At 41.2% G+C, this 57,671-nt stretch carries 64 protein-coding genes, 1 pseudogene and 2 other annotated features (2 of these 67 running past the window's edge); of the genes and pseudogenes, 59 read left to right on the top strand and 6 right to left on the bottom strand.

Annotated elements, in window-relative coordinates:
* Together dltD and NKR21_RS14035 are read left to right on the top strand one after the other, a co-directional pair.
* On the top strand, positions 1–311 hold the end of the coding sequence (gene dltD, locus NKR21_RS14040) for a D-alanyl-lipoteichoic acid biosynthesis protein DltD (protein ID WP_012010796.1). It extends 856 nt beyond the left edge of the window; only the last 311 of its 1,167 coding nucleotides appear in the window; its start codon lies off the left edge, out of view; it ends in the stop codon at positions 309–311.
* A 95-nt stretch (positions 312–406) separates the two neighbouring features.
* The gene (locus NKR21_RS14035) at positions 407–826 is read left to right on the top strand and encodes a YkvA family protein (protein ID WP_012010795.1); all 420 of its coding nucleotides are present in this window, start codon (positions 407–409) and stop codon (positions 824–826) included.
* A 230-nt stretch (positions 827–1,056) separates the two neighbouring features.
* On the opposite strand, the gene NKR21_RS14030 is transcribed toward NKR21_RS14035, so the two are convergent.
* Positions 1,057–2,100, bottom strand: a complete 1,044-nt coding sequence (locus NKR21_RS14030; RefSeq protein ID WP_144455710.1) for a lactonase family protein — start codon at positions 2,098–2,100, stop codon at positions 1,057–1,059.
* Positions 2,101–2,534: 434 nt separating this feature from the next.
* On the opposite strand from NKR21_RS14030, the gene ilvE reads away from it, so the two are divergent.
* From ilvE to yihA, 14 genes are all read left to right on the top strand, one after another.
* On the top strand, positions 2,535–3,449 hold the full coding sequence (gene ilvE, locus NKR21_RS14025; protein WP_012010793.1) for a branched-chain-amino-acid transaminase: 915 nt from the start codon (positions 2,535–2,537) through the stop codon (positions 3,447–3,449).
* An 8-nt stretch (positions 3,450–3,457) separates the two neighbouring features.
* Positions 3,458–3,704 (top strand) — a binding site (T-box leader).
* 122 nt (positions 3,705–3,826) lie between these two features.
* Entirely contained in the window at positions 3,827–5,551 is a 1,725-nt protein-coding gene (ilvB, locus tag NKR21_RS14020) for an acetolactate synthase large subunit (protein WP_012010792.1), read from the top strand.
* Positions 5,548–6,066: an acetolactate synthase small subunit gene (ilvN, locus tag NKR21_RS14015; RefSeq protein WP_003216637.1), complete on the top strand. Its 519-nt coding sequence runs from the start codon at positions 5,548–5,550 to the stop codon at positions 6,064–6,066. The genes ilvB and ilvN overlap by 4 nt, the downstream gene beginning before the upstream one ends.
* An 18-nt stretch (positions 6,067–6,084) precedes the next feature.
* On the top strand, positions 6,085–7,113 hold the full coding sequence (gene ilvC, locus NKR21_RS14010; RefSeq protein ID WP_012010791.1) for a ketol-acid reductoisomerase: 1,029 nt from the start codon (positions 6,085–6,087) through the stop codon (positions 7,111–7,113).
* Positions 7,100–8,653: a 2-isopropylmalate synthase gene (locus tag NKR21_RS14005; RefSeq protein ID WP_012010790.1), complete on the top strand. Its 1,554-nt coding sequence runs from the start codon at positions 7,100–7,102 to the stop codon at positions 8,651–8,653. The genes ilvC and NKR21_RS14005 overlap by 14 nt, the downstream gene beginning before the upstream one ends.
* Before the next feature lie 18 nt (positions 8,654–8,671).
* Positions 8,672–9,769 (top strand): 3-isopropylmalate dehydrogenase, encoded by a 1,098-nt coding sequence (gene leuB, locus NKR21_RS14000; RefSeq protein ID WP_012010789.1) that lies wholly within the window; start codon positions 8,672–8,674, stop codon positions 9,767–9,769.
* 40 nt (positions 9,770–9,809) lie between these two features.
* Positions 9,810–11,225, top strand: coding sequence for a 3-isopropylmalate dehydratase large subunit (leuC, locus tag NKR21_RS13995; RefSeq protein WP_144455712.1), 1,416 nt, complete (start codon positions 9,810–9,812; stop codon positions 11,223–11,225).
* Positions 11,226–11,238: 13 nt separating this feature from the next.
* Positions 11,239–11,838 carry a 3-isopropylmalate dehydratase small subunit gene (gene leuD / locus NKR21_RS13990; RefSeq protein WP_003216415.1) on the top strand — a complete coding sequence of 200 codons (600 nt, stop codon included), beginning with the start codon at positions 11,239–11,241 and terminating at the stop codon, positions 11,836–11,838.
* A 125-nt stretch (positions 11,839–11,963) separates the two neighbouring features.
* Positions 11,964–12,971, top strand: coding sequence for a DNA damage checkpoint antagonist DdcA (ddcA, locus tag NKR21_RS13985; protein ID WP_012010787.1), 1,008 nt, complete (start codon positions 11,964–11,966; stop codon positions 12,969–12,971).
* Positions 12,972–13,210: 239 nt separating this feature from the next.
* Positions 13,211–14,485: a trigger factor gene (gene tig, locus NKR21_RS13980; RefSeq protein WP_144455715.1), complete on the top strand. Its 1,275-nt coding sequence runs from the start codon at positions 13,211–13,213 to the stop codon at positions 14,483–14,485.
* A gap of 251 nt (positions 14,486–14,736) precedes the next feature.
* Complete coding sequence (gene clpX, locus NKR21_RS13975) at positions 14,737–16,002, top strand: ATP-dependent protease ATP-binding subunit ClpX (protein ID WP_012010785.1); 1,266 nt, start codon at positions 14,737–14,739, stop codon at positions 16,000–16,002.
* 136 nt (positions 16,003–16,138) lie between these two features.
* On the top strand, positions 16,139–17,800 hold the full coding sequence (gene lonB / locus NKR21_RS13970) for an ATP-dependent protease LonB (protein ID WP_144455717.1): 1,662 nt from the start codon (positions 16,139–16,141) through the stop codon (positions 17,798–17,800).
* 171 nt (positions 17,801–17,971) lie between these two features.
* Positions 17,972–20,296, top strand: a complete 2,325-nt coding sequence (lon, locus tag NKR21_RS13965) for an endopeptidase La (protein ID WP_012010783.1) — start codon at positions 17,972–17,974, stop codon at positions 20,294–20,296.
* Positions 20,293–20,880 carry a ribosome biogenesis GTP-binding protein YihA/YsxC gene (gene yihA / locus NKR21_RS13960; protein WP_012010782.1) on the top strand — a complete coding sequence of 196 codons (588 nt, stop codon included), beginning with the start codon at positions 20,293–20,295 and terminating at the stop codon, positions 20,878–20,880. The genes lon and yihA overlap by 4 nt, the downstream gene beginning before the upstream one ends.
* Before the next feature lie 43 nt (positions 20,881–20,923).
* On the opposite strand, the gene NKR21_RS13955 is transcribed toward yihA, so the two are convergent.
* Complete coding sequence (locus tag NKR21_RS13955; RefSeq protein ID WP_012010781.1) at positions 20,924–21,409, bottom strand: hypothetical protein; 486 nt, start codon at positions 21,407–21,409, stop codon at positions 20,924–20,926.
* 242 nt (positions 21,410–21,651) lie between these two features.
* Here NKR21_RS13955 and hemA point away from each other — a divergent pair, with 242 nt between their 5' ends.
* From hemA to ysxE, 8 genes are all read left to right on the top strand, one after another.
* The gene (gene hemA / locus NKR21_RS13950) at positions 21,652–23,019 is read left to right on the top strand and encodes a glutamyl-tRNA reductase (protein WP_012010780.1); all 1,368 of its coding nucleotides are present in this window, start codon (positions 21,652–21,654) and stop codon (positions 23,017–23,019) included.
* Between the two features lie 7 nt (positions 23,020–23,026).
* Positions 23,027–23,857, top strand: a complete 831-nt coding sequence (locus tag NKR21_RS13945; protein ID WP_144455719.1) for a cytochrome c biogenesis protein — start codon at positions 23,027–23,029, stop codon at positions 23,855–23,857.
* Between the two features lie 41 nt (positions 23,858–23,898).
* On the top strand, positions 23,899–24,834 hold the full coding sequence (gene hemC / locus NKR21_RS13940; RefSeq protein ID WP_012010778.1) for a hydroxymethylbilane synthase: 936 nt from the start codon (positions 23,899–23,901) through the stop codon (positions 24,832–24,834).
* The gene (locus NKR21_RS13935) at positions 24,831–25,622 is read left to right on the top strand and encodes a uroporphyrinogen-III synthase (RefSeq protein WP_088002237.1); all 792 of its coding nucleotides are present in this window, start codon (positions 24,831–24,833) and stop codon (positions 25,620–25,622) included. Before hemC ends, NKR21_RS13935 begins: the two co-directional genes overlap by 4 nt.
* Complete coding sequence (gene hemB, locus NKR21_RS13930; protein ID WP_144455721.1) at positions 25,619–26,590, top strand: porphobilinogen synthase; 972 nt, start codon at positions 25,619–25,621, stop codon at positions 26,588–26,590. The genes NKR21_RS13935 and hemB overlap by 4 nt, the downstream gene beginning before the upstream one ends.
* A gap of 27 nt (positions 26,591–26,617) precedes the next feature.
* Positions 26,618–27,910 carry a glutamate-1-semialdehyde 2,1-aminomutase gene (hemL, locus tag NKR21_RS13925; protein ID WP_144455723.1) on the top strand — a complete coding sequence of 431 codons (1,293 nt, stop codon included), beginning with the start codon at positions 26,618–26,620 and terminating at the stop codon, positions 27,908–27,910.
* A 322-nt stretch (positions 27,911–28,232) separates the two neighbouring features.
* Positions 28,233–29,504, top strand: coding sequence for a LysM peptidoglycan-binding domain-containing protein (locus tag NKR21_RS13920; RefSeq protein ID WP_144455725.1), 1,272 nt, complete (start codon positions 28,233–28,235; stop codon positions 29,502–29,504).
* A gap of 37 nt (positions 29,505–29,541) precedes the next feature.
* Entirely contained in the window at positions 29,542–30,573 is a 1,032-nt protein-coding gene (ysxE, locus tag NKR21_RS13915) for a spore coat protein YsxE (protein WP_144455727.1), read from the top strand.
* A gap of 46 nt (positions 30,574–30,619) precedes the next feature.
* On the opposite strand, the gene NKR21_RS13910 is transcribed toward ysxE, so the two are convergent.
* Entirely contained in the window at positions 30,620–30,808 is a 189-nt protein-coding gene (locus tag NKR21_RS13910; RefSeq protein ID WP_003216497.1) for a hypothetical protein, read from the bottom strand.
* Positions 30,809–30,976: 168 nt separating this feature from the next.
* Positions 30,977–31,206 (top strand) — a binding site (T-box leader).
* 59 nt (positions 31,207–31,265) lie between these two features.
* Here NKR21_RS13910 and NKR21_RS13905 point away from each other — a divergent pair.
* The 6 genes and pseudogenes from NKR21_RS13905 to NKR21_RS13880 form a co-directional block, all read left to right on the top strand.
* Complete coding sequence (locus NKR21_RS13905) at positions 31,266–33,908, top strand: valine--tRNA ligase (RefSeq protein ID WP_144455729.1); 2,643 nt, start codon at positions 31,266–31,268, stop codon at positions 33,906–33,908.
* Positions 33,909–33,975: 67 nt separating this feature from the next.
* Positions 33,976–35,274, top strand: coding sequence for a bifunctional folylpolyglutamate synthase/dihydrofolate synthase (locus tag NKR21_RS13900; protein ID WP_301287568.1), 1,299 nt, complete (start codon positions 33,976–33,978; stop codon positions 35,272–35,274).
* A 147-nt stretch (positions 35,275–35,421) separates the two neighbouring features.
* Positions 35,422–36,141, top strand: a complete 720-nt coding sequence (locus NKR21_RS13895; protein ID WP_088002222.1) for a prepilin peptidase — start codon at positions 35,422–35,424, stop codon at positions 36,139–36,141.
* Positions 36,142–36,309: 168 nt separating this feature from the next.
* Positions 36,310–37,329, top strand: coding sequence for an SPOR domain-containing protein (locus tag NKR21_RS13890; protein WP_088002221.1), 1,020 nt, complete (start codon positions 36,310–36,312; stop codon positions 37,327–37,329).
* A gap of 177 nt (positions 37,330–37,506) precedes the next feature.
* Positions 37,507–38,076 carry a Maf family protein gene (locus NKR21_RS13885; protein ID WP_012010768.1) on the top strand — a complete coding sequence of 190 codons (570 nt, stop codon included), beginning with the start codon at positions 37,507–37,509 and terminating at the stop codon, positions 38,074–38,076.
* Between the two features lie 48 nt (positions 38,077–38,124).
* Positions 38,125–38,514, top strand: a pseudogene (locus NKR21_RS13880) (UPF0758 domain-containing protein); the annotation flags it as partial.
* A gap of 8 nt (positions 38,515–38,522) precedes the next feature.
* Here the strand turns inward: NKR21_RS13880 and NKR21_RS13875 are convergent.
* Genes NKR21_RS13875 through NKR21_RS13865 form a run of 3 tightly spaced genes read right to left on the bottom strand, consistent with a single transcriptional unit; the run spans position 38,523 to position 40,875 of the window.
* Entirely contained in the window at positions 38,523–39,944 is a 1,422-nt protein-coding gene (locus NKR21_RS13875; RefSeq protein WP_144468324.1) for a recombinase family protein, read from the bottom strand.
* Positions 39,945–39,990: 46 nt separating this feature from the next.
* Complete coding sequence (locus NKR21_RS13870; protein ID WP_144468323.1) at positions 39,991–40,428, bottom strand: ImmA/IrrE family metallo-endopeptidase; 438 nt, start codon at positions 40,426–40,428, stop codon at positions 39,991–39,993.
* Between the two features lie 18 nt (positions 40,429–40,446).
* On the bottom strand, positions 40,447–40,875 hold the full coding sequence (locus NKR21_RS13865; RefSeq protein ID WP_144468322.1) for a helix-turn-helix domain-containing protein: 429 nt from the start codon (positions 40,873–40,875) through the stop codon (positions 40,447–40,449).
* A gap of 260 nt (positions 40,876–41,135) precedes the next feature.
* Here NKR21_RS13865 and NKR21_RS13860 point away from each other — a divergent pair, with 260 nt between their 5' ends.
* The 29 genes from NKR21_RS13860 to NKR21_RS13720 form a co-directional block, all read left to right on the top strand.
* Complete coding sequence (locus NKR21_RS13860; RefSeq protein WP_144468321.1) at positions 41,136–41,408, top strand: helix-turn-helix domain-containing protein; 273 nt, start codon at positions 41,136–41,138, stop codon at positions 41,406–41,408.
* A 68-nt stretch (positions 41,409–41,476) separates the two neighbouring features.
* Complete coding sequence (locus NKR21_RS13855; RefSeq protein WP_167364627.1) at positions 41,477–41,632, top strand: hypothetical protein; 156 nt, start codon at positions 41,477–41,479, stop codon at positions 41,630–41,632.
* Positions 41,629–41,904: a YqaH family protein gene (locus tag NKR21_RS13850; RefSeq protein ID WP_216886145.1), complete on the top strand. Its 276-nt coding sequence runs from the start codon at positions 41,629–41,631 to the stop codon at positions 41,902–41,904. Before NKR21_RS13855 ends, NKR21_RS13850 begins: the two co-directional genes overlap by 4 nt.
* A 192-nt stretch (positions 41,905–42,096) precedes the next feature.
* The gene (locus NKR21_RS13845) at positions 42,097–42,645 is read left to right on the top strand and encodes a host-nuclease inhibitor Gam family protein (protein ID WP_135032654.1); all 549 of its coding nucleotides are present in this window, start codon (positions 42,097–42,099) and stop codon (positions 42,643–42,645) included.
* 3 nt (positions 42,646–42,648) lie between these two features.
* Positions 42,649–43,596 carry an AAA family ATPase gene (locus NKR21_RS13840; RefSeq protein ID WP_144468320.1) on the top strand — a complete coding sequence of 316 codons (948 nt, stop codon included), beginning with the start codon at positions 42,649–42,651 and terminating at the stop codon, positions 43,594–43,596.
* Positions 43,586–43,783 carry a hypothetical protein gene (locus NKR21_RS13835; protein WP_144468319.1) on the top strand — a complete coding sequence of 66 codons (198 nt, stop codon included), beginning with the start codon at positions 43,586–43,588 and terminating at the stop codon, positions 43,781–43,783. Before NKR21_RS13840 ends, NKR21_RS13835 begins: the two co-directional genes overlap by 11 nt.
* A 20-nt stretch (positions 43,784–43,803) precedes the next feature.
* Complete coding sequence (locus NKR21_RS13830; protein WP_144468318.1) at positions 43,804–44,241, top strand: DUF669 domain-containing protein; 438 nt, start codon at positions 43,804–43,806, stop codon at positions 44,239–44,241.
* Between the two features lie 60 nt (positions 44,242–44,301).
* Positions 44,302–46,734 (top strand): phage/plasmid primase, P4 family, encoded by a 2,433-nt coding sequence (locus NKR21_RS13825; RefSeq protein ID WP_253602540.1) that lies wholly within the window; start codon positions 44,302–44,304, stop codon positions 46,732–46,734.
* 268 nt (positions 46,735–47,002) lie between these two features.
* Positions 47,003–47,440, top strand: coding sequence for a hypothetical protein (locus tag NKR21_RS13820; protein ID WP_253602539.1), 438 nt, complete (start codon positions 47,003–47,005; stop codon positions 47,438–47,440).
* Positions 47,437–47,976, top strand: a complete 540-nt coding sequence (locus NKR21_RS13815; protein ID WP_065098269.1) for an ERCC4 domain-containing protein — start codon at positions 47,437–47,439, stop codon at positions 47,974–47,976. Before NKR21_RS13820 ends, NKR21_RS13815 begins: the two co-directional genes overlap by 4 nt.
* Positions 47,973–48,143, top strand: a complete 171-nt coding sequence (gene fbpA, locus NKR21_RS13810) for a Fur-regulated basic protein FbpA (RefSeq protein WP_253602538.1) — start codon at positions 47,973–47,975, stop codon at positions 48,141–48,143. Before NKR21_RS13815 ends, fbpA begins: the two co-directional genes overlap by 4 nt.
* Before the next feature lie 3 nt (positions 48,144–48,146).
* Positions 48,147–48,521 carry a hypothetical protein gene (locus tag NKR21_RS13805; protein WP_253602537.1) on the top strand — a complete coding sequence of 125 codons (375 nt, stop codon included), beginning with the start codon at positions 48,147–48,149 and terminating at the stop codon, positions 48,519–48,521.
* 2 nt (positions 48,522–48,523) lie between these two features.
* Positions 48,524–49,048: a putative metallopeptidase gene (locus NKR21_RS13800; protein WP_253602536.1), complete on the top strand. Its 525-nt coding sequence runs from the start codon at positions 48,524–48,526 to the stop codon at positions 49,046–49,048.
* Positions 49,048–49,263 carry a hypothetical protein gene (locus tag NKR21_RS13795; protein ID WP_144468313.1) on the top strand — a complete coding sequence of 72 codons (216 nt, stop codon included), beginning with the start codon at positions 49,048–49,050 and terminating at the stop codon, positions 49,261–49,263. Before NKR21_RS13800 ends, NKR21_RS13795 begins: the two co-directional genes overlap by 1 nt.
* A 27-nt stretch (positions 49,264–49,290) precedes the next feature.
* A complete protein-coding gene (locus NKR21_RS13790; protein WP_144468312.1) occupies positions 49,291–49,524 on the top strand; it encodes a hypothetical protein in 234 nt (77 codons plus the stop codon).
* A gap of 87 nt (positions 49,525–49,611) precedes the next feature.
* Positions 49,612–49,803: an XtrA/YqaO family protein gene (locus tag NKR21_RS13785; protein ID WP_483298368.1), complete on the top strand. Its 192-nt coding sequence runs from the start codon at positions 49,612–49,614 to the stop codon at positions 49,801–49,803.
* A gap of 121 nt (positions 49,804–49,924) precedes the next feature.
* Positions 49,925–50,071: a hypothetical protein gene (locus NKR21_RS13780; protein ID WP_186314371.1), complete on the top strand. Its 147-nt coding sequence runs from the start codon at positions 49,925–49,927 to the stop codon at positions 50,069–50,071.
* An 18-nt stretch (positions 50,072–50,089) separates the two neighbouring features.
* Positions 50,090–50,524, top strand: a complete 435-nt coding sequence (locus NKR21_RS13775) for an ArpU family phage packaging/lysis transcriptional regulator (protein ID WP_144468310.1) — start codon at positions 50,090–50,092, stop codon at positions 50,522–50,524.
* Positions 50,525–50,686: 162 nt separating this feature from the next.
* Positions 50,687–50,989, top strand: a complete 303-nt coding sequence (locus tag NKR21_RS13770) for a hypothetical protein (RefSeq protein ID WP_253602534.1) — start codon at positions 50,687–50,689, stop codon at positions 50,987–50,989.
* Complete coding sequence (locus tag NKR21_RS13765; protein ID WP_253602533.1) at positions 50,986–51,198, top strand: phage portal protein; 213 nt, start codon at positions 50,986–50,988, stop codon at positions 51,196–51,198. The genes NKR21_RS13770 and NKR21_RS13765 overlap by 4 nt, the downstream gene beginning before the upstream one ends.
* The gene (locus NKR21_RS13760) at positions 51,170–51,526 is read left to right on the top strand and encodes an HNH endonuclease (RefSeq protein WP_253602532.1); all 357 of its coding nucleotides are present in this window, start codon (positions 51,170–51,172) and stop codon (positions 51,524–51,526) included. Before NKR21_RS13765 ends, NKR21_RS13760 begins: the two co-directional genes overlap by 29 nt.
* A complete protein-coding gene (locus tag NKR21_RS13755) occupies positions 51,519–51,848 on the top strand; it encodes a transglycosylase (RefSeq protein ID WP_253602531.1) in 330 nt (109 codons plus the stop codon). Before NKR21_RS13760 ends, NKR21_RS13755 begins: the two co-directional genes overlap by 8 nt.
* A 78-nt stretch (positions 51,849–51,926) precedes the next feature.
* Positions 51,927–52,430, top strand: coding sequence for a phage terminase small subunit P27 family (locus NKR21_RS13750; protein ID WP_144458244.1), 504 nt, complete (start codon positions 51,927–51,929; stop codon positions 52,428–52,430).
* Positions 52,430–54,142: a terminase large subunit gene (locus NKR21_RS13745; protein ID WP_144473507.1), complete on the top strand. Its 1,713-nt coding sequence runs from the start codon at positions 52,430–52,432 to the stop codon at positions 54,140–54,142. Before NKR21_RS13750 ends, NKR21_RS13745 begins: the two co-directional genes overlap by 1 nt.
* A 17-nt stretch (positions 54,143–54,159) precedes the next feature.
* Entirely contained in the window at positions 54,160–54,342 is a 183-nt protein-coding gene (locus tag NKR21_RS21285) for a hypothetical protein (protein ID WP_144469034.1), read from the top strand.
* 5 nt (positions 54,343–54,347) lie between these two features.
* Positions 54,348–55,589: a phage portal protein gene (locus NKR21_RS13735; RefSeq protein WP_144460000.1), complete on the top strand. Its 1,242-nt coding sequence runs from the start codon at positions 54,348–54,350 to the stop codon at positions 55,587–55,589.
* The gene (locus tag NKR21_RS13730) at positions 55,582–56,214 is read left to right on the top strand and encodes an HK97 family phage prohead protease (protein ID WP_144460001.1); all 633 of its coding nucleotides are present in this window, start codon (positions 55,582–55,584) and stop codon (positions 56,212–56,214) included. Before NKR21_RS13735 ends, NKR21_RS13730 begins: the two co-directional genes overlap by 8 nt.
* Positions 56,215–56,249: 35 nt before the next feature.
* Positions 56,250–57,437, top strand: a complete 1,188-nt coding sequence (locus NKR21_RS13725) for a phage major capsid protein (protein ID WP_144472866.1) — start codon at positions 56,250–56,252, stop codon at positions 57,435–57,437.
* A 22-nt stretch (positions 57,438–57,459) separates the two neighbouring features.
* On the top strand, positions 57,460–57,671 hold the 5' portion of the coding sequence (locus NKR21_RS13720) for a hypothetical protein (RefSeq protein ID WP_144469048.1). It continues 85 nt past the right edge of the window; the window shows 212 of its 297 coding nt (coding positions 1–212); its start codon is at positions 57,460–57,462; its stop codon lies off the right edge, out of view.

Below are 57,671 nucleotides of genomic sequence, written 5' to 3'. Positions count from 1 at the left end.
CTTATGCGGAATCACCAGAATACAAAGATTTTCAAATCATGCTGGATATTTTAAAACAGGCAGGGGCAAAGCCTTTGTTTGTGACGATTCCTGTCAACGGAAAATGGTATGATTATACCGGTTTTCCAAAAGAGGGACGTACAGAGTATTATGAGAAAATCAATCGTCAAATACGCGATAACGGGTATGAAGTCGCAGATTTGACTAAGCATGAGTACGATCCTTACTTCTTTAAAGATACGATTCACGTGTCTTATAAAGGATGGGTGTACATCGATAAGGCAATCGAAAAGTTTTACACAGAGCAGTAGAATGCAGCAGCTTTCTGCTGCTTTTTGTTTGTCGAATCGGCGGATATCTTGTATAAAGAAGGGAAAAGGGCTATGCTGTAAATGGAGGCGATATGATGAATCGTTCTGAGAAAAAAGAACTATTAAAGGGTTCGAAAAAGCATTTTAATGATCATGCCTTTTGGGAAAAGTTAAAAAAGACGGCACAAAAAGCTGGTGTCTCTCTTGTCTATGCTGTGCTATTACTTTACTATACATTGCAAAAACCTGAAGTACCTGTCAAAGCGAAGACCCTTATTATTGGGGCGCTCGGATACTTTATCCTTCCAATTGACCTTATTCCTGATACATTAATTGGTGTCGGCTATACAGATGATTTAGGAGCGATCACATTTGCTCTGCTCCAAGTAGCGATGTACATTGATGATGATGTGAAAGGAAAAGCGAAGGACAGGCTATCAAAATGGTTCGGTGAAAAAACCGATACGTCTCTGATTGATCAAAAGCTTGAAGATGGTGGGATGCCGTCTGCATAAAAGAAAAGCCTCCACAGTTGGAGGCTTCAGCGTGTAGACAAACCCTCGCACTCGGTGTCAGATCTGTGCTTCGGTACTCACGAATGTTCAATTCGCTCCGCTCCGATGCTCGTCCTTCCTAGACTGCAAAGGTTTTCTATCACGCTGAAAAGAAGACAAAGGGCTAAAATCAAGATCATTTTAGCCCTTTGTCAACAATCTGAAGCCTCCACAGTTGGAGGCTTTTTTCATTATCCTAAAAATTTCACGCAAACTGGATGAGGCACTGAGATGTCTGATTGTAAGACAGTGAGTCTTCCTGTTTCTTTGTCGCGTTTGTATAACACTAGGTTGCTAGATTCTTGGTTTGAACCGACGAGGAATTCTTCAGTTGGGTCAAGCACAAAGTCTCTAGGCCAGTTTCCTTCAGAAGAAGCAATCTCGACAAGACTTAATTGACCGTCAGCATCTGCTTTAAAAATCGCAACGCTGTCATGTCCACGATTTCCTGCATAAACAAATTGGCCGTCTGAAGAGACATGGATGGCACTACCTTGGTTGTTCTCTGTAAAGTCATTTGGAATGGTTGCGATCGTTTGAATCTCTTCGAAATGACCATCTTCAAAGTAACGAAGCACAATCACCTCTGAGCTTAGCTCTGTCATCACATATGCCACAGGTTTCGTTGGATGGAATGTGATATGGCGAGGCCCGGTGCCTGGTTTTGTTTCAAATGTATGAGCTAGATCAAGTTTGCCGTTTTCTTTCTTATACGTATAAATGCCATCTGTCCCAAGGTCAACAGCTACTGCAAATTGTTCATCTGGTGTCAGACCCATAAAGTGAGTGTGCGGTTTCTCCTGACGATCTTCGTTAGGGCCAGTTCCTTCATGCTGCGCCTGTGACAGCGTGCGGATCACTGAGCCATTTTCAGCATCGATTTCATACATCTCTGCTGTTCCTTTATGATAGTTTGCTGTAAAAGCTGTTTTTGTTTGACTGTCCACGCTGACGTGACAAGGAGAAGCGCCTTCGGCAAGTTCTTGGTTGATGAAACGAAGTGTGCCGGTTTCTGCATCGATTTGATAAGCAGCCACGCCGCCCTGTGATCCTTCTTTCACCACAGCATACACAAATTTTTGAGAATCTGAGACGGTTAAATATGTAGGATTTTCAAGTTCAGCAGCTACTTCTACTTGCTCAATCTGCTGCTTGTCCGTATTTAATGTAAAAGTATAAATGCCTTTACTGTCTCCCTTTGTATACGTTCCGATATAACCTCTGATGTTAGCCATGTATTGCCCTCCTTCTATAAGATGCTCTCATTCTATCATAAATTCATAGGAAAACGCTTTAGAAAGGCATACCGAAAGAAAAATCAAAAGCGTTGAAATCTACCAGTATTCATTCAAAACAATGTGAAAAAATATGACAAACGGTTTCTCAAATGAAAAGTGTTCAGGTAAAGTAAATAAATTGAAGAAAAAATACAAAAAATTTTAAGTTTTTTCATTCCTTGTCTAGCAAAGGTGTAAGCGTATACATTTAATTTTGATTAGTCTAAATTGTCTAATAATTTTAAAAATGCTGTTGACACTGTATGGAAAGCGGCGTAAGATGGGTTCAACAAAAGCTAAACAAACACGAAAGAGCAAGCGTGAGACACTTCAATATAAAGTGTCTGAAAATTCAACTACTTTTTGTTTGAAAGAGAGGGTGCTCACTGAAAATGGAAGACCAAAAGGAACAGTGGATCTTTTTAAACGATGAACTCGTGAAAAAAGAGGATGCGAAAATCTCAGTTTATGATCATGGCTTCTTATACGGTGACGGTGTGTTCGAAGGGATACGCGTGTATAACGGAAATATCTTTCGAATGAAGGAACATTTAGACCGCCTGTATGATTCCGCTAGATCGATTATGCTGAACATTCCATATTCACTTGAGGAACTCACGGAAAAAATGATTCATACAGTTGAAAGGAACGGACTGAAGGATGCCTATATCCGTCTTGTTGTTTCAAGAGGAGCTGGTGATCTTGGTTTAGATCCAAACAACTGCGGGAGAGCCAACACAGTGATCATTGTGGAGCCACTAGCCATCTTTCCAAAGCACCTATATGAAACAGGCATTAATATTGTGACGGTACCGACGAGACGAAATCGTCCCGATGTACTGAGTCCAAAAGTGAAATCATTAAATTATTTGAATAACATCCTTGTCCGAATCGAAGCCCATATGGCCGGTGTGAGTGAAGCGCTGATGCTGAACGATCAAGGGTACGTGGCAGAAGGTTCTGCAGACAATGTGTTTATTTATAAAAAAGGTAAGCTCTATACACCGCCAGGTTATATCGGCGCTCTTGAAGGCATCACAAGAAATGCCATCATGGAGATTGCAGAGGACTTAGGCTATGAAGTGAAAGAAGAACCATTCACAAGACACGATGTGTATACAGCAGAAGAAGTTTTTCTAACAGGAACCGCAGCCGAAGTCATCGCCGTTGTAAAGGTTGACGGCCGTACAATCGGTGAAGGGAGACCTGGAGATCACACAAACAAACTTCTTGAACAATTCCGTAAGCGAGTCGTTGAAGAAGGAGAAAAAGTCGTTTTTACAGATGAAAACATTCACGCAAGCTAAATAGATATCGATAAACGTTGAAGAGGACTAGTAGCTTTAGAGTCAGTATCTACAGAGAGCCGGTGGTAGCTGGAAACCGGTGTTACTTTCTAAAGTGAACTCACCTCTGAGTGTCTGCTTGAAATGATAGTAGGGCAGACCGAGTGACATTGCTCACTCGTTACCAAAATGGATGAAAGATGTCCATAAGACGGCAGCTGAATTTGCCGTGAACAAGGGTGGTACCGCGAAAAACAAAGCTTTTTCGCCCCTTTGACCTAGTGAAAAGTAGTGTCATTGTGGGGTGAGAAGGCTTTTTTATATGGTCTAAAATCTCGATCTTGAATAGAAAAGGGTGAAAAAACTTGACTGAAGCAAGACAAAGAGGAGGAAATCAAATGGGGACAAATGTACAAGTGGAGACGGAAACATCTAAAGCACCACAAACGATGAACGGTGCACTCATGTTAATTGAAGCACTTAAAAGAGAAAAAGTAGAAGTCATTTTCGGATATCCAGGCGGAGCGGTTTTACCGATCTACGATAAAATTTATGATTCTGGGTTATTCCATGTCCTGCCAAGACATGAACAAGGAGCGATTCATGCGGCAGAAGGATACGCAAGAGTATCTGGCAAACCAGGTGTTGTCATTGCAACATCAGGACCTGGAGCAACAAACCTAGTCACAGGAATTGCAGATGCAATGATTGATTCACTTCCTCTTGTTGTCTTCACAGGACAGGTGGCAACCTCAGTCATTGGATCAGACGCTTTCCAGGAAGCAGACGTGCTCGGCATCACAATGCCTATCACAAAACACAGCTACCAGGTGAGAAATCCAGAGGAATTACCTGGCGTCATTAAAGAAGCGTTCCACATCGCAACGACAGGAAGACCTGGGCCAGTCTTGATTGATATTCCAAAAGATGTGGCAGGCATTGAAGGAACGTTTGAATACGATCAGCCAATTGATTTACCAGGTTATCAGCCAAAAGTAGAGCCGAACTATTTGCAAATTCGTAAATTAGTAGAAGCTGTCAGCAGAGCGAAGAAACCAGTCATTCTAGCAGGAGCTGGCGTTCTTCATGGCAAAGCATCTGAAGAATTAAGGCAGTATGTAGAGCAACAGCAAATCCCAGTCGCTCATACACTGCTAGGACTTGGCGGCTTCCCGGCAAAGCACCCTCTTTTCCTAGGGATGGCTGGTATGCATGGCACATACGCGGCAAACATGGCACTTCATCAATGCGATCTGCTCATTTCAATCGGTGCGAGATTCGATGATAGGGTAACTGGCAATCTCAATCACTTTGCGAAACATGCGAAGGTGGCACACATTGATATCGACCCAGCAGAAATTGGCAAGAACATTCATACGCATATCCCGGTTGTTGGAGACAGTAAGCTAGTCCTTCAAGAGCTGATTAAGCAAGACGGGAAGCAAGGAGAGTCAGACGAATGGAAAAACCAACTAGATCAGTGGAAGGAAGAATATCCACTCTGGTATGTTGAAAATGAAGCAGAGGGCTTTAAACCGCAAAAGCTGATTGAATACATTCATCAATTCACAAAAGGTGAAGCCATTGTGGCAACGGATGTTGGACAGCATCAAATGTGGGCAGCTCAATTCTATCCATTTGAAAATGCAGATAAATGGGTCACATCTGGCGGCCTTGGTACGATGGGCTTCGGTTTACCAGCAGCCATTGGCGCTCAGTTAGCTGATCAAGAGGCAACGGTTGTGGCGATTTTAGGAGACGGAGGTTTCCAAATGACCCTGCAAGAACTTGCCGTTATCCGTGAGCTGAACCTTCCAGTGAAAGTGATTGTTCTCAATAATCATAGCCTTGGAATGGTAAGACAATGGCAAGAAATTTTCTACGAAGAACGCTACTCATATTCTAAATTTTCAGAGCAGCCGGACTTCGTTAAATTATCTGAAGCTTATGGCATTAAAGGAATCAGAATCTCATCAGACGAAGAGGCGAAAGAAAAGCTTGAAGAAGCGCTAACCTCTAGAGAGCCTGTTTTCATCGATGTCAATGTAGCGAGAGATGAAAAAGTATTCCCGATGGTAGCACCGGGGAAAGGACTTCATGAGATGGTGGGGGTGAAACCTTGAAAAGAATTATTGTGTTGACTGTATTAAATCGATCAGGCGTACTGAACCGAATCACTGGCCTTTTTACTAAACGACATTACAACATTGAAAGCATTACGGTCGGCCATTCTGAGATTCAAGATGTATCACGCATCACGTTCGTCGTCCATGTAGACCAAGAGAAAGACATCGAACAGCTGACAAAACAGCTGAACAAACAAATTGATGTTCTCAAAGTAACAGACATTACAAACCAATCAATCGTTCAGCGAGAGCTGGCTTTGATAAAAGTCGTTTCTGCACCAGCATCTAGAATGGAGATCACAGGGGTTATTGAACCCTTTAGAGCTTCTATTGTAGATGTGAGCAGAGAAAGTGTCGTCATTCAGGTGACAGGTGAGTCTTCAAAAATTGAAGCACTCATTGAATTACTTAAGCCATACGGCATTAAAGAAGTCGCCAGAACTGGCACCACGGCCTTTGCGAGAGATAATCAGCAAAAGCCGCAACAAAATAAAACAATTTCAATTGTCTAAACAAAAGGAGAGAGTCAAATGGTAAAAGTATATTATAACGGTGATATTCAAGAAAACGTATTAAACGGTCAAAAGGTTGCCATCATTGGATATGGATCACAAGGTCATGCACATGCATTGAACTTAAAAGAAAGCGGCGTAGATGTTATCGTTGGCGTGAGAAAAGGCGGATCTTATACAAAAGCACAAGAAGACGGTCATCAAGTTTTCACAGTAAAAGAAGCGGCAGCACAAGCAGATGTCTTGATGGTATTACTACCAGATGAGCAGCAAAAGAAAGTATACGATGAAGAAATCAAAGATCAATTAGAAGCTGGCAACTCACTTGTTTTCGCACACGGATTCAACGTTCACTTCCATCAAATTGTTCCTCCAAGTGACGTAGATGTATATCTTGTAGCGCCAAAAGGTCCAGGACACCTTGTGAGAAGAACATATGAGCAAGGCGCTGGTGTACCTGCACTATTTGCAATCTACCAAGATGTATCTGGTCAAGCGAAGGACAAAGCACTTGCTTATGCAAAAGCAATCGGCGGAGCAAGAGCGGGCGTTCTTGAAACAACATTTAAAGAAGAAACGGAAACCGATCTATTCGGTGAGCAAGCAGTCCTTTGCGGCGGTCTTACTTCACTAGTAAAAGCAGGTTTTGAAACATTAACAGAAGCAGGTTATCAGCCAGAGCTTGCATACTTTGAGTGTCTACATGAACTGAAACTGATCGTTGACCTTATGTACGAAGAAGGATTAGAAGGCATGAGATATTCAATCTCTGATACGGCACAATGGGGAGACTTCGTATCAGGACCACGCGTTGTGGATGCAAACGTAAAAGAATCGATGAAAGCTGTCTTGACTGATATCCAAAACGGCACATTTGCAAAAGAATGGATTGTTGAAAACCAAGTGAATCGTCCACGTTTCAATGCGATCAATGCTAATGAAAATGAGCACCAAATTGAAGTTGTTGGAAGAAAGCTTCGTGAAATGATGCCTTTCGTCAAACAAGGAAAGAAAAAGGAAGCGGTGAGCGTCGGTGCGGAAAATTAATTTTTTTGACACAACACTTCGAGATGGAGAGCAATCACCCGGAGTGAACTTAAATGCACAAGAAAAGCTAATCATTGCAAAGCAGCTTGAGCGCCTTGGGGTTAATATCATTGAAGCGGGTTTTCCCGCTTCATCCCGAGGGGATTTCTTAGGCGTACAAGAAATAGCAAGAACGATTAAGAACTGTTCTGTTGCTGGTCTTGCACGATGTGTGAAAGGTGACATTGATGCTGCATGGGAAGCATTAAAAGATGGAGTGGAGCCAAGGCTTCATGTCTTTATTGCCACTTCTGACATTCACCTGAAGCATAAACTAAAGAAAACACGTGAAGAAGTCGTAGAACAGGCTGTCGCAATGGTGAAATATGCGAAAGAACGTTTTCCGGTTGTTCAATGGTCAGCAGAAGATGCGTGCCGTACAGATCTTGATTTCTTGGCAGAAATTGTAGAAAAGGTCATTGACGCTGGGGCGAGTGTCATTAACTTGCCAGATACAGTTGGATACCTTGCGCCAAAAGAGTACGGTAATATCTTTAAATATATGAAGGAACACGTTCCAAATATCGACCGTGTCAACTTGTCCGCTCACTGTCACGATGATCTAGGAATGGCCGTGGCAAACTCACTTGCTGCTATTGAAAATGGAGCAGATCAAATTGAAACGGCTGTCAACGGAATTGGCGAACGCGCTGGAAATGCCGCGTTAGAAGAAATTGCAGTCGCTCTTCACATTCGAAAAGACTTTTACCAGGTCGAATCAACGATACAATTGAATGAAATTAAGCGTACAAGTGATGTAGTGAGCAAATACTCAGGCATGATTGTACCGCGCAATAAAGCTGTTGTTGGTAACAATGCTTTTGCACATGAATCAGGTATTCACCAAGATGGTTTCCTCAAAGAAAAAACAACCTATGAAATCATTTCTCCAGAGCTCGTCGGTGTGACAACAGATGTGCTTGTCCTCGGGAAACACTCCGGAAGACACGCGTTTAAAGACCGCATGAAAACGCTAGGTTTTAAACTAACGGAAGAAGAAATCAATAAGTTTTTCGAAACCTTCAAGAACTTGACGGAGAAGAAAAAAGAAATCACAGATGATGATTTGATTTCTATTATATTGGAAGAGAAAGTAGCAGACCGAAAAATTGGCTACGAATTTGAAAGTCTTCAAGTACATTATGGAACAGAACAAATGCCGACAGCTACGGTCTCTCTGAAAAATCAAGAAACACAAGAAGTCATTCAAGAAGCAGCCACAGGTGCAGGCAGTGTAGAAGCTGTGTACAACACGCTGGAGCGCTGTATGGAGGAAAGAATTCATTTGCTAGACTACCGTATTCAATCAAATGGAAAAGGCAGAGATGCACTAGCCGAAGTATATGTCACTGTTTCAATAGAAGGAAAAGAAACAGCAGGACGCGGTGTAGCGCAAGATGTGCTGGAAGCATCGGCGAAAGCCTACGTCAATGCAGTAAACAGGCATTTAATCTTTAAATCAAATCTCATTGAAATTGAGAAACATCACGCGATCTCATAGGAAAGGAGGTAGGTTCTCATGAAAAAGAAAATTGCACTTTTGCCCGGCGATGGAATCGGACCGGAAGTTGTGACATCAGCCGTTGCTGTCCTCAAAGAGACAGCGGCTCAATTTAGGCACGAATTCGAATTCGAAACGGCGCTTATTGGCGGTATCGCAATAGATGAAAAAAACAATCCGCTCCCAAAGGAAACGGTTGATGTATGCAAGAGCGCTGATGCGATCTTATTAGGAGCAGTTGGCGGACCAAAATGGGATCAAAACCCACCAGAGCTTCGCCCAGAAAAAGGCTTGCTCGCCATTCGTAAACAGTTGGACTTATTTGCCAACATTCGTCCTGTCAAAGTGTTTGATAGCTTAAGCGAGGCGTCACCGTTAAAACAGGATCATATTAACGGAGTCGATTTTGTCATCGTTCGTGAATTAACAGGCGGTCTCTATTTTGGTGAACCAAGCGAGCGCTACACAGATGAAGAAGGAAAAGAAGCTGCGGTTGATACACTCCTTTATACAAAGGAAGAGATTGTCCGTGTACTAAAAGAAGCATTCGACATGGCGTTAACGAGACGGAAAAAAGTAACGTCTGTGGATAAAGCGAACGTTCTGGCTTCTAGTAAACTATGGCGGGATGCGGTAGAAGAAGTGGCTTCTCAATATCCGGACGTTGAATTTGAGCACATGCTCGTTGATAATGCTGCCATGCAGCTGATTTATAAGCCTGCACAATTTGATGTCATTGTAACAGAGAATATGTTTGGTGACATTTTAAGTGACGAGGCTTCAATGATTACTGGATCACTCGGTATGCTGCCATCTGCTAGTCTATCAAGCACCGGCCTTCATTTATATGAGCCGATTCATGGATCAGCACCCGATATTGCGGGGCAAAACGTCGCAAACCCTCTGGCAACTATTTTATCGGCAGCAAGCTTGCTTAGAACTTCCTTTGCGTTAGAAGAAGAAGCGGCTGCCATAGAAGAAGCTGTAGAAACGGTTCTTGCCTCAGGCAAAAGAACAAAGGATTTATCGGCAAAAGAGGGAACGTATCAAACAACTGAAGACATCACTCACGCAGTTGTAGACGCACTTAAGCAGAACGTGAAAACAATTGTATAAATAGAATCTTGTGGAATTAGGTAGAGGGAGGAAAAGGGTTATGCCTCGAACAATCATCGAAAAAATATGGGATCAGCACGTTGTCAAAAGCGGCGAGGGGAAACCAGACCTTTTATATATTGATCTGCACTTGGTGCATGAAGTGACATCGCCTCAAGCGTTTGAAGGATTAAGACAAAAAGGGCGCAAGGTGAGAAGACCTCAAAATACGTTTGCAACAATGGATCACAACATCCCGACTGTGAATCGATTTGTGATCAAAGATGAGATTGCTAAAAAACAAGTGGGTGCTCTAGAGCGAAACTGTGCTGAATTTGGTGTCCGTCTAGCTGACCTTCACAGTGTAGACCAAGGAATCGTCCATGTCGTTGGGCCAGAGCTTGGTTTGACACTTCCGGGGAAAACAATCGTTTGCGGAGATAGTCATACATCCACTCATGGCGCGTTTGGCGCACTTGCTTTTGGAATCGGTACAAGTGAAGTCGAACATGTACTTTCCACACAAACACTTTGGCAGCAGCGTCCGAAAACATTAGAAATTAGAGTAGACGGAAAGCTGCAAAAAGGGGTAACGGCCAAAGATGTTATTTTAGCAGTCATTGGTGCGCATGGCGTGAAGTTCGGATCGGGTTATGTGATTGAATACACTGGGGAAGTATTCAGAAACATGACAATGGATGAACGGATGACTGTTTGTAATATGTCGATTGAAGCAGGCGCAAGAGCAGGATTGATTGCACCTGATGAAGTCACATTTGAATATTGTCGCGGCCGCAAATATGCACCGCAGGGAGAAGACTTCGAAGCAGCGATTAAAGAATGGGAAGAACTTAAAACAGATCCAGGTGCAACCTATGATAAAACGATTGTTTTAGATGGGAATGAGATTTCACCAATGGTCACATGGGGAATTAACCCAGGAATGGTGCTGCCTGTAGATGCATCCATCCCAGGACCTGAAGATTTTGCGCAAGAAGATGATCAAAAAGAAGCGATTCGTGCGTACGAATACATGGATGTTCATCCGCATCAACGTATTGAAGATATTACGATTGAGCATGTGTTTATTGGCTCATGTACGAACTCAAGAATGACTGATTTACGCCAAGCAGCTTCTATGATAGAAGGACAAAAGGTAGCTGATCATGTCAGAGCGATTGTCGTACCTGGCTCTCAAAGTGTCAAATTGCAGGCAGAAGAAGAAGGTCTTCATAAAATCTTCCTTGAAGCAGGATTTGAATGGAGAGAATCTGGCTGCAGTATGTGTCTCAGCATGAATAACGATGTGGTACCAGAAGGCGAACGCTGCGCATCCACATCAAACCGTAACTTTGAGGGGCGGCAAGGAAAAGGTGCGAGAACGCATCTTGTCAGCCCGGCAATGGCGGCAATGGCGGCAATACATGGCCGATTTGTCGATGTCAGGAAGTTTAATCAAGAGAAAACAGTCGTGTAAGGAGTTGTCATAGATGGAGCCTTTAGTTACACACAAAGGAAAAGCCGCTGTGCTTAACCGTATCAACGTAGATACAGATCAAATTATTCCGAAGCAATTTTTGAAAAGAATTGAACGAACAGGCTATGGTCGGTTTGCCTTTTTTGACTGGCGGTATTTAGCCGATGGCAGCCCAAATCCTGATTTCGAACTGAATCAGCCGATTTATGAAGGTTCATCCATTTTGATCGCAGGAGAAAACTTTGGCTGCGGATCATCAAGGGAACATGCCCCTTGGGCACTTGATGATTATGGATTCAAAATTGTCATCGCACCATCATTCGCAGATATTTTTCACCAAAACTGCTTTAAAAATGGGATGCTTCCAATTCGTCTTGATTATGATGTGTGGAAAACATTCGCTGCGTCATATGAGAACAAAGGGTATGAGATGACAGTTGATCTTGAAAAACAGCAAATAGAAGATCACGAAGGGAATATCACTCCTTTTGATGTGGATCCTCACTGGAGAGAAATGCTCCTGAATGGCTATGATGAGATCTCATTAACTTTACTACTAGAAGATGACATTCAAGCATTTGAAGATAAGCGCAGCAGCTGGCTGCGTGCGTAAACAACAAGAAGCCGTCCGCCCGAGGTGTGACGGCTTCTTTTTTGCATGAAAACCTCTCGCTACTTGTGTTTACCAACCTTCGTTGGTAAACTGATAAAAAATATGCGCCCGAAAGGAACGTAAGCATGAAACATGACAAGAAGAAAGATAATGTCATTTTGTTTCCTGGTCTGAAAGAAAGACTGATTGAAAAAGGAATGGCAGCATTAAAAGATAAACAGTATCAAGAGGCGCTTCACTTGTTTTCAGAAGCAAAATCTTATGATGATGATGAAGAATCCGATATTCATCTCGGCATGGCGATTTGTTTTCTAGAGCTGGGCGAGCTACAGGATGCAAAGCGTGTGTGTGAAAAGATGCTGCATGAAGGATATGGTCATTACTTCACCGTGCTTCAAGTATATATGACAATCTTAATTCAGCTGAAAGAATATGAAGAAGTGAAGCAGACAATTGAAGCAGTACTTGAGGAAAACCACCTTCCAGCAGAAAGCGCAGAGCATTTTTACAAGCTGCTCGAATTTAGTAGAAAGATGATCGAATCGCCTGAACAAATTTTAGATGAAGACGATGATGACGGCGGCGAAATCAATATAGATGATATGCTCGAACGGCCAGAAGAGCAGGTGCAGTTCATCCATTCGCTGAAAGATCGAAACATCACGCCGCATATGGGTCTATTAAATACGATCCTACAAAAGCCTGATGGAAACCCTTTGGTCAAATCATTGATCCTGCAGCTACTGTCAGATCATGATGTGGCAAAGCCGGTTCATGTGACGAAGTTCGGTGATTCGTTAACGCTTGTTCCTTCTGAGGCTGTTAAGCCAGAGCAAATGCCACTGCTTCAGCAAGTTCTTCGTAAGCTCGATGACACACTCGGCAATGAGAACCCAACCCTTTACCAAGGTGTGGAAGAGTTATGGCGCCGGCACTTATTTGTCCTATATCCATTTCTACCTAAATATACAGATCCGAATCTTTGGGCAGCAGCACTTCATAAAGTCGGCTATGAAATGCATGGGATCGAGATTGACCTCGAAGAATTACATCTATTGTATGAATTTGATGAACGAGAGCTGAGAGAAGCTTGCACAATGCTGAAAGATATTGAAGAAATTTCTTATTTGTAATTTGTCGATTTAGTTGAAAGACGGTCTTGTTATGTTATAATATAATGGTTGTATTTGTGCATATATCGTGCAGTTGTCGATTCCAATGGTTGAAAGACGATATGTATAATCAAGTCAAAAGTTGTATACATAATACCGCTTCTTTAGCGGCGTGCGTGGTTTTTAATTGGACGAAGTCTTTATGATGCTTTAGAATGTAACAACGCACAATCTGAATAGATTTTTGGAGGGAAACACACATGTCAGTAAAATGGGAAAAACAAGAAGGTAACGAAGGCGTCTTAACTGTAGAAGTTGATGCTGAAACATTTAACAAAGCACTTGATGATGCGTTTAAGAAAGTTGTCAAGCAAGTATCGATCCCTGGATTCCGTAAAGGGAAAGTACCACGTGGTCTTTTCGAACAGCGTTTTGGTGTAGAATCTCTTTATCAAGATGCATTAGATATTCTTCTTCCAGTTGAGTATCCAAAAGCAATCGACGAAGCTGGTATCGATCCAGTTGATCGTCCTGAAATCGATGTTGAGAAAATCGAAAAAGGCGAAAGCTTGATCTTCACTGCAAAAGTAACGGTGAAGCCTGAAGTGAAACTTGGTGACTACAAAGGTCTTAACGTAGAAAAAGACGACGCTACTGTCACTGATGAAGATGTACAAGAAGAGTTAAAAGGCATGCAAAACCGTCAAGCTGAGCTTGTTGTCAAAGAAGAAGGCGCAATCGAAAACGGCGATACAGTTGTTCTTGATTTCGAAGGATTCGTTGATGGAGAAGCATTCGAAGGCGGAAAAGCTGAGAACTACTCTCTTGAAGTAGGTTCTGGTTCATTCATCCCTGGTTTCGAAGAGCAATTAGTTGGTCTTGAAGCAGGCGCTGAAAAAGACGTAGAAGTCACTTTCCCAGAAGAATACCACGCTGAAGACCTTGCAGGTAAACCAGCTGTATTCAAAGTGAAAATTCACGAAATCAAAGCAAAAGAACTTCCAGCACTTGACGATGAGTTCGCGAAAGATGTTGATGAAGAAGTAGAAACGCTTGCTGAACTAACTGAAAAAACAAAGAAACGTCTTGAAGAAGCGAAAGAAAACGAAGCAGAAGGTAAACTTCGTGATGAGCTAGTTGAGAAAGCTTCTGAAAATGCGGAAGTTGACATCCCACAAGCGATGGTTGACACAGAGCTAGACCGTATGATGAAAGAATTCGAACAACGCCTTCAAATGCAAGGAATGAACCTTGAGCTTTACTTCCAATTCTCAGGACAAGATGAAGATGCGCTTAAAGAGCAAATGAAAGAAGATGCTGCTAAACGCGTAAAATCTAACCTAACACTTGAAGCAATTGCTGCTGCAGAAAACTTACAAGTGTCTGATGAAGAAGTAGAAGAAGAGCTTTCAAAAATGGCTGAAGCATACAACATGCCAATTGAAAACATCAAACAAGCGATCGGATCTACTGAAGCAATGAAAGAAGATCTAAAAGTTCGCAAAGCAATTGATTTTCTTGTAGAAAACCGTTAATATGGTGCATAATAATAAAACAGGGCGCGAGTGACTCGTGCCTTGTTTTGTACAATTTTTGACTTATCATCGCTTCTTTTGGAAACGATAGTGTAAGTCGCATCTTTCTGTTATACATATCTCGATGTGCAGTGTTAGAAACACATCATTACCGTCTTTTAGGAAAGTATGGTAAAATGCATACATACTGGACCCAGAAAGGTAGCTGACTGTTAGCTACAGGCAAGTGAAGAAGAATAAGGGGTGAAAGAATGTTTAAATTCAACGAGGAAAAAGGTCAATTAAAATGCTCGTTTTGCGGAAAAACGCAAGATCAAGTGCGTAAACTGGTCGCAGGACCTGGCGTATATATATGTGATGAATGTATCGAGCTTTGCACGGAAATAGTTGAAGAAGAGCTCGGCACTGAGGAAGAAGTTGAATTCAAGGATGTTCCGAAGCCTCATGAAATTCGGGAGATTCTTGATGAATATGTCATCGGTCAAGAAAATGCGAAGAAATCCTTAGCTGTAGCGGTTTATAATCACTATAAACGGATCAATTCAAACAGTAAGATTGATGATGTTGAGCTTTCGAAAAGTAATATCTCTATGATTGGGCCAACAGGAAGCGGTAAAACATTACTTGCTCAAACGCTTGCTCGTATTTTAAATGTGCCATTTGCGATTGCAGATGCAACATCACTAACTGAAGCAGGTTATGTTGGTGAAGACGTAGAGAATATTTTACTAAAGCTGATCCAAGCAGCCGATTATGATGTAGAAAAAGCTGAAAAAGGCATTATCTACATCGATGAAATCGATAAAGTAGCAAGAAAATCAGAAAACCCTTCTATCACTCGTGATGTATCTGGGGAAGGTGTTCAGCAAGCACTACTGAAAATTCTTGAAGGAACTGTTGCTAGTGTACCGCCTCAAGGTGGACGTAAGCATCCTCATCAAGAATTCATTCAAATCGATACGACAAATATCCTCTTTATTTGTGGTGGAGCCTTTGACGGCATTGAGCAAATCATCAAACGTCGCCTAGGTCAAAAAGTCATTGGATTCGGTGCGGAAAATAAAATCGAAGATCTTGAAAAAGAAGTCCTTCTATCAAAAGTACTCCCAGAAGACTTGCTTCGTTTCGGTTTAATCCCAGAATTCATCGGCCGCTTGCCGGTTATTGCAAGCCTAGAGCCGTTAGATGAAAAAGCACTTGTAGAGATCTTGACGAAGCCTAAAAATGCACTCGTTAAGCAGTATACAAAAATGCTTGAGCTTGATGATGTAGAGCTAGAATTTGAAGAAGATGCTCTTAGCGAAATTGCGAAAAAAGCAATTGAGCGTAAAACAGGAGCTCGTGGTCTTCGTTCAATCATTGAAGGCATCATGCTTGATGTGATGTTTGACCTTCCATCACGTGACGATATTGAAAAATGTGTCATCACTGGTGCAACGGTTGCTGATGGCGAGTCGCCGCGTCTTGTGTTAAAGGACGGCACAGTCGTCAATAAAGATACGAAAACATCTGCATAAGAGTTGTCTCACTCCTGAATCTTTTTGATTCAGGAGTTTTTTATTTATCGTGGAAGTTGTGTTTATTCCGTCCAGCTCTAGGAAATACTAGCAGACAGAAACCAATACATACGATAGATGAAGGAGGGAGCACCGATTGAGCTGGACAGGAATCGTATTATTCATACAACTGTTCTTTGGTATCGTCATCGGGCTGTACTTTTGGAACTTACTGAGAAATCAGCGCACACAAAAGGTGACGATAGACAAAGAGTCAAAGAAAGAAATGGAAGCACTCAGAAAGATGCGGTCAATCAAGCTGAGTGAACCCTTGTCAGAGAGAGTCCGGCCAAAGGGGTTTCAAGATATCGTGGGGCAGGAAGACGGCATTCGTGCACTAAAAGCGGCACTATGCGGACCGAACCCACAGCATGTCATCGTTTACGGACCACCGGGAGTCGGTAAAACAGCCGCTGCCCGTCTTGTGATGGAAGAAGCGAAGTGTCACGCTGATTCACCATTTAAAAAAGATGCGGTCTTTGTAGAGCTCGATGCCACAACCGCAAGATTCGATGAACGAGGCATTGCAGACCCGCTTATTGGTTCCGTGCATGACCCCATTTACCAAGGGGCTGGAGCAATGGGGCAGGCAGGCATTCCGCAGCCGAAACAAGGAGCCGTCACACATGCTCATGGCGGTGTTCTGTTTATCGATGAAATTGGCGAGCTGCATCCGATTCAAATGAACAAAATGCTCAAAGTGCTGGAAGATCGGAAAGTCTTTTTAGACAGTGCTTACTACAGTGAAGAAAATACCCAGATCCCGAATCACATTCATGATATTTTCCAAAATGGGCTTCCGGCTGATTTTCGATTAATTGGTGCGACGACAAGAACACCTGACGAAATTCCACCAGCGATTCGGTCAAGATGTCTGGAAATTTTCTTTAAAGACCTTGACCAGCATGAACTGAAAATCGTCGCTGCTAAGGCTGTCCAAAAAATTCAAAAGGAATTAAGTGATGAAGGGCTGAACTTGTTAACCTCCTATGTGAAAAATGGACGTGAAGCGGTCAACATGGTGCAGATTGCCGCTGGTATGGCGGTGACGGAAAACCGAAAAGACATCACGATTGAAGATGTAGAATGGGTCATTCATTCAAGCCAGCTGACACCAAGATATGAACAAAAAGTACCGGAAAAGCCAAAAGTGGGGGTCGTCAATGGACTGGCTGTTTATGGACCAAACAGCGGTGCCCTGCTTGAGATTGAAGTGAATATCTGTAAGGCACTTGAGAAAGGCAGTATTAACATTACAGGCATTGCAGAAGAAGAAAGCATTGGCAATCAGTCAAAATCTATTCGGCGAAAAAGTATGGCGAAAGGGTCAGTTGAAAATGTATTAACGGTGCTTCGAAATTTAGGCATTCGGACAAATGAATATGACATCCATATTAATTTTCCAGGCGGTGCCCCAATTGATGGACCGTCTGCTGGGATTGCCATGGCGACCGCAATCTTCTCAGCCATACATCAAATTCCGATTGATCATCTGACAGCCATGACGGGTGAAATCGGATTGCAGGGTCAGGTGAAGCCAATCGGTGGTGTGATACCAAAGATTAAGGCAGCGAAGCAGGCTGGTGCCACAACCGTCATTATTCCTTATGACAATCAGCAGTCGATCTTAAAGGAGATTGAAGGGGTCACCATTGTGCCTGTGAAGCACTTCCAAGAGGTGCTGGATCAGTGTCTGGTCAACCCGCCAGACGAGAAGAAAGATGGACTAGAAGACGAAATGAAAAGAAAATCTGTTTAATCCCCATCACATATGGGGATTTTTTAGTGAAATAGATCTTTTTTTCTTTTTCAAGATAAAAAGAAAGGGTATACTACGGTAAGATCAACATTTCTCAAGTCTTTTACATTGTACAAGACTGAAACAGGTATATTATAATGATTCATACTAGTGACGGAGGTGTCAATCAACATGGCAGATGAAATCAAAAAGAATGTTCCGCTCCTTCCATTGCGAGGTTTGCTTGTTTATCCAACAATGGTCTTGCATTTGGACGTTGGACGCGAAAAGTCTGTTCAAGCATTAGAACAGGCAATGATGAACGATCATATGATTTTTCTAGCAACACAGCGGGAAATTTCAATAGATGAACCAGGTGAAGAGGAAATTTTCAAAGTCGGCACCTACACAAAAATTAAACAAATGCTGAAGCTGCCAAATGGAACGATTCGTGTACTCGTTGAAGGCCTAAATCGAGCACAGATCGAATCATATGTCGAGCTGGAGGACTATACGTCCGTCGACATTAAAGAATTGGCAGAAGAAGAATTAAAGGACGCAGAAGCAGAAGCCCTCATGCGTACATTGTTAGATCACTTTGATCAATACATAAAAATTTCAAAAAAAATCTCAGCTGAAACATATGCAACAGTAACAGATATTGAGGAACCGGGGAGAATGGCAGATATCGTTGCTTCTCACCTACCGCTTAAATTAAAGGACAAACAAGAAGTGCTCGAAACAGTGGATGTTAAAAAACGGCTGAACCGGGTCATCAGCTTAATTCACAATGAAAAAGAAGTACTCGAGATTGAAAAGAAAATCGGGCAGCGCGTGAAACGTTCAATGGAACGGACGCAAAAAGAATATTATTTACGTGAACAAATGAAAGCCATTCAAAAGGAGCTTGGAGACAAAGAAGGGAAAACTGGCGAAGTCAGTTCTTTAATGTCTAAAATCGAAGAATCGAGCATGCCAGATTCTGTTCGTGAAACGGCGCTCAAAGAATTGAACCGTTATGAAAAAATTCCTTCAAGCTCTGCTGAGAGCTCTGTGATTCGAAATTATATTGATTGGCTGATTGGCCTCCCGTGGGGTATCTATACAGAAGATCGTCTCGATTTAAAAATTGCAAGTGAAATTTTAGATGATGAGCATCACGGGCTGGAAAAGGTCAAAGAACGAGTACTTGAATATCTTGCTGTACAAAAGCTGACCAATTCTTTAAAAGGACCGATTCTTTGTTTAGCAGGACCTCCAGGAGTCGGGAAAACGTCACTTGCCAAATCGATTGCCAAATCACTTGACCGAAAGTTTATCCGTGTTTCCCTTGGCGGTGTTCGCGATGAGTCTGAGATTCGTGGACATAGAAGAACGTATGTAGGGGCAATGCCAGGACGTATCATTCGCGGAATGAGCAAGGCAGGAACGATGAATCCGGTTTTCCTTTTAGATGAAATTGATAAGATGTCCTCTGATTTTAGAGGTGATCCATCTTCTGCAATGCTTGAAGTCTTAGATCCAGAGCAAAATCATAACTTCAGTGATCACTATATTGAAGAAACATTTGATTTGTCTCAAGTGTTGTTTATTGCCACTGCCAACAATTTAGCAACCATTCCAGGTCCACTTCGTGATAGAATGGAGATTATCACGATTGCAGGGTATACAGAGGTTGAAAAAGCAGAAATTGTGAAAGACCATCTTCTGCCGAAGCAGCTAAAGGAGCACGGATTAAAGAAAGGGAACTTGCAGCTTCGTGAAGCCGCGATTTATGATACGATTCGCTATTACACAAGAGAAGCGGGTGTTCGTGGATTAGAGCGTCAGCTTGCGGCGATATGCCGTAAAGCAGCAAGAGCAATTGTGGCTGAAGACCGCAAACGCATCACAGTGACGGAAAAGAACTTATCTGAATTTCTCGGAAAAAGACTTTACCGTTATGGTCAGGCTGAAACGACAGACCAAGTGGGAGTTGTTACAGGACTTGCGTATACGACTGTTGGGGGGGACACCTTGTCGATTGAGGTATCGCTTTCTCCGGGTAAAGGCAAGCTGTTGTTAACAGGTAAGCTAGGTGATGTCATGAGAGAATCTGCACAGGCGGCATTCAGTTATATTCGTTCGAAGGCAGATGAACTGAACATTGATCCTAATTTTAATGAAAAGCATGATATTCATATCCATGTTCCAGAGGGTGCGGTTCCAAAGGACGGGCCATCAGCTGGTATCACCATTGCGACGGCTCTTGTATCAGCCCTCACAGGACGACCTGTGTCAAAAGAGGTTGGTATGACAGGAGAGATTACGCTAAGAGGAAGAGTGCTTCCAATTGGCGGACTAAAAGAAAAAGCATTAGGTGCACATCGCGCAGGACTGAAAACCATTATTCTTCCAAAGGACAATGAGAAGGATATTGATGATATTCCTGAAAGTGTGAGAGAAGGACTAACCTTTATTCCGGTCTCGCATTTAGATGAGGTGCTTGAGAAAGCGTTGGTAGGAGAGGGAAGATGAAAGTAACAAAATCAGATATCGTCATTAGTGCGGTTAAACCAGAGCAGTACCCAAGCGGGGGACTGCCTGAAATCGCTCTTGCTGGACGATCAAATGTTGGGAAATCCTCGTTCATCAACTCATTGATTAATCGTAAAAATTTAGCGCGTACGTCTTCTAAACCAGGTAAGACCCAAACGCTTAATTTCTACATCATCAATGATATGCTCCATTTTGTGGACGTTCCAGGTTACGGCTTTGCTAAAGTGTCAAAGACAGAGCGCGAGGCCTGGGGTAGAATGATCGAAACGTATATTACAATGCGTGAAGAATTAAAAGCAGTCGTCCAAATTGTGGACCTGCGTCATAAGCCATCAGTAGATGATGTGAACATGTATGAATTCCTGAAATATTACGGAGTTCCTGTGATCGTCATCGCAACAAAGGCGGACAAAATTCCAAAAGGCAAATGGGAAAAACATGCGAAAGTCGTCAAACAGACGCTTGACATTGCCCCATCAGATGAACTAGTCCTATTCTCTTCTGAAACAAAAAAGGGAAAAGACGAAGCCTGGAATGCCATCCTTGCAAAGATTAATAAATAAAAAAAGGCATCTGTCATGAGCAGATGCCTTTTTATTGTATAAGTTATTTCCTTTTTAAAAATAATAAGAGGAGACTGACAGCTATCAGTACATAAGGCCAGTACAATTCAAAACCGGAAGTAGGGATCGAAAGGGAACTTAGCTGTTTTGTAATTTGCTGAAAGAAATAAAGGAACAGACCGAGTGCAATGAGAACAACACTTTCAATACGATATTCTTTTTTCTGAGAGGATTTCACAAAAAGGGCAAGTCCAACGATGAATACAATCATCGTAAATGTGTCTGGCCAGTAGTCCAATTTTGGCTGAAGAATAAAGTGTAGCGAAAGGCCCGTCATCAGCATACCGATAAACACATGAGCGCTTTCTTGCTCCTTCTTTCCTTGATATAAGAAAGCAAGGCCAAAAAGCAGTATGAGTGTATACCATTTCTCTTGCTCCTTCCAAATGTCAAATTGACCTCCGGAGAGAATGGCATATAGCGCTACAGCCAGCAAAGTGAGCGGCAGCAAAATGGATTTCTTCTTCAAAGATGTCACCTTCTTTTAAGCAGATCATTTGTCCGCACGCGCCAAATCTGGTAAATTGCTTGAAGTGATGATATGGCATAATGGATGTCGAACATTTTTCTACTATATCACAACATTTTTGAAATCTGTTCACAATTTTCATCCAGTTAAAAATGAATATATGTTATAATCATTATAAATAATAAATTCTATATTGTAATTATTATAAATTAGACAGGGCGTTGGGGGTGCAAGCTGAAGTTATGCATATTCTTGTTGTGGGTTTAGATTATAAAACAGCCCCTGTTGAGATACGGGAACAGCTGAGCTTTGAACCGAGCGAGCTCGGAACAGCGATGTCCAAGCTTAAAGAAGAAAAAAGCATTCTAGAGAATATCGTCATCTCAACATGTAATCGAACAGAGATCTACGCAGTGGTAGATCAGCTTCATACTGGACGGTTTTATATAAAAAGATTTTTAGCTGATTGGTTCGGTTTGGAAAAGGAAGATGTCTCGCCATATTTGAAGTTCTATGAAAATGATGGAGCGGTCGAGCATTTATTCCGTGTGGCCTGTGGACTTGATTCCATGGTGATTGGCGAAACACAAATACTTGGTCAAGTGCGCTCTAGCTTTAAAGTAGCTCAAGAGGAGAAGACCATTGGTACCGTTTTCAATTATTTGTTTAAACAGGCGGTCACCGTTGCAAAACGCTCTCATGCGGAAACAGACATTGCGTCTAATGCTGTGTCTGTCAGCTATGCAGCTGTCGAGCTTGCCAAAAAAATCTTTGGACGTCTTTCTGATAAACATGTCCTGATTCTTGGTGCGGGTAAAATGGGCGAACTAGCGGCTCAAAACCTTCAAGGTCAAGGAATTGGTCAAGTAACGGTTATCAATCGAACGTATGAGAAAGCAAAAGAATTGGCGGGACGTTTTTCAGGAGAGCCTAAAAGCTTAAACCAATTGGAAAAAACATTATCCGAAGCGGACATTTTAATTAGCTCCACTGGTGCGAAACAATTTGTCATTACAAAAGAAATGGTTGAAAGTGCGAATAAAAAGCGGAAGGGCAGACCACTATTTATGGTGGATATTGCTGTGCCACGTGATCTAGATCCAGCCATTTCTGAAGTAGAAGGTGCTTTTTTGTATGACATTGATGACCTTGAGGGCATCGTGGCAGCGAACTTAAAAGAACGCCGTGCGGTGGCTGAGCAGGTTGAGCTACTCATTGAAGCCGAAATTGTCGAATTTAAGCAATGGCTGAATACGCTTGGTGTGGTTCCTGTCATTTCTGCACTTAGAGAAAAAGCGCTGACGATTCAAGCGGATACGATGCAGAGTATTGAGCGAAAGCTTCCGAATCTCACACACCGTGAAATGAAGCTATTAAATAAACATACGAAAAGCATTATCAATCAAATGCTGAAAGATCCTATCTTAAAGGCAAAAGAAATTGCCGCGGAGCCGAATGCAGAGGAAAAACTTTTACTCTTTAAAGAAATCTTTGATTTACAGGTTGAAGATGAAGAGCAAAAGGTCGAGCCGGTGCAGGTGGAGCAAGGGTCATTTCAGCTGTTCAAACCAAATATGGCACAAGGCTTTGCTACAGTTGCTAGTGAGTGATTAAGCGATGTTGGAATCCATTGTAGCGAGACTCAATGAAGCGACGACCTTGATCTATGCACTAAGTGTCTTGTTCTATTTCATAGATTTTCTTCAACACAACCGGAAGGCTGGAAAAATAGCTTTCTGGTTGCTTTCTATTGTCTGGCTGCTGCAAACAGTCTACATGTTCTATATTATGATGGAAACAGACCGATTCCCTGTGTTGAATGTAGCAGAGGGGTTATATTTTTATACGTGGGTGCTTGTGACACTTTCACTTGTTCTCACAAAAGTACTTCGTGTTGAATTTATCGTCTTTTTTACAAATGTCATCGGTTTTTCCTTGATGGCGATTCACACCTTTACACCATCTGATCTTCACTCAGCAGAGCTAACGGGGAAGCTGACGAGTGAATTGCTAGTGATCCATATTACAATGGCGATTTTATCATACGGTGCCTTTTCACTGTCATTTGCTTTCTCTCTTCTCTATCTCTTTCAATATCGTTTGCTGAAAAAGAAAAAATGGGGGAAATGGCTTCTAAGAATTGAAGATTTATCGAAGCTTGATCATATGGCATACGTATTAAACATTATTGGCGTGCCGATGCTCTTACTTAGTTTGATTCTTGGCATCATTTGGGCATATGTTTCGTATGATACGTTGTACTGGACAGATGCAAAGGTGCTTGGTTCGTTTATTATGCTGTTTTTATATGGGGTTTACTTATATATCAGATTGGTGAGAAATATGCAGGGCAAAGTCGTGGCACTATGGAATATCGGTTCATTCCTTGTGCTTATGATCAATTATTTTCTGCTTGGTAGCTTATCAACCTTTCATTGGTTTCAATAAATAATGATGAGTCTTAAGGGCATTGTCGGGAGGAAGACGAATTGCGTACAATTAAAGTAGGTTCTAGAAGAAGTAAGCTTGCAATTACACAAACAAAATGGGTCATTCAAAAGCTGTCTGAACTAAACCCTTCTTATTCTTTTGAAATAAAAGAGATTGTGACAAAGGGTGATCAAATTTTAGATGTAACCTTATCAAAGGTTGGCGGAAAAGGACTGTTTGTCAAAGAAATTGAACAGGCGATGCTGAATCACGACATCGATATGGCAGTTCACAGTATGAAGGATATGCCGGCTGCTCTTCCTGAAGGATTAGTCATTGGCTGTATTCCTGAACGTGAAGATGTAAGGGACGCTCTTATTTCGAAGGATCATCTGCATCTACATGAGCTGCCGAAGGGGGCAATTGTGGGAACAAGCAGCTTACGGCGTAGTGCCCAGCTTCTTCAGGAAAGACCAGATCTGAACATCAAATGGATTCGAGGAAACATTGATACACGATTGGAAAAGCTGAAAAATGAAGAATATGATGCCATTATTTTAGCGGCTGCTGGTCTGTCCAGAATGGGCTGGAGTAAAGAGGTTGTGTCTGAATTTTTATCTCCTGAGACTTGTCTGCCCGCAGTTGGCCAAGGCGCTTTGTCAATTGAGTGCCGCGGAGATGATGAAGAGCTGTTGCAGCTCCTCGCTCAATTTACGAATGAATACACAAAGAAAACGGTTCTCGCTGAACGAGCCTTCCTCAAACAAATGGATGGCAGCTGTCAGGTGCCGATTGCTGGATATGCAACGATGAATGAGCGCGATGAAATTGAACTGACGGGTCTTGTGGCATCTGCTGATGGACATACGATTATTCGAGAAACAGTATCAGGCACTGACCCTGAGGCAATTGGAACAGCATGTGCGAAGCAGATGGCTGATAAGGGAGCAAAGGACTTAATCGACAAGGTGAAAAAGGATCTGTCATCCCAATGACCATAGGCCAATCGCTTCACGGACAGACGGTGCTTGTCACTCGAAATGAACGTCAAGCGGGTGTGTTTCAGCAGAAGATTGAAGAGCTGAACGGCCATGCTATTTTAACCTCTCTTATTCGGTTTGAGCCTACGCTCACAAATGAAAAAGCGCAGGCCTTTTTAAAAGACTTAGAAAATAGCCAATGGCTTGTTTTCACAAGTGTAAATGGTGCGTCTTTTTTTCTGAGCTACATAGAGGACCATCATTTACATAAAAGTTTATCCCATTTGAAAGTGGCTGCGGTAGGTGAGAAAACCTCTGCCTACCTTGAGCAGCACGGCTTGAAGGTGGATGTCGTACCAGAACGATTCATAGCGGAAGAGCTCGCTGATGCGCTGCTTGACCATGTGCAGCTAGGAGAGCGTGTGTTTGTAGCAAAAGGACACCTGTCTCGAGATGTCGTGAAGAAAACGCTTGTTCCACTTGGCATAGAAGTAAAGGAATGGATTTTATATGAAACGGTCAAGGATGAGGAAGGGATTGCCGCTCTTAAAACGGCAATGACGAAGCAATCATTTGATTTTATAACATTTACGAGCTCATCGACTGTCCATTCATTTATGCATGCCATGGAGGCAGATGCAGCGAATCTAGCTGCTTCTGACACTTGTTTTGTGACGATCGGTCCTCTAACAAAAGAGGCACTGCTTCAATACGGGATTTCTTCTGAAACCCCAGATACTTATACGATAGACGGAATGCTTGAATTGATGTGCCGTTTATCTGAAAGGAAGTTGAATAAATGATGAAATTTAACAGACACCGCAGACTGCGGACAAGCGCAGGAATGAGAGAATTAGTCAGAGAAACCTTTTTAAGACCATCTGATTTCATTTATCCGATCTTTTTTGTAGAGGGTGAAAATGTCCGAAAAGAAGTTTCTTCAATGCCGGGTGTTTATCACATTTCAGTGGACCTTGTAAAAGAAGAAGTCCAAGAGCTTGTCGACCTAGGTATCAAATCAATTATTGTATTTGGTGTTCCAGATCATAAAGACCATGTGGGCAGTGAGGCGTATCACGACCATGGCATTGTGCAAAGAGCGACGATTGAGATCAAAAAGCATTTCCCTGAGCTTGTGGTCATAGCAGACACTTGCTTATGCCAATATACAGATCATGGACATTGCGGAATTGTTGAAGATGGAGAAATTTTAAATGATGAATCACTTCAGCTATTAGCGAAAACCGCTGTTAGTCAAGCAAGCGCAGGTGCAGATATCATTGCTCCTTCTAATATGATGGATGGATTTGTTGTGGCCATTCGTGAGGCGCTTGATGAAGCTGGCTTTATTCATGTACCCGTCATGTCATATGCTGTGAAATATGCAAGTGCGTTTTATGGTCCGTTTCGTGACGCAGCGCATAGCACACCGCAGTTTGGAGATCGTAAAACATACCAAATGGACCCTGCAAACCGTTTAGAAGCATTAAGAGAAGCGCAATCTGACGTAGAAGAGGGAGCTGACTTCCTCATTGTGAAACCATCCCTTTCTTATTTAGATATTATGCGTGATGTGAAAAATGAATTTACACTCCCTGTTGTTGCTTACAATGTGAGCGGAGAATATGCAATGGTCAAAGCCGCTGCTCAAAATGGGTGGATTTCTGAAAAAGAGCTTGTTCTTGAAATGCTGACAAGCATGAAACGTGCAGGAGCAGAACTCATCATTACGTATCATGCAAAAGATGCAGCAAAATGGCTCTCAGAATAAAGAACGGATAGACAGGAGGACGTTGAAATGGGACGTAGCTATGAAAAATCAAAGCAAGCATTTGAAGAAGCACAGCATTTAATGCCTGGTGGTGTCAACAGCCCTGTGCGTGCATTTAAATCAGTGAACACAGATCCGATTTTTATGGAGTGGGGGAAAGGCGCCAAGATATATGATATTGATGGGAATGAATACATCGATTATGTCTTATCATGGGGGCCGCTTATTTTAGGGCATACGAATGACCGTGTGGTTGAAAGCATTCAGCGAGTTGCAGAAAAGGGGACAAGCTTTGGTGCTTCCACATTAGTTGAAAATGAATTAGCTAAGCTTGTATCAGAGCGGGTTCCTTCTATTGAAGTCATTCGTATGGTCAGCTCTGGTACAGAGGCAACGATGAGTGCACTTCGTCTAGCTCGAGGCTTTACAGGCAGAAATAAAATTGTGAAATTTGAAGGCTGCTATCATGGCCACGGGGATTCTTTGCTCATTAAAGCAGGTTCAGGCGTCGCAACGCTTGGGCTTCCAGATAGTCCAGGTGTACCTGAAGGGACTGCAAGCAATACGATCACAGTGCCTTATAATGATTTAGAAAGCATTCAAGTTGCATTTCAGGAGTTTGGGGACGATATTGCAGGAGTGATTGTGGAGCCGGTTGCAGGAAATATGGGCGTTGTCCCTCCGCAAGACGGTTTCTTACAAGGTCTGAGAGATATCACAGAGCAATACGGAGCCTTACTCATTTTTGATGAGGTCATGACCGGTTTCCGTGTGGATTATCACTGCGCGCAAGGCTACTTTGGCGTCACACCTGATCTGACGTGTCTTGGTAAAGTGATTGGTGGCGGTCTCCCGGTCGGTGCTTATGGCGGAAGAGCGGATATTATGAGACAAATTGCGCCAAGCGGTCCAATTTATCAAGCAGGAACGTTATCTGGTAACCCACTTGCGATGACAGCAGGCTTAGAAACCTTAAAACAGCTGACACCTGAGTCTTACGAAGAGTTTAGACGAAAAGGAGACCGGCTGGAAGAAGGTATTTCAAATGCGGCGAAAACACACGGAATTCCATTAACGTTTAACCGTGCGGGTTCGATGATTGGATTCTTCTTTACAGATGAAGAAGTGATCAATTATGACATAGCCAAAAATGCTGATCTCGCTTTATTTGCTGAATTTTACAAGGAAATGGCCGATCACGGTATCTTCCTTCCGCCTTCTCAATTCGAAGGACTGTTCCTGTCAACAGCCCATACAGATGAAGACATCGAATATACGATTGAGACAGTGGAAAAAGTATTTCAAAAACTACGTCGATAAACGAAAGCCGATATGGAGACATATCGGCTTTTGATCATGACACAAGGCTTGTTTTCAGCCTTTTGTCTTCTTTTCAGCGTGAATTGAAAACCTTTGAAGTCTAGGAAGGTCGAGCACTGGAGCGGAGCGAATTGATATTCGTGAGCACCTGCGCGCAGGACTGACAACGAATGCGAGGGTTTGTCTACACGCTGCGCCGATATGGAGACATATCGGCTTTTTTGTGTTGCTGAAAACCAATCATATTTTCACTGCCTCTCACATACATCTGTATTGACATCTAATTTTATTTTGAAGGATTAGATGAAAGGAGGACACCGACTTGTCTCAAAACAATCGATTACAGTTTTCAGTAGAAGAATCCATCTATTTCAAAAGCGGACAGGAAGTCAGTGAGCTGCTGTCTATTTCTCTCGATCCTGACATTCTCGTTCAAGAAGTGAATGATTATGTTTCGATTAGAGGTTCACTCGAGCTAACAGGAGAATACAACATAAATCAAGAGGAGCTATTGGGTGAATTGAGTTCCTATGCATCATACAGAGAAGCTGATGAGGTGAAGGTCAGAGAAGACGGGACAGCGGAGCTTCTGCATCAATTCCCAGTCGATATCACGATTCCTAAGAACAAAATCAGTCATTTAAATGATGTGTTTGTGTTTATTGATGCGTTTGATTACCAGCTGACAGAAAATCGTTTGCTCACCATTCAAGCTGATCTAGCGATTGAGGGTCTTTTAGACGAGGAAACGCCTCAAGCGACTGTAGAGGAGCCGTATGAATTTGTTCATCGTTCTGAAGAAGAATATGGCGACGTGACCTATGATTATCAGCTGCAACCAGAAGAAGAGGAACTAGAAGAACTGCAGGACAATGAACGTGAGATTGATGAGGAGCAGACTGTATTTCAGCATGACATGCGCGAAGAAGAAAAGCAGGAAGAAGAAATTGAGATAGAGCTGGTGAGTAGGGAAGAAGAGACCGAAGAACTGGAGGAATCGGAAGAACGTGAGGAAACGGAGAGCCAAGAAGAAGTGGCGCTTGGTTATCGCTCTTTGCCTGAAGCTCAAGTGCAAGAACCACCATTTTTTGAACCGCCTAAGCTCTTAGATGAGGAAGAACGTGAGGACACGTTTTTTGAGGTGGAAGTGAGAAAAGATCCGGAAATCGCCGAAAAGCAGGAAGAAACGGTTCAGCCGTATCCGGTATTTGAACAACCCGCTTATCACGTGGAAGAGGAAGAGGAGGAAGAGACGCAGGATGATACGTACCAGCTCGGACGGTTATATGAACGAGAAGCGCCAAAAGTATATGAGTCAGCTCAAGAAGAAGAGGCATTTGAAGAAGACGTGAGAGAAACGTCTGGCAGTGAGAATTCTCTTTATTTAACGAAGCTGTTCGCTAAGCAGGAGGAGGAAGATTTTTCTCGCATGAAAATATGTATAGTTCAGCAAGAAGATACGGTCGATCGTATTTGTGAGCGATATCAGTTGAATGTGCAGCAGCTCCTTCGAACGAATTCATTGTCGGTGGATGCAGAGCTTGAAGAAGGGCAGATTCTTTATATTCCTGAATATCAAAAAAGCAATGCATAGTATGAGATGATGGACCGAGAAAATGTGGTGAGAGAACGTGGATGAAATCCAATCTGTCCTATACGAATACGGGCTTGAAGCGGAATACATTGAACCTGTCAGTTCTGCTGTCGTCAAAGTATATACAAAACAGGGCGCATTTGCCTTAAAGCGAGTAAAAGCCAGTCGACATATGCAGTTTACAGAGCAAATGCTTGAACTAGAATCAAAGGGCTATCGCTCTTTTGTGCCGATTTATCGGACGAAGAGCGGTTCTTTTTTCTCAAGTCATCGTGAAAGCCAGTACGCATACTATCTGATGCCTTGGCTGACGAATGAAAAGAGAGAAGAGCAGGACGATAAACATGAATATTTATTTCAAGAGATTGCAAGACTTCATAAGCGGACCGAAGTGATGATGGATATCACAGAGCAAGAGATCGAAGCGCACTACACACAAATCAAGACCAAATGGGAAACAGAGAAAGACATGTATGAACGGTTCATAGAGCGGGCAGAGCAAACATGGTATATGTCGCCATTTGAACTGGCTGCTGCGATGTATTTTTCAGAGGCGATGTCTGCTAGCGAATTTGCTCTTGAACGACTAGAAGATTGGCATGAAGAAATGAAAGATAAAGAAACAACTCGTGTCGTGTTAAATCATGGGCAGCTGTCGATTCATCACTTTTTGTACAATGATGTGGGCACAGGACATTTCACCAATTTTGAGCGGTCTAAAAAAGCCGCCCCCATTTATGATCTTCTAACCTTTTACTTTCGGACGTTCAAAACCTATCCCACGTCGTGTCCTGAATGCACTTCCTTGTTTTATACGTATCAAAAAGGAAATCCTCTTCGGGAGGAAGAGCTTCATTTGTTTCTTAGTTACCTTGCTTATCCGCAAGGTCTGTTTGATACAGTGAAAACCTATGAAGCAGGCGGGCAGGATGAGATGGAAAGCTGTCAAGAGCTGTTAAGAGCATATTGGCAGATGAAAAATTCAGAGCCGACCGTCATGAAGATTCACGAGATTGAGCAGGCTAGACGGCTTGAAGAAGAACAAAGTGCCTCGTCATCAGCGGAATGACGAGGTTATTTTGTGTTCATAATGGCTGGTACATAAGAGCAAGCGTTTAAAACCAATCAAGGTGAAAGGCGCAGGCAAGAAAAATGAGAATACCTAGGATGAGGACGTCAAATGTCGTGGGGAAAATAATTGTACGAAACCCTTGAAATATCGCAATTGGGAGAACGACTTGGGAGGCGACTGCCCGAATTTGTCTTAGCCAGGGGGGAAGTGTATATGGATTGATCTTCTTCAAAGTAAACGCCCTCCTTTTTCATTTTGCTATTATCATATGGACAAAGAGGCAAAGGGTGCTTGTCCAATTTGTATAAAGAAGAAGAAAAGCGGAAAAGATGATTGACGAAAACAAAAGGCATTTAGTAATATTAATAAAAGATGAGTATAAGCTGATGAACGTGATATATTGTAAGCGTGGATCAGGAAGAGTACGAGCAAGACCCTAAAGAGAGGGAAACCAATAGCTGAAAGGTTTTCTAGGATGCACTTGTTTGGAAGGTCGCCTGTGAGCTTAATTTCTTGAAACATGTAGTAGAGAAATTCGGGAGATCCCCGTTATCCTTTAGAGAGTACGGGACACGTCTAAGTGTTTCGTGAAAAAAGGTGGTACCGCGAAAAAGCTTTTTCGTCCTTTTATAAGGATGAAAAGGCTTTTTTTATGTTTCATCAGCCGAAAAAATGTGGAGGTAACACAAATGGAAACAAATAATCAAGAAATGCCAACAAAGTACGATCCAAATGCGATTGAAAAAGACCGCTATACGTACTGGCTTGAAGGGAAATTCTTCGAAGCACAAAATGACAAAACGAAAGATCCATATACAGTCGTCATTCCTCCACCAAACGTGACAGGAAAATTACACTTAGGGCATGCTTGGGATTCAACCCTTCAAGACATCGTGACTCGTATGAAACGGATGCAGGGCTATGATGTTTTATGGCTGCCAGGAATGGACCATGCGGGTATTGCAACACAAGCAAAGGTAGAGGCAAAGCTTCGCGAAGAAGGCGTGAGCCGCTATGATCTCGGACGTGAAAAATTTGTAGAAGAAACGTGGAAATGGAAAGAAGAGTATGCCGATTTTATTCGCAGCCAGTGGGCGAAAATGGGTCTAGGTCTAGACTATTCGCGTGAGCGTTTTACATTAGATGAAGGCTTGAATAAAGCAGTCCGCCAAGTGTTTGTTCAATTGTATGAAAAAGGATTGATCTATCGCGGAGAATACATCATTAACTGGGACCCAGCAACAAAAACGGCCCTTTCTGATATTGAAGTCATCTACAAGGATGTGCAAGGTGCGTTTTATCACTTGAGATATCCGCTTGCAGATGGATCAGGTTCGATTGAAATTGCGACAACAAGACCTGAAACGATGCTGGGAGATACGGCAGTCGCTGTACATCCTGAAGATGAACGCTATCAGCATTTGATTGGGAAAACAGTTGTTTTACCAATTACAGGCCGAGAGATTCCAATCGTCGGGGATGACTATGTTGATATGGAATTTGGATCAGGAGCTGTAAAAATTACCCCGGCTCATGACCCGAATGACTTCGAGCTTGGAAACCGTCATAACCTAGAGCGCATTCTTGTGATGAATGAAGATGGCACAATGAATGGAAACGCACTTCAATACAAAGGAATGGACCGCTTCGAATGTCGTAAACAGCTTGTGAAAGATCTTCAAGATGAAGGCATTTTGTTCAAAATTGAGGACCACATGCATTCAGTTGGTCACAGTGAGCGCAGTGGCGCTGTAGTGGAGCCATATTTATCAACACAATGGTTTGTGAAAATGCAGCCGCTCGCAGATGAAGCCATCAATCTGCAAAAAGGTGATGAGCAAGTTCAATTTGTTCCAGACCGATTTGAAAAGACGTATTTACACTGGATGGAAAATATCCGTGACTGGTGTATTTCTCGTCAGCTATGGTGGGGACACCGCATCCCGGCTTGGTATCATAAAGAAACGAAGGAAGTATACGTGGGACTTGATGCGCCAGAAGATATTGAAAACTGGGAGCAAGATAACGATGTACTTGATACATGGTTTAGTTCAGCGCTTTGGCCTTTCTCTACAATGGGCTGGCCAGATGCAGAAAGTGAAGACTTCAAGCGCTACTACCCAACCAATCTGCTTGTAACAGGCTATGACATCATCTTCTTCTGGGTATCTCGTATGATCTTCCAAGGTCTTGAATTCACAGGAGAAAAACCGTTCAAAGATGTCCTCATTCATGGTCTTATTCGCGATGAACAAGGGCGTAAAATGAGTAAGTCACTTGGCAACGGAATTGATCCAATGGAGGTCATCGACAAGTACGGTGCGGATTCACTGAGATATTTCTTAGCGACTGGAAGCTCTCCAGGTCAAGATTTACGTTTTAGCTTTGAAAAGGTTGAATCCACTTGGAACTTTGCGAACAAAATTTGGAACGCATCCCGTTTTGCTCTCATGAATATGGATGGTTTAACGTATGATGAGCTTGATTTAACAGGAGAAAAATCAGTTGCTGATCAATGGATTTTAACACGACTAAATGAAACAATTGAAAGTGTCACACAGCTTGCTGACAAGTATGAATTCGGTGAAGTGGGCAGACATTTATACAACTTCATTTGGGATGATTTCTGTGATTGGTATATTGAGATGGCGAAGCTTCCGCTTTATGGAGAAGATGAAGCAGCGAAGAAAACGACTCGTTCGATCCTTGCGTATGTATTAGATCAAACGATGAGACTTCTACATCCGTTTATGCCGTTCTTAACAGAAGAAATCTGGCAGCATCTACCTCATGAAGGTGAGTCCATTACTGTAGCGGCATGGCCTGAAGTGAAGCCGGAGCTTTCCAACGAACAAGCTTCTGCTGATATGAAACTGCTTGTTGAACTGATTCGTTCTGTTCGTAACATTCGCAGTGAAGTCAACACACCAATGAGTAAACAAGTCGAGCTATATATCAAAGCATCCACATCTGATGTACAGGAACGTTTAGAGAAAAATCGTTCATATATTGAGCGCTTCACGAATCCAAGTGTGCTTGAAATTGGCACAGATGTCCCAGCTAGTGATAAAGCGATGACAGCTGTTATTTCTGGAGCAGAACTCATTCTGCCACTTGAAGGCTTAATCAATTTAGACGAAGAAATTGCCCGTCTGCAAAAAGAGCTTGATAAACTGACAAAAGAAGTGGAACGAGTTCAGAAAAAGCTTGGCAATGAAGGCTTTATGAAAAAAGCCCCTGAAAGTGTCGTAGAAGAAGAGCGTGCGAAAGAACGTGATTATGTCGCAAAACGCGAAGCTGTTCAAAAGCGTATTGAAGAGCTGAAAGCATAAGAAAAGACGGCTCCTAATGAATTGGAGTCGTCTTTTTTGAAAATTTCGTATGAAATGAGAGATGACATTGTTTACAACCTATCATGAAGCCATTGAGTGGATTCACAGTAGACTGGCCTTTGGTGTAAAACCGGGTCTTGAAAGAATGAAGTGGCTGATGAACAAACTAAGCCATCCGGAACAACGCATAAAAGCAGTCCATGTTGCGGGTACAAATGGAAAAGGTTCAACGATTGCGTTTACTCGTTCCATTTTACAAGCAGCAGGCTATTCAGTCGGCACCTTCACCTCTCCGTTTATCTTAACGTTCAATGAACGAATCAGCGTGAACGGAGCACCTATACAGGATGAAGAATGGCTGAGTTTGGTGAATAAAATCAAGCCTTTTGTTGATGAGTTAGATCAAACAGAGCTTGGCGCAGCAACAGAGTTTGAGATCATTACTGCATGTGCATTTGCTTATTTTGCCGATGTACAACAAGTAGACTTTGTCCTATTAGAGACAGGCCTTGGCGGAAGACTTGATTCAACAAATGTTGCCGCCCCTATCTTAACAGCGATTACGTCGATTGGTCATGATCATATGGCGATTTTAGGTGACACACTTGAACAAATTGCATCTGAAAAAGCAGGCATTATCAAAGTGGGTATTCCGATGATCACTGCTGTCCATCAACCGGAAGCTCTTGCGGTCATTCAAAACATCGCAAAAGAAAAAAAGGCGGAATGCATGTCATTACAAGAGACTTGTACCTTCAGTCATCAGCAGCCAACAGAAACAGGAGAACAATTTACGTTACGCACATCAAAAAGGCAGTATCCGCAGCTTGAAACAGGGTTAATCGGAACGCATCAACGGCAAAATGCTTCCCTTGCTGTTCTGCTCATTGAATGGCTCGAGCAAGAAGGCTATATTAGCGTGACAGAAGAGCAAGTATATGAAGGTATTCGGCATGCAGTTTGGGCTGGAAGATTTGAAAAAGTCAAAGACCATCCACCAGTTTATTTAGACGGCGCTCATAATGAAGAGGGAATTGACCGCTTAATTGAAACGGTACAAGCCCATTTTTCTAGTAAACAAGTACATATCTGTTTTAGTGCTTTAAAAGATAAGCCGTACAAGCAAATGATTCAAAAACTTGAAGCCGTTAGTTCTTCAATCCACTTTGTTTCATTTGATTTTCCAAGAGCTGAATCAGCGGAAAAGCTTTATGCATGCAGTCAGTTAGAGGCAAAATCGTATGATGATAACCCTCGTGCAGTACTTGAATGGATTCAGAAAAAGAGTGATGATCCTTCAGCGGTGATTCTTGTGACAGGCTCTCTTTATTTTATTTCAGATATACGAAATCGTATGATTGGGTAACGAAAAGACGCAAATGGCTTTGATGCCTTTTGCGTCTTTTTCTTTTTATATGTAGAAAAGGGGGAAAATCATATTTTCACTAGATGCTTAAGAAGGTGGGATCATGGTAAAATCCGGTCTATCTTATTCCCGGAAGGAGCTCCACATATGATTGAGATTTTTCTGTTTCTTGCAGGCATCACGATGGGATCGTTCTTTCATCTCGTTGGTGAAAGGCTACCGGTGAAGCGGTCTATTCTTATTCCACGCTCTCACTGCACAGCCTGTAAACAGCCGCTATCCCTACGCGAAATGATCCCGCTCGTTTCTTATCTTGTATGGAAGGGGGCTTGTAAACATTGCGGCATTCGTCTATCTTGGCTCTATCCAACGATTGAACTGCTGTCAGGCGGTCTTTTTTTGTTCATTTATAGGATCGCTGGTTTTTCGTTTGAAGGTCTTTTTCTTATGATTCTTTGTAGTTTATTCGTGATTGCTGTCGTGAGTGATCTTCTCTATATGAGGGTGCCGAACGAGCTGTTTCTCTTCTTTTTTCCTCTTTTCGCCATATACCGCACGCTGGAACCGCTTCTAATTTGGTGGGAAGGGACGGCTTCTCTCATTTTTTGCATTCTTTTGTTTTCTAGTCTAGATTATTTTAAGCCAAATAGTATGGGCGGAGCTGATATGAAGATGTTCAGTGTACTTGCATTTTGCTTTGGCTTCAAACCGTTCCTTCTCATGCTTTTTCTCTCATGTATCACTGGAATGGTTTATGCAAAGGTCTTTTCCTTTCGATTAAACGAGCCATTCCCTTTTGTTCCTTCGATCGCTATTTCTTTTTTGCTGTATCTCTGTGGTACTCCTGTCTTGTTTCAATTTGGCTAGTCGAAGGGATGAAAAAATTGGCGAACACTTTTTTGCTCTGCCGACAAAAGTCTTGTTCTTTTTTTTGATTGCTATGTTAAAGTGTGAAACAGAAAGAAGGACGGGTTAAATTCGCACTGATTCATTGGACAGAAAGGTCTTTCTTACAAACATGTCAGAAAGCGGGGAATGACAGTGAAAAAAAGGCAGGCAAAAAAACAAGGGCTAAAGGTCAATATTAATGGCAAGGAAGAAATGGTACATGAAGATGATCATCAGCCACCGAAACAGCAAGAAGATCAAGTGACGTTTTCGAATTGGGAAGAAAAGAGACATTCGGAACAGGAGACAGCCGCTTCTCAGGAAGATCCGTCTAAACCGAAAGAAGAAGATTTCCAGTGGGATGATGCGGCTGATCATATTTATCATTCTGATCCAAAAGTCGTCACCCCTTATCAAAAGAAAAAAAGCTCCTTTGATCAAAAGTTCGGTAAAAATCGTGGTCCTTTCAAGAGAGTGATGACAACAATTGTGTTTGCGGTCGTTCTTGGGACAGGTCTCGGGGTGTTTGCGCTTAGTTTAAGTAAAGATAGTACACCAAATCCTTCAGGTGGAGATATCAGTGTCTCGGCATCTGGATCTGGAAATCAATCATCGATGAAAGCCGGCGGGGATGCGCCGAAAGCAGGTACTACAGATGAATCAAAAGAGAACAAAGAAGAAAAAAGTGCCTCTGGCAGTTTATCAACCTTTGTTGTACAGGCTGGGAAATTCTCTTCTGAAAAAGGAGCAGATGACTTAGTTGGCAGTTTAAAAGATGCAGGATATGCAGGGAAAAAGATTTCCATGGATGATGGGTATTATGTTATTGCTGGACTTGCGACAGAGCAGGGGATGACAAGCGCTGTAGGGAAGAAATTGATTGATCAGCACTTTGAGGCATGGGGAGGAAAAGAGCTCTCATTTCAAGTGCCTGACGAGTTGACTAATTTAATAGAAAAGGCATCTGTATTATCATCCAAAGTGATTGCAGGCGATGAAGTGGATCAAAAGGAAGTGACGCAGCTAATTTCTGAGCTTGAAAGTGCCAAAACAGAGGACGCACCGGCTAAAAGCAGTTTGCTGAAAGCTGTTCAACTATTAAATGACCCAACTGCTGAAAACGGCTGGAAATCTCAGCAGGCATTACTTGATCAATTAAATACGTAAAATCATTTTTTAAGAAACGAAACTAGTCAAAAAATGACTAGTTTTTTTCTTTTGCATCCAACATAATGATGAAGGTACATGAAAAATGAATTTTCGTAAATTGTCGGTAAGATGTACATTTGCTAGGATGAATGTGTATCTTACTTCTTAGGCTAAACCCTGAAAGGATGAACAAACATGAACCAATTGATTCTCGCATCGCAGTCACCTAGAAGAAAAGAATTGCTTGATCTAGCAGGGTTTTCTTATGACATTCAAGCAAGTCATTTAAAAGAAGAAATAAATCGAAACCTTTCTCCTGCTGAGAACGTCCAATGGTTGGCAGAACAAAAAGCAAATGATATTCAAAGATTAAATCCCAAAGCTGTGGTCATTGGTGCAGATACAATTGTTGCAATTGACGGCAAATGTCTTGGGAAACCAAAAGATAAGAAAGAAGCAGCTTTCATGCTTCAATTATTATCAGGAAAGACACATCAAGTCTTGACGGGTGTCACGGTTCAGTCAGAGAATAGAAAAGAAACATTTTATGAACAGACAGAAGTGACATTTTGGACGCTGACTCAAAATGAAATAGACCGCTATATCGAAACGGGCGAACCCCTTGATAAAGCGGGAAGCTATGGCATTCAAGGGAAAGGCGCACTGTTTGTTCAAAAAATAGATGGTGATTATTTTTCCGTTGTCGGTCTACCTATTGCAAAAACAGTCAGAGTGCTTGAAACCTTTGGAATCACCCCTTTTTGAAGACAGGAAGGAATTCTAAAAGGAGTGGTCATCCTGAACGATTTCCCTATGCTGCTAAAGCATTTCCCTCATGATGAAAAACCGAGAGAACGTTTTATTAAATACGGGCCCAGCAGTTTGTCAAATCATGAACTTGTTGCGATCCTTCTAAGAACAGGCACAAAAAAAGAATCCGTTCTCCAAATTTCTGCAAGACTTCTGCAAACATTCGGTGGTCTTCGCTCTGTAAGAGAAGCCTCAATTGAAGAAATGTCGAAGATTCGAGGAGTTGGAAAGGCGAAGGCGATTTCTCTTTTAGCTGCTTTAGAACTCGGCACTAGATTACACCATCAAACGACGGATAACCGCTATGTGATCCGCACACCAGAAGACGGAGCGAACTTTGTGATGGAAGATATGAGGTTTTTGACACAGGAAAATTTCGTTTGCTTCAACTTGACATAAAACTAATAAAATTCTATATGAGTGATTATTATTTCACCTTCTTCTTTAATGAAAACAATATACTTGATTAGTTCTTGAACAATGCTTCTTTTTTCATCATTTGTTAGTACAGACCAATTTTCATTAAACATTGTTACAATCTCTTTCGCACGTTCAATGTCGATTTGTGAATTTGAGTAATCTGACGAATGAGATTCAGCTAATTCGATATGAGCGCTTTTAAGCGCTTCTTTTGTTTCATTCATTAATTGCTCAAATTCTTGGTCTGTCATTAAATCTAATGACCAGGCTTTTTGATATTTTTTTCTTTGTTTTTCTAAATTCATTATTTTTTGATGTACTTTTTCATAATCATTTTTTTTCTCATCGGGTATTGTTGGTTCGAGTTTTGGTGTTACATTTTGCATATATTTCACAAGTGCTTTTTCAAATTTTTTCTCACTACCCATAGGAGAAGATTGCCTCTTCAATACACAGGTTTGACACCTATAGTGATTATTTTCCACATACTTTTTGTCCTTTTTTCTGAAATACTTCGCTCTTTCACTAGCAAGCCGATTTCCACAAACTGAGCAAACTATTTTAGATTGAAAAATAAAGATGGAATAACTATCCCGTTTTTTAATAATCTTTCTTTCTTCCAGGATTTCTTGTATACGATCAAATTCAACTTTTGATATGTATCCTTCATGTGTATCTTCTATCATTTCATCATCCCAACGAAAAGAACCATACAAAACAGGATTTTTTAGGATTGTCAATATTGTTCCTACATGCCAACGGTAAGCCCTTTTAGGTGGAAGAATTCCCGAATTATCAAGGTAATCAGCAATCTTACGTATGGAATCTCCTTTTTTCACCTTGTCAATTATTTCTAGTAAAATTTCTCCTTGTTCAGGATTTTTAACAAGAGTTTTCCCCTTTTTAATAAAGCCGAATGGAGCCGGAGCGCTATATTCTCCTTGTCTTGCTTTTTCAGTTTGGCCCATCTTCACTCGTTCGCCTAAATTTTCTCTTTCCCATTGCGCCATTGCAGCAACTAGAGTTATAAATAGTCTGCCAGTTGCGGACCCCGTATCATAAACTTCTGTCGCAGAGCGAAAAACGGCATTATACTTATCAAAGTAATCTAATAAAGCATATAGATCACGCACGGAACGTGTTAAACGATCTAACCTATAAACTAGAACAGTATCAATAATCCCTTGTTCTATGTGTCTTAATAATAATTCTAGTGAAGGTCTATGTGTGTCTTTGGCTGATTTACCTTCATCGACATAAAATTTAAAACTTTCCCAACCTTGTGATACGCAATAGGCTTTTAATTTTTCTTTTTGGGCAGAAATAGAAAATCCTTCTTTAGCCTGTTCATCGGTTGATACTCTTACATAAATACCCACACTTTTTTTTCTTGAGTCTTCCATTTGAAATTACCTCCATTAAAAATAGAATATATGTTCGGTTTTTAGGTTAAAAAATTTTAGTTTTTTTGTAGGGTAACCATTCTTTAGGTACGTTGTGCATTAAAGCCACATCCGCGAGAGTATAGTTTGTGTTCTTATATTGCTCAAGCAAAGAATCAGGAAGAAGAAGCTCAACAGCAAAAGTGTTTGCTTCAACTTCTATTTTTTCTACCGATAAGAGGGTTTTTTCTCTCATGAAAGTTGTATTGGCATGAGTATGAAGTTGAGCATGTCCCAGTTCATGTCCACATGTAGCGCGTTTTTCATATGGCTTTAAATTTGAGTTAATAAATATATATCTGTTCCTTCTATCGTATTTATAAAACCCTCTTATTTCGTGATGTAAATCCCACTCATGAACATGAATATTTAATTGTTCAGCGAGTTCAAACGGATTGTTGGTTTTATACTTCTTTATTAGTGATTGCGCAGCTGACTTAATCAAAGAAGACTGACCCCCCTGTTAGTCTTTTTTTCTGTGTTTATGTGGAATGTATTTTTTGTTTATTCTTTGTGTTTGTCGAACAATATGTTCCATAGCTTCCATTAGTGACTCTATAGCTTCTTCGCTCATAGGTTCACCTGAAAAACTTAAACCATCGGTATTTTCCAGGTCTTTTTTTATAGCCTCCATACGTTTGGCAATATCTTTTTCATCACTTTCATTGTAGTTAGTAACTTCTTCATGTAGTAAGTTGTCTGTTTCTACGATTTCAGAAACATGAATATCTAATGCGTCTGCAATTGTTATTAGTGTTGCAAGGCTCGGGTTGTATCTATTTCTTTCTATATCTCCGAGGTATGAACGGGAAAGGTTAGCCTTATCTGCCAATTGTAATTGGGTTAACTTTTTTGCTTTCCTAAGCATCTTTATTCTTTCACCAACAGTCATCAAGTCAGTTACCTCCCACACAATACACAGCTTTCATGTACCAATATTCAATATTTAATATGAATCTAATTATAATGTCGTAATGTCGGAAATACAACGCTCTAAATGACGGAAATACAAGTCATTTAGAGCGAAATGACGGAAATACAAGATAAATGCTCTTTTTTTCTTGATATTGCTCTTATTTAAACGAATTTGGACTTTTACAAAATGACGTGAATACCATACAATTTGGTCATACCTTAACGGGAGGTGATTACATGCTGGACGGGAAAAAACTTGGAGCGTTAATTCAAAGTAAACGTAAAGAACAACACTTAAAACAAACAGAAATGGCGGAAGCGCTAGGCCTTTCTAGGACTTATCTTTCCGACATTGAAAACGGGAGATACCTTCCAAGTACAAAGACACTTTCGAAAATAGCAATTTTCATAAATTTAGATTTAAACATATTGAAAATGACGGAAATACAAGTGATCGAGGAGGGTGGACATGATAGAGCTACCAGCGCATGTAGAAGCAAGGCTTTATGAAATTTTCATGGAGTTATCGGTTCCGAGAATTCTAAAAAAAGAGGCTTTAGAGAAAGGAGAAAAAAACAATGACAATAGAAAAGGTAATTGAATTAGCCGCCTTTTTCGCTGAATTTGAACAAAAGATGATTCGAAAAAAACGAACTAAAGTAGCCAATTTTTCTAAGAAACAAATGATCAAATGGTGTCATGTTTATTTAAAAATGAAAGGAGCTCAATCATGAACTTGAATCACTTTTTAAAAATTGATCGTGAAAAGGCTGAAAGACTTATTAAATCACTTCACTTTCTTGTTGATGAGTTACTAAGCGATGCTGTCACCGATCAAGATTTTGAAGGATGTATAGAGATTGCAGGGTCAATTGTTTCAAATTGCGAGGAACTTAAAAGAATGCATCGGTCTGAACAAGTTGTGCAGCTACATGAAATTGCGAATCAATTTTTAAGTAAAGGTTTAAATGTCTCAACTATAAAGAGGCCGACATATGAATCTTGAGCATCCGGTCATTACTGAAATACTTCGCAATGGATATCCAAAAGAGTATCAACAGTATGACCAAGAGCATGGCGATGACACCGAGGAAGAAGATGAATAAAAAAAGCCCACACGGCAATGTGGACTAATTAAACAAAAGCAATTCCATTTTAAATGGAAGTATCAACAAAAGCAAATAAAGGAAGGTGCAATATGAATCCTTTGCAAGACTTTGAACTTAATGAAATTAGTGAACAGCCTGGCAACCGTCCACAATTTGAGATTAATGATATGAACAGCTTGAATTGGGCTTTTCGTAAAATTGCTGCTCTCAAGTCACAAGAAAAAGAAATCAAAGCACTGGCAGCCACAGAAAAGCAGCGTATTGAAGAATGGGAAAGCAAGGAACTGAAACCGATTGAAGACAATCTAGCATTCTTTGAAAATTTGGTGGGTGTCTATCATACAAAGCAGCTGCAGGAAGACCCGAAGGCAAAAACTCTTTCAACGCCTTACGGGAAATCTAAAAGCCGTGCAATTAAAGAACAGCCTAAAGCAGTCGATGAAGCTCAACTTCTCGAGCATGTGAAAAAAGCTGGCCTGAATGAACTAATCAAAGAAGACATCAAATGGGGCGACTTCAAAAAATCTTTATCTATTAAAGAAATTGACGGTAAGAAAGTTGTAATTGACGAAAACGGACAAGCTGTCCCAGGGGTAGAGGTAGAACCTGCCTCAATCAACTTCAAGGTGGAGGTATAAGCTATGTTTCAAGTAACAGACGCGCAGCGTCAAAAGGAAAAAGCAATTGTGGGATTTATCGGTCCGAGTGGTTCCGGTAAAACAGCCGGAGCGCTGCTTGTAGCTTACGGAATGATGAGAGAAGCATATCCGAAAGCAAGTGATGAGGAAATTTGGTCTAAGATCGGCGTTGTTGATACCGAGCACCGTCGTGCAAAACTATACGCTAATTTACAATTTGATGAAATTCGTATAGGCAGCTTTAAGCATATTGATTTTACGCCGCCTTACACAACAGAACGTTATCAAATGGCCGTTGAGGCAATTAAGAACGCAGGGGCCGAGGTGGTTGTAATTGATTCGCTTTCCCACAACTGGCAGGGGGAAGGTGGAATTGTGGAAACACATGGCAGCATGTCCGGAAACTCTTTTCAGAACTGGGGCAAACTTGCGCCGGAAACAACCAAGCTAATCAAGACTTTGACACAAAATAATGTTCATATCCTGGCAACAATGAGAACAAAAACAGAGTATGTTGTCGAGCCCGATAACAACGGGAAAATGGCCCCTCGTAAGGTTGGGACCAAACCAGTACAAAAAGATGAAATGGAATATGAATTTATGCTTAATTTCACTATTAGCATTGATCATATGGCCGAAACGTCTAAGGATAATACACGAATGTTTGAGGGTTCTTCCTTAAAGTTAAATCCTGATGTTGGCCGCAAACTTTATAAATGGCTTGAGCTTGGAATTGATGTAAAAGCAGAGGAAGAAACCGAAAGAATCGGCTTAATTACTCATATTAAAACTTTGATTGAAGGTAACGAGAAGGCAGCTCAAATGATTGAAGAATTTCAGATTAAAGCGAATCAGAAATTGGATCAATGGAATGTCAAACTTGCTAAAGCTGCTATTGAGAGATTAAACGACGTTTTTGAAGTCTTGGGAGGTGATCAAGTTGAAAAATGATACAAAGCTCGAGACGATTCGAAAACGGGCAGACATAGCAGATGTCCCCTGGTTAATTTCAGAGATTGATAGATTAAACAGTGGCATAGACAGCGTAATTTATGATTTGCGAAATGAAGACACTAGCGACCCTTATGTATTGGACCAAGTAACTCAAAATCTTGTAACCGTTCTGAACGGTAAATAAAAAAATTGGAGGAATTAAATATGTTTACAGTAGACCACAGCAAAGGTGATACATTTGAACCAATTAAACCAGGAGAATATGAAGCAACAGTGATGCATTTTGAAGAAAAAACAGCAGCGTCAGGCAATAAGCGACTTGTCGTAGATTATGAAATTCGTTCAGATGTTGAGCAGCCATGTCAGGGGCAGAAAATTTTATATGATAACTTCACGGTTACAGAAAACGCTATGTGGAGATTCCACCAGGCATCAAAAGCCGCAGGTTTCCCCAACGGAATGAAATTTAAAGATCATATCGAATGGGCGAATGCTTTCTTAAATAAACCAGTTCGTCTAGTGGTCGGAGAAAGAGAGCATAACGGGAAAACATATCCCGAAGTCAAAGGGTTTAAATTGTCCGAAGCATCGGCCCCTAATGCTGATCAAGTTAATATCAGTGACGACGATGTACCTTTTTGATCATAGAAAACACAATTGAGGGAGTGTATAGCTCCCTCGTCTTTAAAGGGGAGTTATTACATGTACGAATTTAAGAACATACCGCAAGAGCTCAAAAACGCCCCTCAATGGATATTATGGCGTTCCGAAGAACGTGACGGTAAGAAAACAAAAGTGCCGTATCAGATTGATGGCAGCATGGCACAATCCAGTAATAAGAGAACCTGGTCAACCTTTCCGACCATTTTAAAATTTTATAATAACCGAGACTATGACGGGATCGGCTTCATGTTCTCAAAAGATGATCCGTTTATAGGCATAGATATTGATCATTGTGTCGAGGGTGGGGTTTTGTCACCATTCGCACAAGAAATTGTTGATAGTGTAGGCAGCTATACCGAATTTTCGCCAAGTGGAGAAGGTGTCCACATTATTACAAAAGGTAAAATTCCGTTACGGGGCCAGGGCACAGGTAGAAAGAATCCCGAACTAGGATTAGAAGTATATCGACACGGTCGTTATTTTACCTTTACAGGAAACAGTCTCGGAATAGGGGCAATTGAAGAACGATCGGACAAGCTCAAGGAGCTCTTTGATAAATATTTGAAGGACAAAAAAGAAGAAACGAAAACATCTAGCCCGTCTGCTGCTTCATCCCGTGATATGAATAATCTTTCTAATAAAGAGATATGGGAAAGGATGTTCAACAGCAAGAACGGAAAAAGCATTCAAGATTTGTTTAATGGTCATTTGATAAACGATGATCATTCGGCAACAGATATGGCCCTGTGTAACCATTTGGCATTTTGGACTGATAAAGATACTTCAAAAATGGATTCGATGTTTCGTGAAACGGGATTGTATCGGGAAAAGTGGGATCGGCAACATTCATCCGATGGTGCTACATATGGAGAAATGACCATTGCAGCTGCCGTTTATTCTACTCATAAAACAATATCCGATTTGATGGAAGAACAGCAGGATCAGCCGTACGAGGTATATATTTCTCATCCTGATAATTCTCAAGTTGAGGACACCGAAGAAATTATAGATACGCCGCCCGTGTTTCATTTGACCGAGTTGGGGAACGCTGAAAGGCTTGTCTATTATCACGGAAAAAATATACGGTATTGCAATGAGCTTGAATGGTTAATTTGGAATGGGAAGATGTGGGAAGAAGACAGTAAACGAAAAATTGAGGCTTTAGCTGCTCAAACGTTGCGTGCCATTTATGGTGAAGCAAAAGCAACGGAAGATGGGTACAAAAAAAAGCAGCTGAACGACTGGGCAAAAAAATGCGAGCGTCGCAATATTCGGATGAATACGATTTTAGATACACGACCGATGGTTGCCGTTAAAAAAGAGGAGCTCGACTCACATAAATATCTGTTTAATTGTGAAAATGGTGTGATTGATTTAAAGACAGGTGAAATATTGCCACATGATCGGGATTTACTCTTTACAAAAATTTCAACAGTTGCTTATCAAAAAGACGCAGAATGTCCAAACTGGAAAGCATTTTTAGAAAGTATTTTCATAGATGAAAACGGGCAGCCGAACTATGAAATTATTAATTTTATGCAAAAAGCCATTGGCTATGCATTAACGGGTGATACGTCTGAACAAGTCATGTTCTTCCTGTTTGGAAATGGCCGTAATGGTAAATCAACGTTTATCAATACTGTTCAGCAACTACTAGGAGACTATGGGCGGCAAACGAACAGCGATACATTTATCAAAAAGAAAAATGATAGCAGCATCAACAATGACATAGCCCGCCTAGATGGTGCACGCTTTGTGTCGGCTGTAGAGAGTGAAGAAGGCCAGCAACTTTCTGAATCATTAGTGAAGCAGATCACCGGAGGCGAAAAGATGTCCGCCCGTTTCTTGCGCCAGGAGTATTTTGAGTTTACACCGGAATTTAAAGTGTTTTTTACGACAAACCATAAACCAATTGTAAAGGGAAGCGATGAGGGTATATGGCGACGCATTCGATTAGTTCCTTTTACGGTTACGATCCCAAAGGAAAAAGTAGATAAGAAGCTGCCGCAGAAACTAGCTGCAGAAATGCCAGGTATTCTAAGATGGGCCGTTGAGGGTTGTTTGAAATGGCAAAAAGAAGGGCTCAAGGAGCCGGAGGTCATAAGGAAAGCAACCGAGGGATACCGAGAGGATATGGACATTTTAGGGCCGTTTCTTGCTGAAAGATGTGTTATTCATCCAACTGTAAAAATCGAGGCAAAAGAAATCTATAAGGAATACAAAGATTGGTGTTATGAAAATGATGATGTTGAATTAAAAAACCGCGCCTTTTATCGTCAATTAGAAATTCGAGGTTTTAAAAAAGGAAAAGGCGCAAAAAATAAGACATTTATTCATGGAATGACATTAATTCAGTATGCAGGAGGAAGTTTCTTACAGAGTGACGATGGTCGGGTTACTGAAAGGGTTACTGAATTTACTTCAAAAAGTAACCCAAATAAGGTTACTTCAATCAATAGAAAGAAGCTCTAAGCATTGATATATAAGGATTTTTAATGTTTTACATTTTTTAGGGGTTATTAAGGGTTACTGAATTTCTATGTTCCTCTCACATGAAAATTAATTAATAAAAAATAATATATATATAAGTATATAGACTTTAATAGAAAAATAGATAACCTTTGATAACCCAGTAACCCCAAAAAGGCTGAAAGCCTTGATATGATTGAGTTTTTAAAGGGTTACTGAAATTTTAGTTCGATAACCCTTTACTAACCCTTTTTTAAAAGAGGTGGGAAAAATGCACCCGAAACAAATTTGTGCAGATTTAGAAATGATGGGCGCTCGTTTGGTTCTTGATGGTAACGATCTTTATATTGAGAATCCCGAAAACGTCTATCAAGAACTTGTGGAATTTGTCCAGTCTTACAAGAAACGAATTATTCGATATTTGAAAGGCGAATACTCGGATCATGAACATAATGTAAAACAAACAATAGACAAAATCATCAATTATTTTATGGGCATAGATCAAGAAATGAATCCAAAAATAGACGACTGGTTCAATCGTGAGTGGGATGCGGCAACTAAAGCCGCGAGATTGCTTATTCTATTTTGGGAAAACGGATGGAGAGACCTTGACACTTCCGTTTCTAATTTTGAAAGTGAGGAAACGGACAAGCTATCTTTAGAAATTTACGAAAGGGCCATGTCTTATTTTAAGGGAGATAAATCATGACTATTATTCACTACAACTATTCAGATACAGAATTAAAAGAAATTTTAGGCAGCATGATCATTATTGTGGATACGAGAGAACAGAAGAATCAACATGTTCTTGACTATCTTCGTAAAAAGAATGTATCCATCAAATTCAAAGCCATGAAGACGGGCGACTATTCCGCAATGATTCCCAAGAATGAGGCATACGGGATCAATAGAGATATGTATTTAAACGCTGCTATCGAAAGGAAAAACGGAGTTGATGAGCTTGTTCAATCCATTAAGGATCGTTCCAGGTTTGAAAATGAATTGATTCGAGCATCAAAAAACCCTTTCACTCTTCTTGTGGAAGACTTGGAAGGGTATCAAAAGATACTCAACGGAAAATATCGTTCAAAATATGAACCGAAGTCGTTATTAGGCAGCTTGAAAACATTTGAGGTTCGTTACAATTTTTCAACGGTTTTTATTAATCCAAGTGCGACCGGAAACTATATCTATCATCATTTTCATTACATGGCCCGTGAATTACTAAAGGGGGGCTTGATGTGAATGAATTAATGAAGACCCTTTATCTTGAGCGAAAAAAGGATGAAATCAAAGCGCAGCTGCTTAAAATGGGATACTTTAAAACGCCTGATGGTCGGCAGTTGTATGAACTTTCACTAGAAGAATTAGACGAAATATTCAAAAAACAATTGATTGAAAGGGGAAAATGATTAATGGGTGCTTATGATACTCCATTGAAAAAATGTCCTTATTGTGGAGAAGAATGTGAAGCCGATTTTGTTGATAACGGTGTTGGGATGGTTCAATGTGGCCCATACCATTGTTATAACTGTGGTGCGAGTGAAATAGGACCAGAAATGGAATTTGAAGATCTAGTAGATAAGGATGGACATTATGCAGGTCAAGGAAAATTGAAGAATCCACAAGACTTTACTGAAAAGGAAATAAGAAACGGTTGGTACGAACCTAAAAGTAAAAAGATATCACCGTATGCAAATACAATTGCAGGCCAGCTTGTTAACCACATTGAAGCAAAGGCAGCTTATAACCTTGGTTTACTTGACGAAAAAAATTTAGGAGGTAAATAATCATGGCGTTTGTAGGTTTTGAAGAATCACACGAGGTGCGGCAGCTGGCTAAAAGTTTAATTGATGAACACCACCCACATTTAAAAGATGCGATTGAGCATATTGGGTTTTATATTCGAGAAGGCAGCAGCAAATGGGCGGGGAAAGCGAAAAAATGCACGGCCTTTGAACGTCATATGACCGATTATATGCTTTTCGTATTTGTAAATAAGGAAGCATGGAAGGCAATGAACAAGAAACAGCGTGCCGCCCTGGTCGATCATGAACTTTGTCATTTTACACGTAACAAAACGGAAGAACCTGATCCGAAAGATACGAGGAATTGGATTACTGTGTACGGGCCCGCCGATGATCCTGACAGCTGGGGAATACGAGAGCATGATGTGGAGGAATTTTCCGAAATCATTGAGCGTCATGGTCTTTGGGATACGGGTATTGAATCATTCGCTGCAGTTGTGCGGGAGGCTGATCACCAAATGAATATTGATGATGTGAACAGAGAACAACGAATTCAGAGGGTGAAATAGTGGAACATACCGAAATCAAAGAAGATAAGGAACTAATTCGATTAAAAAGAAAGATAGATCGGCTCATATCAAAATGTGACAGAAAAGGCTATGAATTTATTGATTTTGAAATTGGAACAATTAGAAAAATTGCTCATGCGAAAAGCATGAATGAACTCAATTACTTAGTATTAATGTCTATTCAAATGATATTTGATAATCACAAAATCAGATAATGTTAATAATATCAGGAAGGTGAAGAAATGAAGCTGCTGAGCATTGGAGACATTCTAGAAGATTTTCATGGCAATACAAGCATGGGCCTATACCTAGTTGCAAAGTTATATTTCGGAGAAATGTTCGGATATAAGTATGCTTTAGTCAGCCTAAATGGTGAAGGTGTCGCAAATGGATTTCATGATAGTTTACAGGAATTACAAGACCATCCGTACCTCAAATCAATGGTGCATGTAAAAGGATTGGAGGTAGCAGAATGAGAAATCGTCTACTTATCTTTTATATCATGTTTGGATCGGTTTCTGTTTTGGCTGTTTTGAATATGAATTAAGGAGGCAATGAAAGACTTGAGATTACAAGACATTCCAAGTAAAATTATAGATATTGAGACTTTTGACACAAAAGAGCCCATCGTTTTGGTTTTCTCTAATGGGATATTGAAATATACACAATTACCGCCGCATGGTGAAACGAAAATTGTCACTCATAATAACAAAGTGACTCGATTGCTTTTTAACGAAGGCGAACTATTTGAATAAAACCGTTTGAATAAAACCGTTCTACCGGAAAGCCGGGGGGCACTGATCATGACAGCATAAGCGCTGTTTGGTTGGTGTCCCTTTTTTATATTCAGAAAAGAAGAAAACGAGGTGTAAATCTATGTCTAAAAAAAGAACTGACGTTCCTAAGAACAAATGTACCCAAAATCGCACGCAGGAGCTTTCATATGAAGAGATAAAGGAGCTCATGGGTATTTACCGCCCAACATATAAAAGAAGCCGTGGCGGGGTGTTAAAAAGCAAATAAAGGGGGGGAGGGCATTTTATGTTGAGTGAACCACCTGTAATAGATAAAAAAGAAACGAGAAAAAGAGTAGAAAGGATTCTCGACAACTATCGTTTATATCTTCTTCAAGTTCCCGATGATATGCTACCTAAAATAACGGCCGGATTTAGTATCGTCCCTCCAGCTGTGACGAACGCTTTTCATTCATCTACAGAGAGTACGGCCATGAAACGCATTGATTGGGAACAGAAACGAAATGCATATCTTGAAAGAGTACAAAAGGCTGTCAACCGTCTTCCTGCTTATGAAAGACAAATCATTATTAAACGCTACATGCAGCAAGAACCCGTTTTCGATTACCAGGTATACAATGAAATCGGCATGAGTGAAAGATCGTATACACGCCTGAAAGGAAAGACATTCCTAGATCTGGCATATGCGCTCAATGAAGTTGTTTATAAAGCACCCGTTTAGAGGTGTTTTTTATTTTGGCTGAATTTTGGCGTAAAAGTGGCGTGTTTTTGGCGTAATGTTGGCGCAGCATGACGTGAAAAAGGTTGTAATATTGTATTATGAGATAAATTGATAGGGCGGCTTCCATTGCGGAGGTCGCTTTTTTATATGGAGGTGTTGGCTTTGGTAGAACTCTTAATCTTAAAAGAATGCTCAAAACAATGTACAAGGACTCTCATAGTAGGGACAAACACTTGTGAGGCGAGAGCGTTATGGCGATATTTGAAGAAGAAATTCCCACAATATAAATATCCGCAATTTGTTTCAATGAACCCGGCAATGCTAGACGGGGTAAATCCTAGCGAAACAATTTTAATCTTACTGCCAGGCTATTATCGAAATCCAATAATCAACTGCTATGAATTTCAATGGTTAAAGGAGAATGCCATTGAAGTAATTCATATCAATGAGGAGGAAATCAAATGAAAATTTTAGTTATTAAAACAGATTGCCAACTAAATAACGAGACAAGGGAAATCCTTAGAGAAGAAGCTAAGAAATCAATTGAAACAGGCATTATGATTCTTGACGGGGGAATGAGTTTGGAAGTTATTGAAATAGACAAGTCATACCCATTGGATGGATTAAATCCAGGAGTACCGATCTATGATGAAACCGTTGAAACCATGCAATGAACCTGGATGTCCTCAACTAACCCGTGAAGGATATTGCCAGCAGCATAAGACATCGAAGCCTTCATATGATCTGTTCCGTGAATCATCGTCACGCCGTGGGTATAATAGCCGATGGCGTAAAGCGCGTGAAGGTTACCTAGCAAAGCATCCGTTGTGTCAGTCTTGCATGCTACAAGGCAAACGTATTGCTGCTACAGTAGTGGACCATATCAAACCGCATAAGGGAGATAAAAAGCTATTTTGGGATTCTTCTAATTGGCAGCCATTGTGTGCGTCTTGCCATAACAGAAAGACCGCCAAAGAAGATGGAGGGTTTGGGAATGGATAATCAAAAGTGCGTATGCGATCAATGCGGCACGACATTTAACATTGCTAGCTGTTCTAGGATTAGAAAGATTGGCGAAGGGATCAAACAACATCTTCTAGTTTGTCCGAGGTGCAAGACTGAGTACACATCCTATTATACGAATGCGTATATCAGACAACAGCAAAGCAAAATTAGAAAGCTATTCGTTGTCCTTCGGAACACGAAGGCTGAAAAGGCTATCGAAATGCACAAGATGAAAATAGCAACACTTCAAGAAAACTTACAAATTGATATGAAACAGCTTCGCATCGAAATGGAGGCCCCCCCAGGGTTAAATCCCTAGAAACGATTTGCCGTAGACCGCGTCTCCCTCAACATCGCGAGAAATTCCCTAAATGAAAATTCGGAAGGAGGTGAGGGGATGGCAAGGCCGAGACAACCAGTTGACTTGTTGCTAGTGAAAGGGAAGAAAAACCTTACCAAGAAAGAGATTCAAGAGAGAAGAGAGCAGGAAATTAAGGCACCGGATGACAAAGTGAAAGCTCCTTCTTACTTACCAAAAGACTTAAAAAGAGAATTCAAAAAGATAGCGGACGAGCTAAAAAACATCGGAATTATGACAAATTTAGATGTTGATGCGCTTGCCCGTTTTTTGTTTGCTCGAAAACAATATTTACAAATAACAGAAATCATACTTCGAACACCTGTTATAACTGATGTTGAAGATGAGGACGGTAATCTGATTGAAGTAGCGAGCCAAAAGTATAGTGATCTTCTAATAAATCAAGACAAACTGTTTAAACAATGCAGACAAGCATCAAGTGATCTAGGATTAACCATTTCCTCTCGCTGTAAACTTGTGATCCCTAAAAAGGATGACAAGCCGAAGTCAAAAGAGGAAGAACGCTTTGGAGGGCGCATGTAATGATAACGCAGGAAATGACCGCAGAGCTTTTAATTGAGCGTGTATGGTCATATTGCGAAAAGATTCAATCGGGGGAAATAAAAGCAGGCAAGAAGCACAAGTGGGCTGTTCAGAGGTTCATTAAAGACGTAGAGCGGCTGGCAGAAGAAGACTGCCCGTATTATTTTGATGCGGAATTAGTTTTAGACTTCTATGAATGGGCCAAGCAATTTCATCATGTTGAAGGTGTATTGGCTGGTAAACCTATTGAGCTTACAGACTTTCAGCTATTCATGGCAGCTAATATCTATGGGTTTTACAAAAAGATCAATGGTGCCAGGCGTTTTAGAAAGGCTTATATTCAGTTAGCAAGAAAAAACGCGAAATCACAATTGCTGGCTATCATGGCTTCGTATGAGATCTTCCCAACTCAAGAAAAACATCGTGTGTTTATTGCGGGTTGGTCGAAAGAGCAGTCAGATGAAGTCTATCAAGCAATCATTGAACAACTAAAGCACGCACCTATTTTAGAAGGGAAATACACAGACGCTAACGGGCAGGTCACGAAATACGCGACAAATTCAATTATCAAACCGTTATCCCGTGAAGCCCGCAAGGTAGGAGACGGGAAAAACCCATCACTAGGGATAGTTGATGAATATATGTCTCATGAAACAAGTGAAATTTATGATGTTATTGACAGTGGAATGGTCGCACGTAGAAGTCCTTTAATGGTTATCATTACTACCGCAGGTTTCAACTTAAACGGGCCGTGTTTCAAAGAGTATCAATATGTTTCCAAAATTCTTGATCCCGACATTGAAATTGAAAACGATGACTATTTTGTTATGATCTGTGAACTTGATCCCGAAGACGACGTAAAGGATGAGTCGAACTGGATCAAGGCAAATCCGATAGTCGCAACTTATCCAGAGGGAATAGAATCACTACGGTCAGCGATAAAAGTTGCATTAGATGTCCCTGAAAAAATGAGAAGTTTTCTTACAAAAAATATGGATCGCTGGGTCGATCAAAAAGACAATGGCTACATGAAAATGTCTAAATGGCGGGCCTGTCATGGTGAAATGCCCGATCTAAAAGAAATGGCTATCTATCTTGGTGTAGATTTATCTATGACAATGGATTTGACGTCAGTTGGCTGGGTAGGTGTGATGGATAATGTTTATTATGTTGGTCAACACTCCTTCATTCCAGAGGTAAAGGCAAAAGAGAAAATGGCTACTGATAAAGTGCCTTATGATTTATGGCGTGATCAAGGTTGGATGACATTCACATCAGGTGAGGCAGTTGACTATCAATTTGTTGAAAGGTGGATTATTGAATTTGCCCATGTCAACAAACTGAGAGTCATGGAAGTTGGATACGACAAGTGGAATGCGCTGCACTTAGCACAACGGCTTGAAAGTAAAGGGTTTAATATGGTTGAAATACCACCGAGGTTTCATCACCTTTCTTTACCGACAAAGGATTACCGACAAAAGGTGTATGAGGGTAAGGTCATTCATGCGAATGACCCATTGCTCACTTTTGCGTATAATAATGCAATCCTTAAACAAGATCCGCAAGAAAACATCATGCTAGACAAAGCGAAATCACCTCAAAGAATAGATCCAGCTGCAGCTGTTATGAATGCTTTTGCTAGGGCTATGTATCACGATATGGGTGCAAACGTTGACTTAAACAAACACTTTTCAGGAGATTTCAGTTTTTAGGATTAGGATGTGAGAGAGTGAGAAAATTTATTGTACTTCTGAAATCAATACTAAACGACTTGCTGTTTATTGGAGGGTGCATCTTTATTCTGCTGGCAGCGTATCGGGTAAATATGAACATCGGTCTATTTCTGACGGGTGTATTTTTTATGTTTTATGCCTACTTACTGTCAAATCACGCGAGGCAGAAAGAGAGGTGAAATAAATGTTTATAGATAAGTTTTTTGAAAAACGATCCAGCTCAACAACAATAGACGGTTTCAGTCAGTTGATCAATCTGTTCGGGGGAAGAGAAACGGCAAGTGGTGAAAGAGTCAGTGAAAGTAATTCACTTGAGCAGCCGGACATTTTTGCATGTGTCAATGTACTATCTGATGACATCGCAAAGCTGCCGATACACACATTTAAAAAAGAGAATCAAGGAGTCAACAGAAACCCTAATCATCCATCGGCCTATGCAATCTATGCAAGGCCAAACCCGTACATGACAGCTTTTACTTGGAAAAAATTAATGATGACGCATGTCCTAACATGGGGAAATGCCTATTCGATGATTGAGTTTGGGGCACATGGTTTCCCTGAAAATCTTTACCCGTTGCGGCCGGATGCAACAAACGCATACATCCATCCCGACTCAGGGAGGCTATGGTACCAAACCACCGTTAACGGAAGATCAATGGAACTATACGAACACCAAGTGCTGCACTTTAAAGGATTTTCTACGGATGGTATACACGGTAAGTCGCCTATTGGTGTGATACGAGAGCACATAGGCGCTCAAGCAGCTGCGACAAAATATAACGCAAAATTATATAAAAACGAAGCCACGCCGCGAGGCATTCTAAAAGTACCTTCTTTCTTGGATGAAAAACCAAAAGAGAACGTCCGTAAAGAATGGCTGCGGGTCAACCAGGGTGAAAACATAGCGATTATTGATAATGGACTAGAATATCAATCTATTGCCATGCCGTTGCAAGAAGCGCAGTTTGTAGAATCTATGAAATTCAATAAAGCACAAATTGCAATGATTTATAAAGTTCCGTTGCATAAACTCAATGAGCTTGATAAAGCCACATTCTCAAACATTGAGCATCAATCCTTGGAATATGTAAAAAACACATTGCAACCGTGGATCGTGAGTTTTGAACAGGAGTTAAATATCAAACTATTTACCGACAATGATCAAAAAGCGGGCCATTATGTGAAATTCAATGTTGATAGTGAGCTGCGCGGCGACAGTAAAACTCAAGCAGAGTATTTTAAGACCATGAGTGAAGCGGGTCTTTTAAATAAAAATGAGATTCGTGACTTGATTGAAAGAAACCCTATCGAACATGGCGAGAAATATCTTTCTAGCTTGAATTATGTGTTTCTCGACTTTATGGAAGAATACCAGAGGCTTAAAGCTGGTGCGGCCATGAAGGGAGGTGACAGCGAGAATGAGTAAAGAAAAAGAAGTGCGGCTGCTCACGTCGCCAATTGAGATCCGTTCCGACGGTGAAGGACAAGCCGAATATGTGGAAGGCTATGCTTTGAAGTTTGAAAAATGGTCCGAGCGTTTGGGCTGGTTCAAAGAAATTATCAGCAGGAACGCTTTAGAATCTACCGATCTATCAAACGTCATTGCACTTTTTAACCATCGAGAGGATTTTCCTCTAGCAAGAAACACCGTTCCAGGAGAATCAGGACGGCTTGAATTAGAAATAGATGGTATAGGTCTTAAATTTAGATTTAAACCGTCAGACACGTCATATGCGCGCGATCTCATGGAGAATATACGCAGCGGAGTTATTAATCAATGTTCTTTTGCCTTTTCTTTGGATTACAACGACCAAGAACCTGACGAGTGGCGCATAAATGAAGATGAAGACATATACGAACGAAGAATAAACAACATTCACCGCATTTATGACATATCTCTTGTAACGACACCAGCGTATAGCGATACCGAAGCTGTGGTAGGTGCCCGCAGCTTAGAGAAAGTAGAAGAAATGAAAGAACAACGAAGCACACCAACAGAAGAAACTTTAAAAATTGAATTGGAACTTTTAAGCCTTGATCTTCCAGAGTAAGGCTTTTTTGCGTTCTATGAGGAGGAAAAATAAAAATGTCTAAAAAAGAAATTGAACTACGTCAGCAGTTTACGCAGAAGAAAGAAGATGCGGATAAGGCACTAGCAGCAGGAAAAACAGAGGAAGCACGTCAGCTTCTCGATGAAGTGAAAGAGCTTAAGAATCAAATTGAATTGATGGTAGAAGGTCGCTCGCTGAACGTGCCTGATTTACCTGGCGGTGAAAACTTTGTGCCGGAGCAAGAACGTAACCCGGAAGGACGGAAAGGAGCCGAGGGAGATAAAGAAGAACGTCAAAAGAAATTCACCAAGTTGTTCATGAAGTCTCTTCGAGGTAAATCTTTAACACATGAAGAACGTGAATTCTTAGAAAACCCTGAATTCAGAGCGATGTCAGGAAAAAATGAAGAAGATGGCGGAATCCTAATCCCCGAAGATATTTCAAGAACTATTAAAGAGTTAAAGCGGGAGCAATTACATCAACTTGAGCAATATGTCACGGTCGAGCCGGTAGCAACCCGTTCAGGTAGTCGTATGCTTGAAAAAAATGGAGACATGACACCATTCCTAGACATCGAGGAAATGGGAGAAATTCCAGAAACAGACCAGCCTAAGTTTACAAAGCTATCATACAGCATCACTGACTATGCTGGACTTTTACCACTTTCAAATACATTGCTGCAAGATACAGATCAAGCGATCATGACATATGTCGCGAAATGGTTCGTTAAAAAATCAGTCGCAACAAGAAACTCTCTTATTTTGGCTATCCTTGATGGTTTGAAAAAGGTCGAATTTAAGGGCTTGGATGACATTAAAAAGACTTTAAATGTTACCCTAGATACCGCCATTTCAGCTGGTGCCATCATCATGACAAACCAAGACGGGTTTAACTATCTTGATCAATTGAAAGATGCGGACGGTAAATATCTACTCAAGGATATTCCTTCTGAACCGACAAACAAAATGTTGTTTGGTCGCCGCGTGGTGGTGATCTCGAACAAAGTCTTGAAAACAAAAGCAGGGAAAGCACCTGTAATCGTTGGTGATTTAAAAGAGGCAGTTGTCTTATTTGATCGTCAGCAACAGTCTATCGACTATACGAACCTTGCTGCAGGATCATTTGAAACGAACACAACGAAAGTACGAGCGATTGAACGTGAAGACGTTGTGGCTTGGGACAAAGAAGCGGTAGTATACGGCCAGTTGTCAATAAGCGAGTAAATAAAAAAGAGGTGAATAAGTCATGCGAGTGACTAAAAATTACACCACTGACGGCGGGGATCGAACTGTCATCGGTGGTGTTTTAGAGTTTGCAGGTGGAAAAATCGTCAAAGATGGTCAGGAAGTGAGTCTAGGTGGCGGCGGGTCAGCTGCACCAGGAAGCGTGACACATGAAATGCTGGCCGAAAAAGCAGTTCGATCGGTAAACATCGGGACGGGAAGCGTCATGCCGGA

The sequence above is a fragment of the Bacillus sp. 1735sda2 genome, assembly GCF_024159245.1.
Lineage (GTDB): Bacteria > Bacillota > Bacilli > Bacillales > Bacillaceae > Bacillus > Bacillus pumilus_O.
This window is presented reverse-complemented; position numbering and strand designations above follow the sequence as displayed.

What these genes read in the sequence shown, in the direction of transcription:
- NKR21_RS14035 (WP_012010795.1), top strand. Translation starts at nt 407, where the DNA reads ATGAATCGTTCTGAGAAAAAAGAACTATTAAAGGGTTCGAAAAAGCAT.
- NKR21_RS14030 (WP_144455710.1), bottom strand. Translation starts at nt 2,100, where the DNA reads ATGGCTAACATCAGAGGTTATATCGGAACGTATACAAAGGGAGACAGT.
- ilvE (WP_012010793.1), top strand. Translation starts at nt 2,535, where the DNA reads ATGGAAGACCAAAAGGAACAGTGGATCTTTTTAAACGATGAACTCGTG.
- ilvB (WP_012010792.1), top strand. Translation starts at nt 3,827, where the DNA reads ATGGGGACAAATGTACAAGTGGAGACGGAAACATCTAAAGCACCACAA.
- ilvC (WP_012010791.1), top strand. Translation starts at nt 6,085, where the DNA reads ATGGTAAAAGTATATTATAACGGTGATATTCAAGAAAACGTATTAAAC.
- leuB (WP_012010789.1), top strand. Translation starts at nt 8,672, where the DNA reads ATGAAAAAGAAAATTGCACTTTTGCCCGGCGATGGAATCGGACCGGAA.
- leuC (WP_144455712.1), top strand. Translation starts at nt 9,810, where the DNA reads ATGCCTCGAACAATCATCGAAAAAATATGGGATCAGCACGTTGTCAAA.
- leuD (WP_003216415.1), top strand. Translation starts at nt 11,239, where the DNA reads ATGGAGCCTTTAGTTACACACAAAGGAAAAGCCGCTGTGCTTAACCGT.
- ddcA (WP_012010787.1), top strand. Translation starts at nt 11,964, where the DNA reads ATGAAACATGACAAGAAGAAAGATAATGTCATTTTGTTTCCTGGTCTG.
- tig (WP_144455715.1), top strand. Translation starts at nt 13,211, where the DNA reads ATGTCAGTAAAATGGGAAAAACAAGAAGGTAACGAAGGCGTCTTAACT.
- clpX (WP_012010785.1), top strand. Translation starts at nt 14,737, where the DNA reads ATGTTTAAATTCAACGAGGAAAAAGGTCAATTAAAATGCTCGTTTTGC.
- lon (WP_012010783.1), top strand. Translation starts at nt 17,972, where the DNA reads ATGGCAGATGAAATCAAAAAGAATGTTCCGCTCCTTCCATTGCGAGGT.
- yihA (WP_012010782.1), top strand. Translation starts at nt 20,293, where the DNA reads ATGAAAGTAACAAAATCAGATATCGTCATTAGTGCGGTTAAACCAGAG.
- hemA (WP_012010780.1), top strand. Translation starts at nt 21,652, where the DNA reads ATGCATATTCTTGTTGTGGGTTTAGATTATAAAACAGCCCCTGTTGAG.
- NKR21_RS13945 (WP_144455719.1), top strand. Translation starts at nt 23,027, where the DNA reads ATGTTGGAATCCATTGTAGCGAGACTCAATGAAGCGACGACCTTGATC.
- NKR21_RS13935 (WP_088002237.1), top strand. Translation starts at nt 24,831, where the DNA reads ATGACCATAGGCCAATCGCTTCACGGACAGACGGTGCTTGTCACTCGA.
- hemB (WP_144455721.1), top strand. Translation starts at nt 25,619, where the DNA reads ATGATGAAATTTAACAGACACCGCAGACTGCGGACAAGCGCAGGAATG.
- hemL (WP_144455723.1), top strand. Translation starts at nt 26,618, where the DNA reads ATGGGACGTAGCTATGAAAAATCAAAGCAAGCATTTGAAGAAGCACAG.
- NKR21_RS13905 (WP_144455729.1), top strand. Translation starts at nt 31,266, where the DNA reads ATGGAAACAAATAATCAAGAAATGCCAACAAAGTACGATCCAAATGCG.
- NKR21_RS13895 (WP_088002222.1), top strand. Translation starts at nt 35,422, where the DNA reads ATGATTGAGATTTTTCTGTTTCTTGCAGGCATCACGATGGGATCGTTC.
- NKR21_RS13890 (WP_088002221.1), top strand. Translation starts at nt 36,310, where the DNA reads ATGACAGTGAAAAAAAGGCAGGCAAAAAAACAAGGGCTAAAGGTCAAT.
- NKR21_RS13885 (WP_012010768.1), top strand. Translation starts at nt 37,507, where the DNA reads ATGAACCAATTGATTCTCGCATCGCAGTCACCTAGAAGAAAAGAATTG.
- NKR21_RS13875 (WP_144468324.1), bottom strand. Translation starts at nt 39,944, where the DNA reads ATGGAAGACTCAAGAAAAAAAAGTGTGGGTATTTATGTAAGAGTATCA.
- NKR21_RS13865 (WP_144468322.1), bottom strand. Translation starts at nt 40,875, where the DNA reads ATGACTGTTGGTGAAAGAATAAAGATGCTTAGGAAAGCAAAAAAGTTA.
- NKR21_RS13860 (WP_144468321.1), top strand. Translation starts at nt 41,136, where the DNA reads ATGCTGGACGGGAAAAAACTTGGAGCGTTAATTCAAAGTAAACGTAAA.
- NKR21_RS13855 (WP_167364627.1), top strand. Translation starts at nt 41,477, where the DNA reads ATGACAATAGAAAAGGTAATTGAATTAGCCGCCTTTTTCGCTGAATTT.
- NKR21_RS13850 (WP_216886145.1), top strand. Translation starts at nt 41,629, where the DNA reads ATGAACTTGAATCACTTTTTAAAAATTGATCGTGAAAAGGCTGAAAGA.
- NKR21_RS13845 (WP_135032654.1), top strand. Translation starts at nt 42,097, where the DNA reads ATGAATCCTTTGCAAGACTTTGAACTTAATGAAATTAGTGAACAGCCT.
- NKR21_RS13840 (WP_144468320.1), top strand. Translation starts at nt 42,649, where the DNA reads ATGTTTCAAGTAACAGACGCGCAGCGTCAAAAGGAAAAAGCAATTGTG.
- NKR21_RS13830 (WP_144468318.1), top strand. Translation starts at nt 43,804, where the DNA reads ATGTTTACAGTAGACCACAGCAAAGGTGATACATTTGAACCAATTAAA.
- NKR21_RS13825 (WP_253602540.1), top strand. Translation starts at nt 44,302, where the DNA reads ATGTACGAATTTAAGAACATACCGCAAGAGCTCAAAAACGCCCCTCAA.
- NKR21_RS13820 (WP_253602539.1), top strand. Translation starts at nt 47,003, where the DNA reads ATGCACCCGAAACAAATTTGTGCAGATTTAGAAATGATGGGCGCTCGT.
- NKR21_RS13815 (WP_065098269.1), top strand. Translation starts at nt 47,437, where the DNA reads ATGACTATTATTCACTACAACTATTCAGATACAGAATTAAAAGAAATT.
- NKR21_RS13805 (WP_253602537.1), top strand. Translation starts at nt 48,147, where the DNA reads ATGGGTGCTTATGATACTCCATTGAAAAAATGTCCTTATTGTGGAGAA.
- NKR21_RS13800 (WP_253602536.1), top strand. Translation starts at nt 48,524, where the DNA reads ATGGCGTTTGTAGGTTTTGAAGAATCACACGAGGTGCGGCAGCTGGCT.
- NKR21_RS13790 (WP_144468312.1), top strand. Translation starts at nt 49,291, where the DNA reads ATGAAGCTGCTGAGCATTGGAGACATTCTAGAAGATTTTCATGGCAAT.
- NKR21_RS13780 (WP_186314371.1), top strand. Translation starts at nt 49,925, where the DNA reads ATGTCTAAAAAAAGAACTGACGTTCCTAAGAACAAATGTACCCAAAAT.
- NKR21_RS13775 (WP_144468310.1), top strand. Translation starts at nt 50,090, where the DNA reads ATGTTGAGTGAACCACCTGTAATAGATAAAAAAGAAACGAGAAAAAGA.
- NKR21_RS13765 (WP_253602533.1), top strand. Translation starts at nt 50,986, where the DNA reads ATGAAAATTTTAGTTATTAAAACAGATTGCCAACTAAATAACGAGACA.
- NKR21_RS13760 (WP_253602532.1), top strand. Translation starts at nt 51,170, where the DNA reads ATGATGAAACCGTTGAAACCATGCAATGAACCTGGATGTCCTCAACTA.
- NKR21_RS13755 (WP_253602531.1), top strand. Translation starts at nt 51,519, where the DNA reads ATGGATAATCAAAAGTGCGTATGCGATCAATGCGGCACGACATTTAAC.
- NKR21_RS13750 (WP_144458244.1), top strand. Translation starts at nt 51,927, where the DNA reads ATGGCAAGGCCGAGACAACCAGTTGACTTGTTGCTAGTGAAAGGGAAG.
- NKR21_RS13745 (WP_144473507.1), top strand. Translation starts at nt 52,430, where the DNA reads ATGATAACGCAGGAAATGACCGCAGAGCTTTTAATTGAGCGTGTATGG.
- NKR21_RS13735 (WP_144460000.1), top strand. Translation starts at nt 54,348, where the DNA reads ATGTTTATAGATAAGTTTTTTGAAAAACGATCCAGCTCAACAACAATA.
- NKR21_RS13730 (WP_144460001.1), top strand. Translation starts at nt 55,582, where the DNA reads ATGAGTAAAGAAAAAGAAGTGCGGCTGCTCACGTCGCCAATTGAGATC.
- NKR21_RS13725 (WP_144472866.1), top strand. Translation starts at nt 56,250, where the DNA reads ATGTCTAAAAAAGAAATTGAACTACGTCAGCAGTTTACGCAGAAGAAA.